We start from the raw sequence: 55958 nt of genomic DNA, 5'->3' as shown, positions 1-55958 counted from the left end.
GGGGGGGGGGGGGGGCGCGGCGCCCCCCCCGGGGCTCGGCCCGGCTCGCGGCGCTGCGCGCCGCCTCGCCCGGGGTGCGAGCGCGACTCTCGTTGCGCCTGGTGGGGCGAGCGCGACATTCGTTGCGCGCGGTGGAGCGAGCGCGACTTTCGTTGCGCCTGGTGCAGCGAGAGCGACTTTCGTCCCGCCCGACGAGCGAGTGGTGCGGTGGCCCAGCCTCGTTGGGCGAGAGCGCCGTTCGCTTCACGCTAGGCGTCGAGGACCTGGCCTCGCGTTGCACGACCCGGGGGTTCGGTCGACCAAGGGGGGAGTTGCGCGCACTGGTCGCACGGCTCGACGTGGGGGTTGGCGATCGGCGCTGGATCAGCATGATGGTGGGGTGGCAGGGGAGTCCTCCTACGTGGAGCGCGCACCGGCCCCCGCGCTGGCCGCGTTCGCGTCGTCCGTCTGGATCCAGCGGGTGGGCGACCGGCCGCTGGCGCAGCGGTACGTACCGCACGGTGGCGCCGAGGTGCGGTGCGTGCTCGGTGGGGCGCCCCGGCTGCTCGGGCCGCTGACCACGTCCACGTACCGGGAGATCCCGGCGGGAGGCACGGTCGTCGGGATGCGGCTGCGCCCGGGTGTGCTCGGCGGTCTGGTCGGGATGCCGGCCGACGAGCTGGTCGACCAGGACATCGCGGGCACCGACCTCTGGCGCGACCTGGCCCGTCTGACGGACCTCCTCGGGAACGCCGCGACACCGCGGGTCGCGCTCGACCGGCTCCAGTCGTTCGTCGCGCGAGCCGCCCGCGAACCGGACCCGTTGGTCGACGAGGCCGTCCGCAACCTGATGCCGTGGCACGGCGGCGGGACGGCCGCCCTGCCCGCGTTGCTGTCGATCTCCGAACGCCAGTTGCGGCGCCGCTGCCGGGCCGCGGTCGGCGTCGGGCCGAAGGAGTTGCAGCGCATCCTGCGGTTCCAGGGCTTCGTCGCCCGCGTCCAGGCCTCGGTCCAACAGGGCGCCTCGGAGGCCGATCTGGCGGGGTGGGCCGTCGAGGTCGGCTACCACGACCAGGCGCACCTCAGCCGCGAGTGCCGCCGGCTCGCGGGCGCGACACCCGGCGAACTCCTCGCGCAGTACGGCGCGGCGTGCACCTGCGGGCACGACCACGCCGCGTCCTACGTCCCGATGCTGCGGGCCCGGGATGGCCGTTTCGTACAAGAGCGGCGGCGCGTGCCGGCCTAGCGTCGCGATCATGCAGCTCCTCGCACCGACGGCCGGGCCTCGATGATCCTCGTCACCGGTGGCCTGGGTTCGATCGGATCGCACACCGCACGGGCCCTGCTCGACCTGGGCGAGTCCGTGGTGCTCACCGCCCACCGGTCCACCGGCCTGCCCGAGTACCTCGCCGACGAGCCCGCCGGCCGGGTCGTCGTCGAACCGGTGGACACCCGGGACGAGGCGGCCTTCCTCGACATCGGGCAGCGGCACGAGATCACCGGCATCGTGCACCTCGCGGCGGCTCCGCACGACCTCCCCGATGCCGTCGAGTACCTGCGCGCCGACACCCTCGGTCTGCTCACCGCGCTGAAGGCGGCGACGGCGTGGGGAGTGCGGCGGTTCTCCGTGGCCAGCAGCATCGCCGTGTACGCGGGGGTCGACGGGGTCCCGTGGCGCGAGGACGCCGCGCTGCCGGCGGTGGCGCCCCACCAGATCCCGGTGTTCAAGAAGACCGCGGAGCTGTTCGCCGCGCTGACCGGCGACAGCGCCGGGTTCGACGTGGTGAACCTGCGGATCGGCACCGTCTGGGGGCCGCTCGGCCTGCCGGACAACCCGTTCTTCGCGCTTCCCCGCCTGCTCAGCGCGGCGGTCCGGGGCGAGGACCCCGATCTCAGCCCGCCCCGGCCGCCGGCGTACGCCGACGACGCCACCGACCTCTGCTACGTGAAGGACTGCGGCCGGGCGATCGCGCTGCTCATGCTCGCGGACCGGCTGCACCACCGCACGTACAACGTCTCGAGTGGACGGTTGGTGCCCTACCGCGAGGTCGTCACCGCGATCAACGCCGCGGTCCCGGGCGCGGACATCACCCTCCCCGAGGGCCGCAACCCCGACCGGCCCGTGGACAACTACCTCGACACCACCCGGCTGCGGGAGGACACCGGCTTCCGGCCGGAGTACGACGTCGAGCGCGCCGTACCGGACTACGTCGCCTGGCTCAGCGGACACGACCGCTAGCCGGCTGGAGGAGGACTCAGCATGGCCGTGCTCACCGAGGAGGCCCGCGCCCTGTTCGCCGGGCCGAACATCGCCCACATCGCCACGCTGCTGCCCGACGGCGGGCCGCACTCGGTGCCGGTGATGATCGACGTCGAGGGCGGGTACCTCGCGTTCTTCACCGCGCCCACCTCCCGCAAGGGCCGCAACCTCGTCGCGGACGACCGCGTCGCGATCTCCGTGACCGACCGGGACGACCTGGTCCGCAGCGCGCTCGTCCGTGGCCGCGTCGTGGAGCGGGTCGGCGGCGACGCGGGCTGGGAGATCGTCGACCGGATCTTCGCCAAGTACACCGGCGGTCCGTACCCGCGCGACGAGGACCGCGAGGCGTTCCTCGTGGAGCCGGCGCACGTCAGCGTCCCGACGTTCGGCTGAGGAGCGGGCATGGCCAGGGTCGTGATGCAGGCGGTCGTGTCGGTCGACGGCTACATCGCCTACCCCGACGATTCGGTCGGGCCGCTGTTCGACTGGTACGGCAACGGCGACACCGAGCTGTCCGCCCGGCCGAGCGGCTGGACGTTCCGCGTCTCGCGGACGTCCGCCGCGTACGTCCAGCCCTTCTGGGACGCCATCACGGTCACGGTGATCGGCCGGCACCTGTTCGACACCACGAACGGCTGGGACGGCAAGCCGGCCGCCGGGGACGAGCTGGTCGTCGTCACCCACCGGCCGCTGCCGGAGAAGTGGCTCGCCGACCACCCGGACGCGCCGTTCCACACCGCCGACTCGGTCGAGGCGGGCATCGCGCTGGCTGAGGAGCTGGCGGGCGACGGCCTCGTCTGCGTGACCGCGGGCGACGTCGGCGGGCAGGCGTTCTCGGCGGGGCTGGTCGACGAGGTCGCGATGGACGTCGCCCCGGTGGTCCTCGGTGAAGGGGTGCGCTTCTTCGGCAGCCACGCCGGCACGGTGCTGCTCGACGACCCGGACCGGGTGGTCCAGGGCGAGCGTGTGCTGCACCTGCACTACACGGTCAAGCGCTGAGGGCGGATGCAGCCGGCGGTCCGGCGCGGGTCGGCTGGTGTGCTCGATCGCGCTACGGTGCGGGCCATGACGGACGTCGGCCCGAGCCCGACCCAGCGTGTGCTCGAGCCGGCCGACGTCGCGGAGCTCGTCTGCGCATCGTTCGGGTCCCGGCGCTGCATGATCGACGCCGGTCCGATGTCCGGCGGTGGGTTCGCGGCTGTGTGGTGGGTGCGCCTCGACGACGGGCGGACGGTGGTGCTCAAGGTGTCGCCGCCGGCAGCGGTCGGGCTGCTGGGGTACGAGCGCGGGCTGCTCGCGGCGGAGGCGCGCTACTACCGTCTCGTCGCCGAGCGGGCGGCGCGGGTACCGGTGCCGCGGGTCCTGCACGTCGGCCGCGACCCGGACGTGCTGGACGGCGAGTGGATGTTCATGACGTTCCTGCCGGGGCGGTCGCTCGCCGCGTCGGCGGCGGCCGGAGAGGCCGTGGACGACTCGCCGGTGCGCCGGGATCTCGGGGCTGCGCTCGCCGCGCTGCACACGGTCCCCGCCGACGAGTACGGCTACGACGGTGGCCGGATCGCCGGGCCGAGTTGGCGGGGAGTGTTCGCCGCGATCGTGGACGAGCTGCTCGTCGACGCGGACGTCTGGGGGATCGAGCTGCCCGCTGCGCCGGCGCGGATCCGGGGGCTGGTCGACCGGCACGGCGACGTGCTGGACCTCGTCACCAGGCCGGCCTTGGTCCACTTCGACGGCTGGGACGGCAACGTGCTGGCCGCGCCGGATGCGGACGGTGGCCTGCGGCTCACCGGCCTCGTGGACGGTGAGCGGTACCTCCGTGGTGATCCGCTGATGGACTTCGTGTCGCCGGCGCTCTACAGCCGCATCGAGGACGAGCCGCGCCACCCGTTCCTCGAGGGGTATGCGCGGGGCGCCGGTGGGCCGGTCGCGCTGGACGCGCCCGCCCGTCGTCGCCTTGCGCTGTACCGGTTGCACCTCTACCTGCTGATGGCCGTGGAGATGCCCAGTCGCGGCATGACGGGGGAGGCGTGGCGGGAGCGGCGCGATCGGATCGGCGAGCTCCTGGATCAGCAGCTGAGCGAGGTGAGTCGCCGAGCGAGCGCTTCCTGATCACGGTCGTCCACCGGGCGCGCAGCGCCGCGTGGTCCCAGAACGCTGTTCTCGGCGGCGGCAGGCTCACCGCGGTGGGCCGGCCAGGCGGATGAGCTGGACGTCCTGGCGGCGGGTGGGGACGACCTCGACGGTGCGCCAGGTGGCCCGGGTGACGTCGAGGAACTCCGGGACCATCTCGCGGCCGGGGTCGGCGATCCAGACCGCGCCGTCGTCGGTGACCAGCCGCGGGAGCAGGGCGATCAGCTGGTCGGAGTTGCGGCGCTCGTACAGCACGTCCGAGGCCAGCACCAGGTGCCACGGGCCGCGGGCGACCAGTGGCTCGGGCGCGTCCCACGAGCAGAGCGCGGTCTCCACCTCCGCGTGGTTGGCCCCGGCGTTCGCCGCGGTGAAGGTGAGCGCGTCCGGGGCGCGGTCGGTGGCCAGCACGGTGCCCCCGGCGAGTGCCGCGGCGATGGCCGGCAGCCCGAGGCCGCAGCCGAGCTCCACCACCGATGTCCCGCTCCAGTCGTGCGTCGACAGCTGGTGGGCCAGCTCGACGCCGCTGGGCCACAGCTTCGCCCAGTACGGCGGGTACGCCTCGTCGACGGCCACGTCCTCGAGGTCGAGGAGGACCGCGGCGTCGCGGGGGCGGATGAACCGCAGGGAACCGGTGTGGAGGTCGATGGACTTGACCACCAGGTCGCGATGGGCGTCGGCGGCACGCACCCCACCTACTCTGCCCGGTGCCGCCCCGCTTGCGCTGGCGGGATTCGTCGGGTGCGCTCCCGGGCGTCTCGTGAACGCCGTCAGCGGCTGTCGACGCAGACCTGGCGGAGGTCGCCGATGCCGCCGATGCTCGTCTCGACGACGTCGCCCTCCCGGAGGAAGCGGGGAGGCGTCCGCGTCCCGCCGACTCCGGCCGGCGTGCCCGTGTAGACGACGTCGCCCGGCAGCAGCGGCAGGACCGCGGACAGGTGCTCGATGATGTGCGGCACCGAGAAGATCAGTTGCTTGGTGGAGCTGCGCTGCACCACCTCGCCGTTCACCCGGCACTCGACCGGGAGGTCGTCGGGGTCGGCGACCTCGTCGGGCGTGACCAGCCAGGGTCCCTGTGGGGCGAACCCGGGGAACGACTTGCCCAGCGAGAACTGCGGAGCCGGGCCGGTGAGCTGCAGGGCCCGCTCCGAGTAGTCCTGCCCCGCGGTCAGACCGGCCACGTGGGTCCACGCTTCGGCGGCGGTCACCCGCTCGGCGCGGCGGCCCAGCACGACCACCAGTTCGGCCTCCCAGTCCACGGTCGCCGCCGGCAGCACCAGCTCGCCGACCGGCCCGGCGAAGCTCCCGACGAACTTTGTGAACGTCGGCGGTGAGGTCGGGTGGTCGAGTCCGGACTCGTCGGCGTGGTCGCGGTAGTTGAGCCCGATCGCGAAGACCTGCCGGGGATCGGGCGAGGGCGCCCCGAGCTCCGCGAGGGCCAGCGGGGTTCCCGCCGCGGCGAAGTCGATCGAGGCGTTGCGTTCCCAGTCGACGAACGCATCCCACACGTCGTAGACGCTGCGCGGACTGGGGCCGAAACGACCCCCGCTGACCTCCGCGACGTCGACGAGGGACGCGGCGTCGGGCGAGACCAGGACCGCACGGCCGTGACGTGTCGCGAGGCGCATGGCACCCACCTTTCCGATCGGTGTCGGTGGACGGAGCTGGTCAGGCCGTCAGCGTGGCCGCCCACCGGGTGAGGATCTTCGTGTACCGGGGCGGGTCGAACTGGTGCATCATGTGCAGCGCGTCGGGCACCGACTCGTAGTCGACCCTCGCCCCCGTCGACTCCATCAGCTGCCGGGCCCGGGCGGCCTGCTCGTCGGAGAGCGCGCCGACCAGGTCGCCGGTCTCGGGGTCGATGCCACGCATGTGGTGGGTGATGAGCACCGGCGTCTTGACCTGGGTCAGCATGCGCTCGTGCGGGCAGTGCAGTGCGACGGTGCCCTCGTAGAAGGCCCGGGCCCATTCCGGGTCGTACTCCTTCATGTTCTGCGGGATCTCGTCGCTGACGAAGAACCGCGCCGTCGGTGACGACGAGGCGCCGGCCGCGCGGCAGTAGCCCGGCCAGTCGCCCACGCTCCACTGGTCGCCGAGGTAGGTGCGGAAGAGCTCGAACAGCGGTCCGGCCGCCTGGCGGATCGAGTGGCCGCACGTGGTCACGAGCTCGGAGGCGAAGAACGGGGCGTCCTCGCACAGCGCAGCGCGGATCTGGCCCGGCATGGCGTAGGCCGACAGCCAGGCGGCGAGGAGACCTCCGGAGGAGTTGCCCGCGACGATGGCGGGGCGCTGCACCACGAGGGCGAGGAAGCGGACCAGGTCGTTGCCGAAGTTGTCGAGGCTGTAGCGCTTCGGGGTCCAGCTGCTGCGCCCCTGTCCCCGCAGGTCGACGGCGTAGACGTGGAAGTCCTCGGCGAGCAGGGCCATCGTCTGCTCGTACCCCCACCACGAGCCGGTCTGCTCGGGGATCAGCAGCAGGGCCGGTTTGTCCGGTGCGCCGGCCTCGGCGTAGTTCATGGTGATCTCACCGAGGTCGACCTGCTGCTCGGGATGGTCGTGGGGGGGGGGGGGGGGGGGGGGGGGGGGGGGCGCGGCCCCAGCCGGAGCCTCCCGGGAGGGGTGGGTCCGGGGGTTTTGTGTTTGGTTATCTCCCGGTGGTCGACCTGGTGCGGGGTTTGGTCGTGCGCGACGTGGACGTCGCGCGAGGCGGGGTCAGCGGCCATTGCCGTCTCCTTCTCGGTCTGCGGGCTCACGCGGAGTGCGCCCCGGTCATCAGCGCGGCGAGGTCGTCGGGGGCGAGGAACGACGGCGGAGGGGGCGGCCCCCACTGGTAGAGCGACCGGGCGCCCTCCCACACCCCGGGCGTCCAGAGGGCGTCGTCGACGATGCAGTCGATGTCGGAGTAGTACTCGGAGAAGTTGCCGGCCGGGTCCTTGAGGTACCAGAAGAAGTTGGACCCGATGGCGTGCCTTCCCAGGCCCCACACGTGCCGCTCCGGGTCGGCCTCCAGCATCGCCGTGGCGCCGCGCCCCACCTCGTCGACGTCGTCGACCTGCCAGGAGGTGTGGTGCAGGAAGGCGACCGGCGCGCGCTGGACCAGCACGTTGTGGTGGTCGGTGGAGCACCGCAGGAACGCGGCGACCCCGGGCACGGTGTCGCTGGTCTTCAGCCCGATGCCCTCGGTGAAGAAGCGGTGCGAGGTCTCCTGGTCGGTGGAGCCCAGCACGACGTGGCCCAGCTTCCGCGGTCGGACCGGCCCGTCCCGCAGCACGGCGTCCGCCCGCAGGCCGGGCCGCGTCACGTCACCCGGACGGTTGTAGGCCGGGGCGGGGCTCGGCTGCGAGGCGATGCGGGGCGCGATCTCCACGTGGACCCGCACCCCGGTGCCGGGGTCGCTCGCCCGTACGGACGTGGCCGACCGCGCTGCTTCGACACCCAGTCGCCAGAGGCTGTCGGCCACGCGGTCGACGTCGTCCGGGTCGTCCACCCCGATGCCGAGGTCGAGCAGCCGTCGGCGCGGCGAGTGCCGCAGGGTCAGCTGCTCGCCGCCGTCGACGGTGCTGAACCGGCCGGTGCCCGGGTCGGCACCGGGCAGCGGGGTCAGGCCGAAGTCGGTGTAGTAGGCGGCCGTCGCCGCGACGTCGGGCACGCCGAGGGTGATCCCGGTCAGCCGGTGCATGGGCACGGGTGCGCTCCCTTCATGAGGTCATCCGTGGGCGAGCCGTTGCGGCTGCGGGATGCCGCAGAGCCGGCTCAGGTCGACGGTGGCGAGGTCGCGCCCACGCCAGGCGATGTGCTGGTCCGGCCGGACGAGGAGGTGGTCCGGAGCCCGGTCGGTCCCGATGGGGAGATCGATCAGGGTCAGCGGCACGCCCAGCTCGGCGGCCCGCCCGGCGAAGGCGTCGACCGCCGCCGCGTCGGAGTCCGGTGGCCGCAGCAGGGTCATCCCGCGGCCGAGGTCGTCGTACAGGGCATGCCCGGGACCGACCCACGCGTGCGGGAGGCGTGCCCCCGGCCGGGTCGTCGGGGCATAGCTCTGCACGCTGCTCCCCCCGCCGGGCGGTGGCGGGTCGCCCTCGCCGGCGACCACCGGTGAGCCCGCGTAGGAGTAGCCCAGGACCAGCCCCAGCGAGTGGAACTCCTCCGCCTTGGTCTCCTGGATCCGGTCGGCGGTGGTCGCCCGGTCCGGTCCGGAGGCCCGCAGGTTGCGCACGGCCGAGGCGAGGGTGCGCTCGGCGACCCCGCGACGCTCGACCTCGTAGGAGGCCAGCAATCCGGGACCGGCCCATCCCCGCAGCACCGCGGCGAGCTTCCAGCCGATGTTGACCGCGTCCCCGACGCAGGTGTTGAACCCGTGCCCGCCCAGGGGCGGGTTGACGTGGGCGCTCTCGCCGACCAGGAAGACCCGCTCGGTGGCCCAGCGGTCGGCCAGCATCATCCGCGGCGTCCACGGGTCGGTCGAGAGCACGTCGACACCGAGCTCCGCGACGGGCCGACCGGCGAGCTCCGCGATCAGCCCCACGGCACGTTCCGTGTCGGCCGACCCACCGACGCCCCCGAGGCTGACCCACCACGTCCCGGCGCGGTCCAGCGGACCCACGACGCCGGGCACGTCCGTGCCGACCACCCAGTAGTGCAGGGCCGTACCCGCCGCCGGCCGCAGGCCGGGGGCCCGGATGACCGCGTTGAGGTTGGCCGCCGGGGCGGAGCCGCCGCGGAGCGTGGCCCCGATGCCGTTCCGCACCGCGCTCCGGCCGCCGTCGCACCCGAGCAGGTACTCCGCGTCCAGCCGGTATATCGATCCGTCGGCCCGGACGACCTCGCAGGTCACGCCGTCCGGCTGTGCCGTGAAGCCCCGCAGGCGCTCGCCGAGGCGGAGCTCGGCGAGACCGCTGCGCTCCAGGTGCTCGCGCAGGACCTCCTCGACCACCGGCTGCGCCACCTGCTGGCCCGCCTCGGCGGCGAGCCCGTGCTCCGCGGCGCTGAGCCCGAAGACGTCCCGGAACTCGGTGATCGCCTCGCCGGCGAGCGTCTCGCAGAACACGACGCGCCGGCTCCAGTGCGGCGACAGCGGTGCCGCGGCGCGCACGGTGTCCGCGACACCCCAGCGGCGGAACAGCTCCATCGTCCGCGCGCTGGTGGTCTTCGCGCGGGGTCTGAGGTGGGAGACGTGCCGGCGGGGCTCGACCACCACGGTCCGGATGCCGTGGTGGGCGAGCTCGCTCGCGGCGGCGAGCCCGGCGGGACCGGCGCCGGCGATCACCACCGGCGTCCGATCGTCGTGGTCTGCGCGGGTCACGGCGCTAGCATTCGGCGGGTGAGCAGCGTCGCGCACCGGCGGTTCCGATGAGCGGCACGGTCGTGCCGACCCGTCGCTCCGGACGGCCGCTGCACGGCGAGCCGATCCTGCAGCGGGCCTTCCGGGTCCTGGGCGCCTTCGCCGCCGCAGGCGAGGGCCTGCCCCTGCACGCGCTCGCGGCCCGGGCGGGCCTGCCCAAGAGCACCACCTCGCGGATCGCCGCTCAGCTGATCGGCGTGGGCGCACTCGAACGCCTCGACAACGGCGACTTCGTCGTCGGCCTGCACCTGCTCGAGATCGCCTCGCTGGCCCCCCGCGGTCACGGGCTGCGCGCCGCCGCGCTCCCGTTCATGCAGGACCTGCACCAGGTCACCGGCCAACACATCCTCCTCGCCGTCCGCGACGGCCAGGAGGCCGTGCTCGTCGAGCGCCTCTCGGCGCGCGACGCCGCCGCGGTCAAGTACCGCGTCGGCGGACGCCTCCCCCTCGCCCGGACCGGCATCGGCGTCGCCCTGCTGGCCCACGCTCCCGAGCAGGTGCGCGACGAGGCACTCGCCACCGCACCCGACGCGGGCAACCTCCGCCGGCTCATGGCCACCGTCCGCAGGGAGGGCGTCTGCGCGATGACCGGGCCCAACCCGCTGCGCATCGGACCCAACCCAGCACCCACCGGTCCCACCACGATGTCCTCGGTCGCCGCGCCGATCCTGAGCCGCCGCGGCGACCCACTGGGTGCGCTGTCACTGGTCGCACCCGACGAGGGCGGGTCGCAGGTCGGCGTCCGCGTGGCCCTGCGCACGGCGAGCCTCGCGATCTCGCGGATCGTCGGCTCCTGACCCCGGTGCAGGAGGCGATCGCGTTCGGCCGTCCCGACGGCAACCGCCGTCGGCGCGTGGACACCCTGCAGATCACTCTGCGCAGTCGCCGGCCGTGTGCCCGCTCCCGGGTGTCACCAGCCCTGTCTCGTACGCCACCACCACCGCCTGCGCCCGGCTGTCCAGGTCCAGTTCGGTCATCGCGCGGTTGAGGTGGGTCTTGACGGTCGCCTCGCTGATGACGAGCCGGTCGGCGATCTCCGGGTTGGACAGACCGCGGCCGACCTGCGCGGGGACCTCGACCTCGCGGGACGTCAGCGCGCCCAGGTCCGGTGGTGTGGAGACCGGGGCGGAGCGGACCTGGCGGGTGAACGCCTCGACGAGTCGCCGGGTCACGCTGGGCGCGAGCAGCGCGTCACCGCCCATGACCGTGGCCAACGCCGCCAGCAGCCGCTCCGGGCCCGCATCCTTGAGCAGGAACCCGGACGCCCGGCCCGCAGCGCCCCGCACACGTACTCGTCGAGGTCGAAGGTGGTCAGGACCAGCACCTGGGTCGCGCGGCCAGCCGCACCGCCTGCTACCCGACGATGGTGCGGCCGGTCAGATCGGGCGGGGATGCGGGGGAGCCAGGGCCGCCTGGAAGATGCCGAAGTTGCCGGTCATCCACAGCGCGGTCAACTTGACCGCGGCGATCCGCCAGCCGTGCGCGGTCCGCTCGAAGCGGTTGGTGTAGTACCCGTGCACGGTCTGGTCGCTGTCGCCGGTGCTGTTCGGGAGGTGGTGGCTGGCCCGGACGTAGGCGACGCAGGTGGCGCGGTCGTCGTCGACGAACGTGATCACGAGGTTCGTGATCATGTGCTGGGTCGCCCGGAAGGACTCCATCCGCGGGGCCGTGGCCGTCACCCAGTCATCGGCGTGCACCCGGACGACGGGCTGGCCGAAGCCGTCGCTGAAGTCGACCTCGACCTCCTCGGTGAAGCAGCTGCGGAAGAGCTCCCAGTCGCGGGAGTCGGTGCCCGTGGCGTACCGCAGCTGGACGTCGCTGATCTCGGCACGATCGTGCAAGCGGCGCACGAGGGCTTCGGCGGTGGGCATTTCATGTGACAACGTCATATGAACGACGGTGGCCCATCCATGTGACATTGTCAAGTAAACTGCCCGGCGTGGTGACCCGGGCCGAGACGGCGGCTGCGACGCGGCGGACCCTCATCCGCGCCGCGTCCCAGCTGCTCGACGAGGGCGGGCCCGACGCCGTCACCCTCCGCGCGGTGGGGGCGCTCGCCGGGGTCTCCCGCGGCGCGCCCTACGGACACTTCGAGAGCAAGGAGCACCTGCTGACCCAGCTCGCGGTCGAGGCGTGGAACGCGCTGGCGGACGACGTGGAGCAGCTGCGCGCCGACCTCGACGCCGACCCGGGCGCACGGCTCGAGCGAGCGGTCCTGGGCCTGATCGCGGTCGCCCGCCGGCAGCCGCACCTGTACGCGCTGATGTTCAGCATCCCGGCGGACGCGCCGGCGGCCGTCGATGCCGCCGGCCGCCTCGAGAACGAGTTCCTCACCCTCGTCGCGGACGTGGTCGGCGAACCCGACGCACACCGCTACGGCGCCCTGGTGCTGTCGAGCGCCCACGGCATCGCCGGACTGGAACTCAGCGGCCACCTGGCCAAGGACACCTGGGGGGTCGGCGTGGAGCAGCTCGTGCAGATGCTGGTCGACGCGATCCGACTCGGCGCCGACGGGCGCGACCGCATCGTCCGGCAGCCGGACTGAGCCGTTCCCGCCCTGATCGAACCGCTCGCGCGTGGTCGGACCGCGCTGCGGGCGCGCCGGCGGGGCGAGGTGTGGGACCGTCCGGCCTAGGCGATCCGCTGCTCGGCACGCTCCCGGACGGCGTCGCGGCGGGGCGGGGCGCCGAACAGCCGCCGGTACTCCCGGCTGAACTGCGAGGGGCTGTCGTAGCCGACGGCGTGCGCGGCGCCGGTGACGTCGGTGCCGCCCGCGACGAGCAGTCGGCGGGCCTCCTGCGGCCGGATCCGCTTCCGGTACTGGATCGGGCTCATCGCCGTGACCGTGGCGAACACCTTGTGGAAGGTGGAGACGCTCAGCGTGGCGCGGCGGGCCGGGTCCTCCACCCGGACCGGCTCGGCGTAGTTCTCCCGGAGCCAGTGGATCACCCGGCGGACGTCCGACGCGCTGCCGTCCTTCAGCGCGCACTGGTCCAGGTGACGGCCGGCCCCGACGGCGCCCCGGCGGGCACGGTGCTGGACTCGACCTCGGTGACCACCGGGGTGGTCGACGCCGTCGGGACCGAACCCACCGGCTGAGCGAGTTCAGCGGCTGAGCGGTGAGCGACGGCGGCCGGGGCGCGGGCGGGATGGTCGGTGGCCGTGCGTCGCCGCGTACCGGGCGGACGGGCACGCGGGTGCTCCCCACCGCGACGCTGCGTAGGCTCCAGGCGGTGCAGAGCAGCCACGACCCCGACGGCGTGTTCCGGGCCGACCAGCCGGGTCACGCCGTTTCCGGCGTAGGCTCCCGAGTTCGCCCGGGGAGCGGCGGTGGCCGCTCGCAGGGCCCGCCCGACGACGGGACGACGAACGACCCCGGTGCGGGTTCGGGCGCTCGACTGCGACCTGGTGCACGGTTCGCTGGAAGCGTCCGTTCGAAGCGACATCGAGGGTCGTCGCCCGTCATGTCACCGCCGGCCGTACCGCCCGCTCCGCCGGTCGAGCCCGACGCCCAGGTGTTCGCTCGGGCGTCGGTGCGGCTGCGTCGCAGCGTCCCCTTCGACGCGGCCGGGTGGTTCGCCGTCGACCCGGCGACGATGCTGCCCGCCAACCCGGTGCTCATCGAGAACGTCGAGCAGGGCAGGTGCAGGGACTACTGGCACCGCGAGAACACGGTGGAGGACGTGCTCCTCTTCCGGGATCTCGCCCGCTCGGACCAGCCGGCCGCCAGCTTGCTCGCCGCGACCGACGGCAACCTGCGGCGCAGCGCGCGCTACCGGGAGTTCCTGCGCCCGCTCGCCTACGGCGACGAGTTGCGCGTCGCGATGCGCGCCGGGGGTCGCACGTGGGGTGTCGCGGTGCTGATGCGCCGAGTCGGGCGCCCGCCGTTCACCGCCCGGGAGGTGGACCGGGTCGCCGCGGCGGGTTCCCAGATCGCCGCCTCGCTGGCGACGATCACGGCCGTCACGCAACCGGACGTGGCACCCACCGGCCCGGACCATCCCGGGATCGCCGTGTTCGGGCCGGACGACGCGTTGGTGTCGACGGACCTGCAGGCCCAACGCTGGTTCACCGAGCTCGCGGGCGAGGGGTGGTGGGACAAGTACCAGTTCCGGACCGTGAGCACCGCCCTCACCGCGCGGGCCGCTGCGGTGACCGCGGGCCGCGACGACGGCCCGGCGACAGTTCGGCTCCGGGTGCCGAGCGGTCGCTGGCTGACCGTCACGGCGTCCCGGCAAGCGGCGGTCGGGGGCGCCGCCGCCTCGACGGCGCTGGTCGTCATGCCGGCGTCGTCGAGCCACGTCGCGCCGATACTCCTCGACGCCTACGGCCTCACCGCGCGCGAGCAGGAGGTCACCCGCGCCGTGGCCGGTGGCCTGTCCACCAACGAGATCGCCGCGGAGCTCCACCTCTCGCCGCACACGGTGCGCGACCACCTCAAGGCGGTCTTCCGCAAGGTCGGCGTGGCCAGCCGCGGCGAGCTCGTGGCCACGCTGTTCGACGACATCGTTCGACCAGGGATCGAGTGGCAGGCCGCGCACACGCACTGGTGACCCGGGCTGCAACCCTCCGACCAGGTCGACCGACGCGCCGGCCGTCGACGGCTCCGATGCGGGCCGGGGCCACCGGAACCCCGGACCCCCCACGATCGGGGGATCGGGATCGGCGCTGTCCCTGAGTCACGGGATGGAGAGGAGCCGTCCGCGCCCCGATGGTGGTCGATGGCGGCCGTCGGGCCGGCGATGCCCGGCGCCGTCGTCGGCGGTCTCGACCCCGACCGGCTGGACATGATCCGGACCGAGTTCGACGACCTGATGCGAACGTGACCGAGGAGATATGACGTGCCCGATACCGCTCCCGCCGGCGATGCCGCGGATCAGCCCACCGGCGAGCTTCCCCCGGCGATGCAGATGATCCAGCTCGTCGGCGGGTTCCAGCTCTCCCAGGCCCTGTACGTCGTCGCGAAGCTCGACATCGCCACGCAGCTCGACGACGGCCCGAAGACCGTCGCCGACCTGGCGGCCGCCTGCGGAGCGCAGCCGGAGCCGCTGGGCAGGCTGATCCGGACCCTCGCCCCGATCGGCGTCTTCCGGCACCTGCCCGACGGCACCGTCGAGACCACACCGCTCGGCGCCACCCTGTCCGCGAACGGCGCCGACTCCGCACGAGCCGCGACCCTGTTCTGGATGGAAACCCACTACCTCCCGTTCAGCGAACTGCTGCACAACGTCCGCACGGGCGAGACCGCGGCCACCCACTACTTCGGGCAACCGTTCTTCGACTGGATCGTCAAGGACCCCGAGCGGGTCGCGCTGCTGTCGACCGCGATGGCCAACGTGACCGGCGGCCTGCGCGCCGGGATGTTCGAGGGCTACCGGCTCCCCGGCGGTGCGGTCGTCGCCGACATCGGTGGAGCGAGCGGTTCGGTGCTCGTCCGGCTCCTGGAGAACGAGCCGGACCGGCGGGGCATCGTGTTCGACGTGCCCGAGGTGGTGCCCGACACCCGGCGCCATCTCGAACAGCAGGGGCTCACCGGCCGCATAGACGTGGTGGCCGGTGACTTCTTCGAGTCGGTGCCGCCCGCCGACGTCTACGTCCTGTCCTACATCCTGCACGACTGGGACGACGACAGGTGCCTGCGCATCCTGGGCAGCATCAAGGCCGCCGCCGAGCCGGGAGCCCGGCTGGTGGTGGTCGAGGGCATCGTGCCGACAGGCGACGAGCCGCACCTCACCAAGTCCATCGACCTCGTCATGCTCGCCATGCAGGGCGGCAAGGAGCGCAGCGCGGACGAGTTCGAGCAGCTCCTCTCCTCGGCAGGCTTCGCGTTGGACCGCATCGTGCCGACCCCGAGCCCGTTCTCCTTCATCGAGGCGACCCTGCGGGCGTGAACGGAAGCGAGGGTGACAGCGCGGAGGGATGGTGACCAGGATGGCGACTCAGCGCACTCTCATCCGAGCCGGGCACGTCCTGTCGATGGACCCGGACATCGGCGAGCTTCCACAGGGCGACGTCCTCATCGAAGACGGCCGCATCACAGCGGTGGCGGCCTCTCTCGGAGACGTCGACGCCGAGATCGTCGACGCGAGCGGCCACATCGTCGCACCGGGATTGATCGACACCCACCGCCACACCTGGCAGACGCAGATGCGAGGGCTGTGCTCCGACTGGCCGCTGGCCGGCTACTTCTACGGGATGCGGCTGGCGGTATCCCCCGCTTACACAGCGGCAGATGTTCGGTTGGGCAACCTGCTCGGTGCCGTGGACGCGCTCGCGTCGGGGGTGACGACCATCCTCGACTTCTCGCACTGCAACAACACCCCCGATCACAGCGACGCCGCCGTGACGGGACTGCGGGACGCGGGCATCCGCGCGATCTTCGGCTACGGCTTCTTCGACAGCAGCCCGATGGCGCCCCAGCACTTCAGCGACCACGGGGGGCGGCTGAAGGACTTCGCACGCATCGCCGACACCTACTTCGCGTCGAACTCAGGATTGCTCACCCTCGGGGTGGCCTTGACAGAACCCGGACTCGTACCGCTGTCGGTGACCGCCGCCGAGGTCGGCGTCGGTCGCGAGCGCTCAGCACTGCAGGTGACCCACACCGGAACCGTGTGGGGCGCGCCGAGCGGGATCCAGCAGCTGGACCTCGCGGGCCTGCTCGGCGCCGACCAGGTGCACGTGCACTGCAACACCCTCGCCGAGGAGGAGTGGCAGGCGCTGGCGCGCGCCGGGGCCAAGGTCTCCATCTCGGTGGAGACCGAGCTGAACATGGGGATGGGCCTGCCGGTCTTCGCCGCCTGCGAGCGGCACGGGATCGCGCCGACGTTGTCCTGCGACATCATCTCCCTCGGCAGCGGCGATCTGTTCAGCCAGTTGCGCCAGGGGTTGGGCTTCAAGCGGTGGGCCGATACCGAAGCGCTCAACCTGGCTGGACGCAATCCCGAGCGAGTGTCGACGACGGCGCTCGAAGCGCTCAGGTGGAGCACCGTCAACGCCGCCGAGGCGGTGGGCCTCGGCGAGCGGGTCGGCAGCCTCACCCCCGGCAAGCAAGCCGATCTGATCGTCGTCGGTGGCCCGAGCACGGCCCAGCACCCGCACATCGACGCGGCCGGGACCCTGATCTTCCAGACCTCCACCGCGGATGTGCGCACCGTGCTGGTCGCAGGCCGAGCGGTCAAGAGGGACGGCGTCATGACCGGTGTGGACCTACCCCGGTTGCTCGAGCAGGCGGACGCCTCGGCCGCCGATGTGCTCGAGCGCGTCCGCGCCGCCGTTCCGACGCTTCCACCGACTCCGGCCGGCGGCTTCGACGCCGTCCTCGGGATGCTCACGACCAACCTGAACTCGTGAGCGGCCTTGGCCTCCCGGAGCAGACCGGCCGAGCGATCACAGGCCTACCCCTTGCCGGTTTCCAGTACGTAGCGGCCCTTCACCCCGCCGGCCTCCAGACGGCGGTGGGCCTCGACGACGCCCTCGAGGGGGAGCCGCCCGGCCACGAGCGGGCGGATCTCTCCGGCCTCGACCCGGCGGGTCAGGTCGGCGAGCAGCTCGGGGGAGGGGTCGTTGCTGAACATCCGGTACCGGCGCGGGTTGCGCAGCTTGTTCCCGACCGCGGAGGTGGCCGACCGCACCGGACGTGCCGGGTCCACGGCCAGGCCGACGTACCGGCCGCCACGGGTCAGCCGCCGCCGGTACGCCGGGATGTCCGTCCCGACCAGGTCGAGCACCACGTCGAACCGGGGCAGCGCGCCGGGAGGCGTGTCGCGGTAGTCGAGAGCCTCGGCCGCGCCGAGCCCACGGACCCAGTCGAGCGCTCCCGCGCCCGCGAGCGCCGTGACGTGCGCCCCCAGTGCCGCTCCGAGCTGCACTGCCACGCTGCCCACCCCGCCCGCGCCGCCGCGGACCAGCAGCCGCGCGCCCGGCGCGAGGCGCGCCTCGTGCACCAGGGCACGGATGGCGGTGGTCCCCACGGACGGCAGCGCCGCCGCGGTGACCAGATCCAGGCCGTCCGGGATCGGGGCCACCCGCTGCTGCGGGACGGCGACGTACTCGGCTGAGCTGCCGAAGGTCCCGTGCGGCACGATCCCCCACACGGCGTCGCCGACCAGGGTCCGCGTGACGCCGGCCCCGACGGCGGCCACCCGACCCGCGAAGTCCACCCCGACCCCGCGGGGGAAGGTCCCACGCAGGAGCCGACGAAGCTCGCCCGCCCGGATCGCCTGCTCACCCCCGCCGACCCCGGCCCCGTGCACGGCGACGAGCACCTCACCTGCGGCGGGCACCGGCGTCGGCACCTCGGCGACGTGCATGACTTCTGGTGGTCCGTAGTGGTCGTAGCGGATTGCGCGCACGTGCGTTCCTCCTGCGGGGAAGCCGGGCTCGATGTCCGGCGTTCGGATCTAGCAAACAGCCGGCCGGCCCGGGTGTGCCCGGAGGAGGACGATGTGAGAGCGATCGGCACGACCGCCTCTCGGATCCGAGCGGACACCGCACGCAACCGGCGCCGGATCCTCGCCTCGGCAGGTCGGCTGATCGGCGAGCGGGGCATCGACGTCGGCACAGCGATCGTCGCGCGGGAAGCGGGCGTCGGCGTGGCGACCGTCTACCGGCACTTCCCGACCCGCCAGGACCTGCTCGACGCGCTGTACGCGGGCGCCTTCGCCGGTCACCAGAACCTGTTCGCCGAGGCCCTCGCGCACGACGAGCCCTGGCGCGGCCTGGAGTTCCTGCTGCGCCGGATCGCGATCCTTCGGGTGCGTAGCGGGCGATGCGGCGCGGAGTTCTCCGCGCGGCATCCCGAGCGGCTGGCCGGGTACCGCGAGATCGAGGAGCGTTGCCTCGCGGAGCTGCTGACCCGGGCCGGGGCACCGACCGCGGTGGGCGATCTGATCTCCCTGCTCGACGGCTTGGCAGGGCACAGCGACGAGACGACCGCGCAACGGCTCGTCGGGCACGTCCTGCGCGGACTCATGATCGCTGCTTCCGAACGATCGGTGCCGTCTCCAGCGCGCACCGCTGGGGACCGAGGACCATGACCTGATCTTCGATCTGCCACCGGGCTCTCGTCAGGCGGGCGGCCAGTTCTGCAGCGCGGCGTCGGCGACCCGGTGCAACTCGTCGCGGCCGGCGCCGCTCGCGGCCTGCACGGCGATCCCGCCCGACACGGTCATGAGGAACCGGGCGAGCAGCCCGGGGTCGGACGTCGGCGGCAGGTCGCCCTCGTCCCGGGCTCGCTGGAACCGATCCTCCAGGCGGGCGCAGGCGTCGTTGCGGACGTCGGCCAGGAGATCCTGCACGGCCCGGTCCGCGGGGGCCGCGGCCAGAGCCCCCTGCACGCTGAGGCACCCGGACGGCTGCTCGGGGCTGGTGGTGGTGTCGACCGCGCCGTGCAGGAAGGCCGCCGCCACCTGCTTGGCGGTCGGCTCCTCGGGCGCTCGCTCCGCGTAGGCGGCCGGTCCGGCGAAGTAGCGCTCCAGCGCCCTGCGGAACAGGTCCTCCTTGTTGCCGAAGGCCGCGTACATGCTCGTGCGGGTGATGCCCATCGCCGCGGTCAGGTCGGTGAGGCTGGCCCCCTCGTACCCCTGCTCCCAGAACACCCGCATCGCGCGCTCGAGCGCCTCGTCCACGTCGAACTCCCGCGGCCGGCCGATCGTCGCCCTCCGGGTGCCTGCCATGACGTCGAGCATAGTCCGCCCGCGGTCGGGCGACCGCTGTGCTACGTTTGTTCTGTACCGATCAGTGCTTAACTGTGAACAGGTCAGAGCCCCGATGGGGCAGTTCGACGGCAGGACGGCGGTGGTGACCGGCGGCAGCACAGGGATCGGACTGGCGGCTGCGGAGCGACTCGCCGTCGAGGGCGCACGGCCCCGATCAGGGGCGGCAGGAGGCCACCATGTCCGAGATCGATCTGCGCCGGTTCTACCGGCGCTACCTCGCGGAGCTCAACGCCCACGAGTTCGACCGCATGGACGAGTTCATCAACGACCGGATCACCCTCAACAGCGAGCCGGGGACCCGGGACGACGTCCTCGCGGTTCTGGAGGAGGCCGTCGATGCGGTGCCGGATCTCCACTGGGAGCTGCAGGAACTCGCCCTCGACGGTGACCGCCTGGCCGCCCGTCTGATCAACACGGGTACCCCCGCGGAGGAGTGGCTCGGCGTGGCTCCCACCGGTGCCTCGTTCGAGATCGTCGAGTACGCCGTCTACCGGGTTCGCGACGGGCGGTTCCTGCACATGTCCGCGCTGCACGACGCCGAGTCGATGCGGCGACAGCTGGCCGGCTGACCTCGGGGACCGGCTCCCGCTCGCGGCGGTTCCCCCTGGCCCTCGAGGTCGGGCACGTCGGCCTCGGGGCCATGGGGATGGGCCGCCTCGACCAGGCGCGGCGCAGGAGCAGGCCCCGGCGGCCTGGGCCGCGGTTCGGTGAGGCGGGCCAGCCGGCGGTTCAGGTAGCGCTGCTCGGGCAGGCTCGCGGTGAGCTGCGCGGCCCGCCGGTAGTCCTCGGCCGCCGGCCCCGGAGAGCCGGCGGACTCGTGCAGGTGCGCGCGGACGGCGTAGAAGCGGTGGTGGCGCCGCATCGACGGATCGGCCGCGAGCGGGTCGAGCAGCGCCAGGCCGGTGTCGGGCCCGTGCACCATCGCGGCGGCCACCGCGTGGTTGAGCGTGACGGCCGGACCGCGCGCGACCCGGTGCAGCATGGCGTAGAGGACGGTGATCTGGCGCCAGTCGGTGTCCTGGTAGGTCGCCGCGTCGGCGTGCACGGCGGCGATGGCGGCCTGCAGCTGGTAGCGGCCCACGTGGCCGTGCGGCAGCGTCGACTCCAACAGTGCGACGCCCTCGTCGATCAGTTCGCGCCGCCACCGGCCGCGGTCCTGCTCGGCCAGCGGCACCAGGTCGCCGTGCGCGTCGGTGCGCGCCGGGGAGCGGGCGTGGGTGAGCAGCATCAGCGCCAGCGCGCCGGCCGCCTCGTCGTGGTCGGGTAGCGCGCGGCGCACCTCGCGGGTGAGTCGGATCGCCTCCTCGGCCAGCGCCACGTCGACCAGTTCCGGGCCCGAGGCGCGGGTGTAGCCCTCGGTGAACACGAGGTGGCACACGTCGAGCACCGCGGCGACCCGTCCCGGCAGCTCCTCCTGCGAGGGCAGGGCGAACCGGGCGCCGGCCCGGCGCAGCTGGGTGCGGGCCCGGGTGAGGCGCTGGGTCATGGTGCGCGGCGGCACCAGGTAGGCCGCGGCGATCTGCGGCACCGTCAACCCGGCCACGGCGCGCAGCGACAGCGCCACCTGCGACGGGCGGCTCAGCGCGGGATGGCAGCACAGGACCAGCAGCCGGAGCGTGTCGTCCCCGGCCGGGACGTCGTCGGCGCCCGGCCCGTCCACCGCCCGCCGGGCGTCGGACTCCTCGCGGCGGGTCCGGGCCCGGTCGGCGCGGAAGCGGTCGACCAGCCGCCGGGACGCCACTCGGACCAGCCACGCCCGCGGGTCGGCGGGGACTCCGTCGACCGGCCACTGCCGCGCCGCGGCCTCCGCGGCCTCCAGCGCGGCGTCCTCGCAGTCGCCGAGGTCGCCGTGGCGGCGCAGGAGCGCGGCCACGACGTGCGGCGCCTCCCGGCGCCACACGTCGGCCAGCGCGTTCACTGGTCCGGGCCGCCGGAGGACATCAGCGGACGCAGCTCCACGGTCTCCCCGGGCCCGGCGAACCTCGCCACGACCTGCTCGGCCCGCTCCCGGCTCTCGACGTCGATCAGGAAGAACCCGGCCAGGTGCTCCTTCGCCTCGGAGTAGGGCCCGTCGACGGCGAGCGGGGCGCCGTCGCGCCAGCGGTAGAGGGTCGAGGCGGCCGGATCGCCGAGCGCCTCGCCGCCGACCAGCTCGCCGTTGGCCCGCAGCTCGCCGAAGACCTCCTCGAAGTCGCGCACCAGCCGGGCCCGGACGTCGTCGGGCAGGGCCTGGAACTCGGGCAGGAAGTCGCCGGTCGGGTGCCCCCACGGCTCGGGGTTGGAGTGGATCAGGATCACGTACTTCATCGGGACCACCTCGGGCTCTCGCGACGGCCGATCCGTCGCCTCGCACGGAACGTCGTCGCCGCCGGCCCCATGTCGACGTCGGAGGCGTCGCGCACGCTACCCCTGGGCGGTCGGCCCGATGGTGATCTCGCCGATCCCGACGTCGGCGGGCTGCTCGAACGCGATCGCTCAGGCGACCTGCTCCAGTCCTCCCCGGGCCGGCGAGACCATCCCGCGCAGCACGCGCATCGCGTTGTGGGAGCGCGATTTGACCGTGCCGACCGGGATGCCGAGCACCTCGGCCGTCTCGACCACCGTCCGCCCGTGCACGTGCAGGTGCTCCAGCACGGCCCGGTGCTCCGCCGACAGCCGGCCGAGCACGGCGAACACCACCATGCTGTCCACGACCCGATCGGCGTGGTCGTGCTCGATCCCCCCGGCCTGGACCGTCTCGGCGACCTCGGCCGGGCGCGACCGCTGCGCCCGCGCCCGGTCGGCGATGATGTTGCGCACCACTGTCAGCAGCCACCCGCGCACCGAACCCTTGCCGTTCGCCAGGCTCGACGGGTGCCGCCACGCCCGGAGCAACGCCTCCTGCACCACGTCCTCGGCAGTGGCCGCGTCGCGGGTCAGCCACTTCGCGTAGGCCAGCGCGGCCCCGCCGTGCTCCTCCCAGATCCCCCGAGCACTGTCAAGCACCGGGTTTGACGGAGGCTCGGTTCTCACGCTCCGGCGGGTTGCCGGGGGCGGTCCTGGCGTGGTGCTGGTCCTCGTGCTCGACCGGTGGGATCAGCCCGAGCTCGCCGTGGCGCCGGCGGTGGTTGTACCGGTCGACGTACTCCGCGTACGGATCGGCTGGTGGATGCTGGCCGCAGATGAGAAGCGCGGTGTGGCGGTCGACCGGCACGAAGTCGGCGCGCGGCGCCGGGCGGGACCAGCGTGCTGCCGCGGCGGCGATGAGTTCTCGCTGTGGGGCGGGTCTTCTCCTACGAACGGTCGAGCGGCACCGGGTTGACATGAAGTCGGCTTGAACCCCGAGGCTCGACGCGAACCCGACGGACCACCCCTGACCCAGGAGTTCCCATGACTGCCACCAGCACCGACGAGCGAGCATCGACTCAGCTGCGGCTGTCGGACCCGACGGTGCGGACCTTCGCGCAGCTGCTGGTGAACGTGCTGGGCGTGTCGGTCACGAACTTCACCGTCTGGTTCGCGATCACGTTCTTCGTCTACCTGGAGACCGGCTCGGTGTTCGCCACCGGCGTCATCGCCGGGCTCTTCCTGGTCTTCACCACCCTCACCGGGATCTGGTTCGGCAGCATCGTCGACCACCACCGCAAGAAGACCGTGATGCAGGGCTCCGCCGCCGTGTCGCTCGGGCTGTACGCCGCGAGCCTGGCGCTCTACGTGGTCACGCCGGCCGAGGAGTGGACCAACCCGGCGAGCGTGCGCCTGTGGGTGCTGATCACGCTGCTGATGCTGGGCGTGATCGTCGGCAACCTGCGCTCGATCGCCCTGCCCACGGTCGTCACCGCACTGTTCGACGAGTCCCGCCGCGACCGCGCCAACGGCATGGTGGGCACCACGAGCGGCGTGTCGATGCTGGTCACGTCCGTGATCAGCGGTCTGCTGGTCGGCGCGGGCGGGATGCTGCCGGTGCTGGTGCTCGCCGTCGTCGTCCTCGGGGCCTCGCTGGTCCACATGCACACCCTGCGGGTGCCCGAGCTGCACAGCGTCGCTGCGGGCGAGGACGACAAGGGCATCGACCTGAGGGGCACGATCCGCGTGGTGCGCGGCATCCCCGGCATGCTCCCGCTGATCTTCTTCAGCACGTTGAACAACCTGCTCATGGGCGCCTTCATGGCACTGATGGACCCCTACGGCCTGTCGATGGTGTCCGTCCAGGCGTGGGGGCTGATCTGGGGCGCGCTGAGCGCGCTGATGATCATCGGTGGGCTGGTGATCACCCGTACCGGCCTGTCGTCCAACCCGGTGCGGCTGGTGCTGCTGGTCAACATGGCGCTCTGGGTGGTCACGTTCCTCTTCCCGATCCAGCACTCGGTGATCCTGCTGATCGGTGGCATGGCCGTGTTCATGTTCCTGATGCCCTACGTGGAGGCGTCCGAGCAGACCGTGTTGCAGAAGGTGGTGCCGGTCGAGCGCCAGGGGCGCGTGTTCGGGTTCGCGCAGAGCGTCGAGCAGTCGGCGTCGCCGCTGACCGCGTTCCTGATCAGCCCGCTCGCGCAGTTCGTCTTCATGCCCTTCATGGCCGAAGGCGGCACCGGAGCCCAGCTGATCGGCAGCTGGTTCGGCACCGGCCCGATGCGCGGCGTCGCCCTGCTGTTCATCATCACGGCGCTGTTCGGGCTGGTGCTGACCGGCTACGCGCTGGCCAGCAAGCACTACCGCAACCTGAGCCGCCACTACCGCGACGGCGAGCCGCTGGAGCCGACCGCCGAGCCGGAGCCCGCCGTCGCCCTCGCCCTCGCGGCCCGGCGGGCGACACCGGACCTCGCGGCCGAGTGCGCGTAGGGATCAGCTCACTGCCCCATGCTCCCGGACGGTGTCGCTGCGGGGTGGGGCGCCGAACGGCCGCCGGTACTCCCGGCTGAACTGCGAGGACCGGCGCCCCAACCGGGTGTTGATCCTGGGGGCACTGCCGCCGTGGGGTAATCCCGTGTCCGAGAGCGAGATGCGCACATGCCCCGGCTCGGCGGGTCAGCAAGCTGTCGGTCGCTCCGCTCGGCTCTGCACGACGCCCCTCCACTGGACGAGCCGCCCGCGGCGGTGTTCGAGGCGACCGAGGGCATCGTTCGCTCTCACTGCTCCCCGGTCCGGATTTGCGGCTAGGGTCCACCGCGGAGTTCGGACTGGGTGCCGAGGCACTCGTGAGGACGGTGGTCGCAGGTGGCGACAGCGGAGCCGGCGGCACCGGAAGCGGGCGGGACCCGACTGGTGCACCGCCACCTGGTCGCCCCGTTCGTGCTGCTGATCCTGTGCTTCGCCGCGTGGGGCGCCGCGGCCAACCTCACCGACGTCCTGGTCGGGGTGTTCCGCAGCATCTTCGACATGTCGAACTTCCAGTCCTCGCTGGTCCAGTTCGCCTACTACGGGGCCTACTTCGCGCTGGCCATCCCGGCCGCGATGATCAATAAGAGGTTCGGCTACAAGGCCGGCGTGCTGGTCGGCCTGGGCCTGGCGGCCATCGGCGGGGTGCTGTTCTGGCCGGCCAGCGAGCTGCTGGTCTACGAGGCCTTCCTGCTGGCGCTGTTCGTGCTGGCCGGCGGGCTGTCCATCCTGGAGACCTCGGCCAACCCGTTCGTCATCGCGATGGGCGAGGAGCGGTCGGCGACCCAGCGGCTCAACCTGGCCCAGGCTTTCAACCCGGTCGGGGCGAACATCGGCGTCCTGCTCGGGGCGCTGCTCATCCTGCCCGCGCTCACCCCCGAGCCGGCCAAGACGATCATGAGTCCGGAGGAGCTGCGGGCCAGCCAGGAGCAGGACCTGTCCCTGGTGCTCGGCCCCTACCTCGGCATCGCCGCGGTGCTGGTGGCGATCTGGCTGCTGATCGCGTTTCGCCGGATGGACCTGCCGTCGGTCCCGGGCGCCGAGGCGGTGCCCAGCGGCAGCACCGTCGGCAGGCTGTGGGCCAACCGGCACTACCGCTACGGCGTGCTCGCCCAGTTCTTCAACGTGGCCGCGCAGACCTGCACCTGGACGTTCACCATCCTCTACGCCCAGGACGTGGTCGGCGTGTCGGCCGAGGGCGCCGGGTGGTACCTGCAGGCCAGCCTGATCCTGTTCCTGGTCTCCCGGTTCGTGATGACCTGGCTGCTGGGGCTGTTCCGGCCCACCCTGCTGCTGCTGATCATGGCGCTGTTCGGGGTGGCGTGCTGCGCGGTGGCGATCTTCTCGCTGAACATCGTCGGGCTGCTCGCGGTGGTGGCGATCTCGGCGTCGCTGTCGCTGATGTTCCCCACGATCTACGGCGTCGCCCTGCACGGCCTGGGCGAGGACGCCAAGTACGGGGCCGCCGGGCTGGTCATGGCCATCCTCGGCGGGGCGCTGCTGCCGATGGTGCACGCCGCGGTCATGGACCGGGTCGGCGCCGCGGCGGGCTTCGTGGTGCCGGGGGTCTGCCTGGCCCTGGTGGCCGCCTACGCGCTGTTCGACCTGCGCACCACCCGTGACAGCGGCGCCCCCGAACCGGCGGGCACGCCCTAGCGACTCCGGAGGAGAGGTCCGTGACGATTCTTCACCGGAGCCCGCGGCGGCTGCCCCGCCGGCTGGTCGCGCTGGCCGGTGCCGCGCTGCTCGGCCTGACCCTCACCGCCTGCGGGGACGACGCCGAGGAGGTCACCGTCGGCCTGATCACCAAGCAGGAGGAGAACGCGTTCTGGGTGACGATGCGGGAGGTCGCGGAGGACACCGCCGAGGAGGAGAACGTCGAGCTGCTGACCGCCACCGGGACCAGCGACACCGACGTGCAGAGCCAGGTGGCCGCGCTCGAGTCGATGACCGGGGCCGGCGCGGTCGGCATCCTGATCGCCCCGACCGACTCCACCGAGCTGGTGCCGGCCATCGAGCGGGCCCGGGAGGCCGGGGTGATCGTGATCGCGGTGGACACCCCGGTCGAACCCGAGTCTGCGGTCGACGCGCTGTTCGCCACCGACAACTTCCGGGCCGGTGAGCTGATCGGTCGCTACGCGAGCGCCGAGGCCGCCGAGCGCGGCTTCGAGCCGCGGGTGGCGCTGCTCGACCTGGCCCCCGGGATCCGCTCCGGTGAACTGCGCCGTGAGGGTTTCCTGCAGGGCTTCGGGATCGCCCCCGGAGGCCCGCCGCCGGCATCGGTCGACACCGAGGGCGACCGGGACCTGGCCCGGGCCGGCATGGAGCGGCTGCTCGCGGCCGATCCGGGCATCAACGTCGTCTACACCGTCAACGAGCCGGCGGCCTTCGGCGCGATCGAGGCGCTGGAGGCGGCCGGCCGGGACCTGGACGACGTGATCGTGGTGTCCGTCGACGGCGGCTGCGAGGCGATCAAGAACGGGGTGCGGCCGGGCACCATCGACGCGACGGCCCAGCAGTACCCGCAGAACATGGCCCGCGAGGGCGTCGAGGCCGTGGCCCGGGCCGCCCGGGGCGGCGAGGCCCCCGCCGAGTACCTCGACACCGGGGTCCAGCTGATCACCGGTGATCCGGCGCCGGGGGTCGAGTCCCGGGACGTCGCCTACGGCGTGCGCAACTGCTGGGGGGACTGAGGACCGCGGTCGACCGACCGCGGTCGGGATCCGAGTGCGGGGCTCAGGCGCCGCTCTTGGTGAGCAGCGCGATGGAGGCGGCGCTGCGGGTCGCCGGGTACGCGGCGATGGTGCGGGACAGCTCGCTGCGCCGGGCGCGGCGGGCGGCGACGGCCCGGCGGAAGGCGGCCAGGCGACCGGTCCGTGCGGGGCCGGTGGTGGTCTCGGGACGGGTGGTGGTCTCGGGAGCGGGCGCGGTGGCGGTCGTGGCGGTCTCCCGGGTCATCAGGTTCATGTTCACGGTGTCCAGTGTCGTCGCCGGGCATCCATGCGTCCAATGAGACTTTGATATGCAATTCATGCGTTAGCGTCATCGATGTGGACACGAACGCGCTGCGCTGGTTCCAGCAGGTCGCCGACGGGGTCACCGTGACAGAGGTGAGCGAGCTGGAGGGGACCACCCAGTCCGGGGTGTCCCGGGCGCTGGCCCGGCTGGAGGCGGAGGTCGGCACGCCGCTGCTGCGCCGGACCGGCCGCACCCTGCGGATGACCCACGCCGGGGTCGCGTTCAAGCGCCACGTCGACGCGGTGATGCACGAGCTGGACGACGGCCTGGCCGCCGTCCAGCAGCTGGTCGAGCCGGAGACGGGCACCGTGACGCTGGCCTTCCAGCCGTCCCTGGGCACCTGGCTGGTGCCCGACCTGGTCGGCGGCTTCCGCGCCGCGCACCCCGGCGTCCGGTTCGTCCTGCAGCCCAAGCGCGATGAGCTGGTGACCTCGCTGCACCCCCGCGGCGAGATCGACCTGGAGCTGTCCACCCTGCGGGTCGGTTCCCGGGCCGTGCGCTGGCGGCGGCTGGCCCGCGAGCCGCTGCACCTGGCCGTGCCCGCAGGCCACCGGCTCGCCGACCGCGGCCGGGTGGCCCTGGCCGAGTCCGCCGACCAGCCGTTCATCGCCATCCGGCCCAGCTCGGTGCTGCGCCAGCAGTGCGACGAGCTGTGCAGGCGGGCCGGCTTCACCGCCGAGATCGCCTTCGAGTGCGACGACCTGCCCACCATCCGCGGGTTCGTCGCGGCCGGACTCGGTGTCGCGATCGTGCCTGCGGCCCGCGACTCCGTCGCCGACCCGGCGACCGGGTCGGTCCACCTGGGGATCACCGACGACGGCGCCGCCCGCGACATCGGCATGTCCTGGGCGACCGAGCGCCGGCTGCTGCCGGCCGCGGAGCTGTTCCGGGCGCATGTGGCCGACCGGACCGCCGCCGGGCGCCTGCTCGCCGGACCCGAGCGATGAGTCCCCGGCCCCGCGGGCGGTCCCACCGGCTGGCGCCGGCGGGGGCCGGGGCTGCGGGCCAGGGAGCCCTTTCCACGTGGCGTCGACCACCTGGATGAGGTCGAGGACGGCCTCGACCGGACCGGTGACGAGGTGGGGGCGCAGTGGGGCGTCCGCGCAGTGTCAGGTGCGTCCTCGCGGCCCGCCGGCACGCTGACGACCCACTACGCGCTGCGAGGACCGCGGGCAGGACTGCGTGCAGGCTCGACACCGGCTAGCGGGTGATCAACACGGGCGTGGGATGGACCGGGTGGAGCCCCTCCGCGCTACCGGGTCCTGTCACCGCCGTCGACACCGCCGGGTCTGGCCCGCCGTGCGCGTCGATCCTGGACCGAGGGGACGCCGGCCGAGCCGGGTGCGGTTCACGTCCCTGACCGGCGAGTGGCTTCAGCGGGCGCGGGGCTCGACGGAGCGCGGGCGAACCAGCGCGCGACCGCGTCAGCCAGGGTTGGAAGGGCTCTGTGCTGATCTACGGCGCTCGGCGGGCCGGTCGGATTGTCGTGGAGTGAACCGTACGTTGTCGAGAGTGCACTTGTCGCCCTTTTGAAATGCGCCTAGGCTCCTCATTCCCGGAGGCGGTCGTCAATAGCGTGCAGAGACAGGAGGGTGGGATGCCCGTGCCCAGTCACACCTTCACGAGCATATTCGTGCCGACAGTCGCGGCCGTGCCAGGAGCACTTTCACGGTGAAGGGACGAGGCTCGGTGAAGGAACTGTTCGTCTACCCGGTGAAGGGGCTCAGCGCGCAGCCGCTGGTCCGTGTCGAACTCCGGCCGGGCACGGGAATCGCGCACGACCGGACGTTCGCGCTCGCCCGTCCGGACGGTGGGTATCGGCCCGGTACGCGGCAAGGACTGCCGAAGCAGGAGTTCTTCGCCCTGGTCTCGGACCACCGCCTCGCCGGGATCGACACGCACCTCGACACGCAGACCGATGTCCTCACCGCGCGAGTCGCGGGGCACGACGTGCTGGATGCCGACCTGAGCACCGAGGAAGGTCGCGACGACGCGGTGCGGTTCTTCGCCCGCGTCCTCGACCTGCCCGCGGGCGTCGCGCCGTTGCTCGCGCGGGAAGCGGGCCGGCGCTTCACCGACGCGGCCGCGGCCGGGGACGGCCCGATGAACTGGCTCTCGTTGGTCAACCTCGCCTCGGTCCGCGACCTGGAGTCACGCACCGGCACCGCGGTCGACCCGGCGCGGTTCCGGGCCAACGTCGTCGTGGACGGCCTGCGGGCGTGGTCCGAGTCGGACGCGATCGGCCGGGAGTTCGATCTGGGTGGCGTGCGCGTGCGGGCCGTGCGCCAGACCAGGCGCTGCGCCGCGACCGAGGTCGATCCCGGGCGCGGCCGCCGCGACCTGCCGCTGGTGTCCATGATCGACAGGACGTACGGGCACCGGCTCATGGGGATCTACCTGGAGGTCCTCACCGCCGGCGTCCTGGAGAAGGGCGGCGAGGTCGTTGTCTGACCTGCGCCTGCGGGTCAGCGGGACGACCGACCTCACCCCGACCGTCCGCCGTTTCGTCCTGCGGGACCCCGGGGGGTCCGCGCTGCCGGCGTACGACCCTGGTGCGCACATCGTGGTGACCACCCCGGCCGGCCACCGGCGCAGCTACAGCCTCGTCGATCCGGACGGGGCGCAGCCGCGGGAGTACGTCGTGTGCGTGCGCCGCGACAGCGGCGGCCGGGGCGGTTCGGTGAGCCTGCACGACGACGTGGCGGTGGACGCCGACCTCGTGGTCTCCCCGCCGGTCAACAGGTTCCCGCTCCGCCCGTCGCCCCGGTACCTGTTCATCGCCGGGGGCATCGGCATCACCCCGCTGCGGGCGATGGTGCGCCGGTTGCGCGGCCAGGGACGGACCGGTGTGCGGCTGCTGTACCTGACGCGGTCCGCCGAGGAGACCCCGTTCCTGGAGGAGTTCGACGGCCCGGAGGACACCGTGCACCACAGCGACGACCGCGGCCTGCTCGACCTGTGGCCGTACCTCGCCGTTCCGGACGACGACGTGCGCATCTACTGCTGTGGGCCCGCTCCGCTGGTGCGGGCCGTGCAGGCGCTGACGGCCCACTGGCGGATCAGTCGGATCCACGTGGAGGAGTTCGCCGCCCCGCACAGCGGGATGTCCGCGCCGTTCACCGCGGTGTGGGCTCCCGACGGGCGCCGCGTGGACGTTCCCGCGCACCTGTCGCTGCTCGCCGCCCTGCGCCGCGACGGCGTTCCCGTCGCGTCGTCCTGCGAGGCAGGCGTGTGCGGCACGTGCCGCCTGGCCGTCCTCGGCGGCGAGGTCGAGCACCGTGACTCCGTGTCGACCGGGGGAGAGCGCCTTTCGAGCGTGGTGGCCTGCGTGTCGCGCGCCAGGTCCGCCGAGATCGTCGTCGGGCCCTACGACGGGGGATCTCCGTGACCACCCACGAACTGCACCCGGAGCGCGGATCCACGACGGACGTGTTCGACCGCAGCGCGCCGCCCGTGCTGACCGTGGACCCGGGCGACACCGTCGTCGCGGGCTCACTCGATGCGGCCGGGTACCTCCAGCGGCAACGCACGCCGGGGGAACAGCGGCCGAGGATGTTCGACGGGCGGCGCGGCCACTGCCTCACCGGGCCCATCGCGGTACGCGGTGCGGAACCGGGGGACGTGCTCGCGGTCCACATCGTCTCGGCCGACCCGGGTGAGTGGGGCTGGACCGTCGCCGGGGCCGCGGACAACGCGCTGAACCGCGCGCTCGGGATCACCGGAGCGCCGTCCTGGCTGCTGTGGGAGATCGACGACGCCGCCGGGACCGCCACCAGCGACCGCGGCCACACCGTGCGGACCTCGCCGTTCCTCGGCGTGATCGGGATGCCACCGGACGAGCGGGGCCGGCACTCCACGATCACGCCGCGAGCCGCCGGTGGGGGGAACATCGACTGTCGTGACCTGACCGCGGGCGCGACGCTGTTCCTGCCGGTCACCGTGCCCGGGGCGCTGGTGCACCTCGGCGACGGCCATGCCGCGCAAGGCGATGGCGAGGTGGCCGGCACCGCCATCGAATGCCCCATGACGACGCGGGTGACGCTCGACGTCGTCACCGGTGCTCCGGTCCGCGGTGTGCACGCCGTGACCACCCGCGGGCGCATCACGTTCGGGTTCGCCGCCGACCTCAACGCCGCGATGGTGGAAGCCCTCACCGCGATGGTCACCTGGATGCAGCACCTCCACGACCTCGACCGGGGCACAGCCACGGCACTCGCCAGTTCGGTCGTGGACCTGCGCGTCACGCAGGTCGCGAACGAGACGTGGGGCGTCCACGCCGTCCTGCCGCACGGGGCTGTCGCCTGAGCGGTGGAGGAGCCCGCGAACGCGTCCCACACCGCGATCAGGGCCGGGAACGGTCGGAATCGTCGATTATCAGGCTTGAAATGATTCAGTATCAGGGTTGCACTGGTGCGAATCGGCTGCTGATCCTACCGTCGGCGCAAGGCCGAGGAGGACGCGGTGGAATCGCGAACGGATTCGGCGGGTGCGGGATCGCCGTCGAATACGGATAGCGGCGGTGCTGCAGTCGTACGACTCCTCCACCCGATTGACGTGCCCACGCCCGGACCACCGATGCTTCCGGAAGGGATTCCCTGTGGAGATCCACTTGTGCTCGGCTCCGACGGGCGGCTGCCCGTGATCGACTGGCTGGAACTCGCCGAATCGCTCATCGCCTCGCCGTGGTTCTACGCGGTGCTCATCGCGGTGTCCTTCCTCGACTCCTTCCTCCCGCTGATCCCGAGCGAAGCCGTCGTGATCGTCGCAGGCGTCTACGCCGCCGCCGGGCAGACCGACATCGTGCTCGTCATCGCCGCCACGACACTCGGAGCCTTCCTCGGCGATCTCCTCCCGTACGCCGTCGGACGGCTGCTGGGTGCACGGGTGCTCAAGCGGATGCCACCCGGTTCCAAGCGCCGAGCGGCGCACGACTGGTTCGCCCGCGAGCTCGACGCCCGCGGGGGATTCATCCTGGTGACCACGCGGTTCATCCCGGTCGGGCGCTACCTGGCCACCTTGTCCACCGGGCTGGTCGGCTACCCGCTGCGCAAGTACGTGCTGTTCGTCGCGTTCGCCACCGCCAGCTGGAGCGCTTACACCGCACTCACGGGCTACCTCGGCGGCGTCTTCTTCCAGGACAACACGCTGCTCGGGATCGCCGTCGGTGTCGGGCTCGCGTTCGTGGTGACCGGTGTCATCGAAGCCGTGCGCCACATCCGCCGTCGCCGGAGCGCCCTCGCGCCGGAGCCGGTTGTCGACTGACCCGGTCACTCCTGCGCGCTGGCGTCGGCGGCGGCGGCCATGATGCGGCGGGTGCGCTCGCGCAGCAACTGGTGCGTGCGGTCGTGGTGGTTGCGCGGATGCCACGCCATGGCGATCGTCACGGGTGGCAGTCGCAGGGGGATCGGGAAGGTGCGCAGGCCGAGTGCGTCCAGCATCGGCCGTCCCAGCCCCGCCGGGGCGACGCAGACGACGTCGGTCTCGCGGGCCAGGAACAGCGCGCTCGCGAAGCTGGGTACGACGGCGACCACGCGCCGGTGCAGGGCCCGGTCGGCGAGCTGGTCGTCGATCGGGCCGTGGACCCTCCCGCGCCGCGACACGACGACGTGGTCGGCCGCGGCGAACCGCTGCGGCGTGACGGCGTTCGCCCCCGCGAGTGGGTGGTCCGGCCGCACCGCGCCGATCAGCGTCTCCGTGACGAGCGTCTCCGAGCGGATCTCCGGATCGCCCGGGCGGATCATCCCGATCTCCAGGTCCACCAGTCCTTCGCGCAGGGCCGGGGTGTCCTCGAGGTTCTCCGGCCGCAGCCGCAGCGAGATCCCCGGCGCCTGGACCCGCAGGTCGTCGATGAGCGCCGGGATGAACGTCGTGGACAGCATGTCGGTGACCTGCAGGTCGAACATGCGCACCGCGCTCCGCGGATCGGCGGTGTTCGACGGCGCGAACAGCGCACGCGCCCGGGTGGCGACCGCGTGCACCTCACCGCGCAGTTCCAGGGCCCGGGGAGTGGGCACGAGATCGCGTCCGGCACGCACGAGGAGCGGGTCGTCGAAGGCGCGCCGCAGCCGGCCCAGGGCGCGGCTCATCGCGGGTGCCGAGGTGTGCAGGCGCGCCGCGGCCTTCGTGACGCTGTTCTCGGCGAGCAGCGCGTCCAGCGCCTCGATCAGGTTCAGGTCGACGTGGTCCACCTGCCGATTATCATTGGTGAAAGCGCTCTGTACCAAGGTTGCACTGGTGTCAATCGGCTGCGGTTCCTACCGTCGGCACCCGACGGAGGAGGACGCGATGGGATCGAGAACCTCCCGGTACACGACCAGGGGTGGCCTGTGATGCGAGCTGTGGTGATCGGCGGTGGGATCGTGGGCCTGACCAGTGGGCTCGCGCTGCGCCGCGCCGGGGTCGATGTCGTGGTCCACGAGCACGCGCCGGAGATCCGCGCCGCCGGCGCGGGGCTGGGGCTCTGGGCCAACGCGCTGGCGGTGTTCGACGAGCTCGGCATCGGCGACCAGGTGCGCGCCATCGGCAAGCCCAGCGAGATGTACTTCCACGACCCGGCCGGGCGGCTGCTCGAGACCCCGGGATTCGATGCCGACGACCACCGGTACCTGCTGGTGCACCGGGCGAAGCTGACCGATCTGCTCGCCGACGCCGTGGGACGCGAGCGCATCCGCCTGGCCACCGGGTTCCAGGCGTACGACGAGCACGACGACCACGTCACGGTCCGGTTGACCGACGGCACCAGCGAGGACGCCGACGTGCTCGTCGGGGCGGACGGCGCGTACTCGGCGGTGCGCGCGCAACTGGTGCCCGGCTCCGCGGCGCAGGAGCACCCCGGCCACCACGCCTGGCGCGCAGTCATCCCGGCCACCGGCACCGCGGTGCGCGAGAACCGGCTGATCCTGGGCCACGACCGCTGCCGGGGCGGGTACGTGCGCACCTACGACGGGAACGTCTACTGGCTGCTGAACCAGTTCGACTCGCCCCCGCTGACCGGCACCCGGAAGCAGCAGGCCCTGGAACGGGTCGTCCACCTCCAGGAGGGAGGACGGGACACGCTCCTGGCCGACCTGATCGCCGCGACCCCCGAGGAGCAGATCCTGCACAACCAGATCATGGTCGTGCCACCGCTGCCGCACTGGGTCTCCGCGCGGGTGGTACTGGCCGGGGACGCGGCCCACGCGATGTCACCGCACATCACCGCCGGCGCGACGCTGGGCATCGAGGACGCCGCTCTGCTCAGCGGCCTGCTCACCACCACCGACGACGTGCCCGCCGCGCTGGCCGCCTACGAGGCCACCCAGATCCCGCGGTACGCCCACGTCGCGCGGCTGTCGGCGGCGGTCGAGCACGCGCGCACGCCGCAGGAGTTCGCCCGGCACTACGTCGCGTTCAGCCACTGGATGATCACCCAGCAGCCGCAGCGCCCCGGGAAGCACCCGGTTCGGGCATGACGTTCGTCGTGGAGGTGGACGTGCCGGTGCCGATGCGCGACGGTGTCGCGCTCGCCACCAACGTCTGGCGACCCGAGGGGCCGGGACCGTTCCCCGTGCTGCTGGTCCGCACCCCGTACGGCAAGGACGACGCCGGCACGTACGGCAACCCGAAGCTGCCGGACGTGTTCGCCCTCGTCGGGGCCGGGTACGCCGTGGTCGCGCAGGACGTCCGCGGGACCTCCCGCTCGCCCGGGACGTTCGTCCCGCACGCCCACGAGGGCAGTGACGGTGTCGACACCCTCGGGTGGCTGGCCGGGCAGTCGTGGTGCGACGGCGCGGTCGGCATGTGGGGCGGGTCCTACATGGGTTTCACGCAGTGGCAGGCGGCCGTGCACGGCCCCCCGGCGCTGCGTGCGATCGCACCGGTGATGAGCTCCGCCGACCCGTACGGGGCACCGTGGTACTCCGCGGGCGGCGCGTTGTCGCAGGACGCCGTCCTGACCTGGGGCACGCTCTCGGCCCTGCGCAACCTGCGCCGCGACCTCGCCGACGGCCGCGGTGACCCGTCCGACGTCCGGGCGCTCCTGACCGGCCTGTCCGATCCCCGGCTGCTGCACGACCCGCTGCCGGTAGCCGAACGCGGCGTGATGACCCGCTACCTGCCCTGGGTGAGCGAGGTGCTCGGCCATCCGGAGCGGGATGCGTTCTGGACGCAGGTCGCCGCGATCGACCGGTGCGGCAGCATCACCGTCCCGGCGTTGCACGTGGGCGGCTGGTACGACGTGTTCATCGGCGAGACCGTGCGGTCCTACACGATGATGCGCCGCCACGGGGGCAGCGCCGCGGCGCGCGACGGTCAGCGCCTGCTCATCGGCCCCTGGGGCCACGCCGACGGCGCCGACCTCGGCACCTTCCCCGACCGGTCGTTCGGGCTCGACGCCAGCATCAAGGCCGCCGACGTCACCGCCGCGCACCTCCGGTTCTTCGACCGCTGGGTCCGCGGCAGGACGGCGACTCCCGACGAGACGCACCGGATCCGGATCTTCGTCATGGGCATCGACCGGTGGCGCGACGAGGTGGACTGGCCGTTACCCGGCACCCGGTACACCGACTTCTTCCTCGCCGGGGGCGGCCGCGCCAACACCGCTGCCGGCGACGGTGTCCTGACGCGCGATGCCGCACCGGTGGAGGCGGTCGACACCTTCCTCTACGACCCGCGCCGCCCGGTTCCGAGCGTGGGCGGCGCTGTGCTCGCCGCCGTGCCCGGCGCGTACCCCGGACCGGCCGACCAGGCGGCGATCGAGAGGCGCGAGGACGTGCTGTGCTTCACCACCGCCGTGCTCGACCGGCCCCTCGAGGTCACCGGCCACGTCACCCTGGTACTGCACGTCTCCTCCTCGGCGCCGGACACCGACTTCACCGGCAAGCTCGTCGACGTGCACCCCGACGGAAGGGCGATCCTGCTGTGCGAGGGCGTGCAGCGCGCCCGCTACCGCAGGTCGCTCACCGACCCGGAGCCCTTGGAGCCGGGGACGCTCTACGAGCTGACCGTCGACCTGTGCGTCACGTCGAACGTCTTCCTGCCCGGGCACCGCATCCGGCTCGAGGTCTCCAGCAGCAACTTCCCCCGCTACGACCGCAACACCAACACCGGCGGGACGATCGCCGACGACGGCGAGGACGACCTGGCTGTCGCGGTCAACCGGGTCCACCACGGACCGGCCCGTCCCAGCCGCTTGGTCCTGCCGGTGATCGAGCCGCCGGCCGCGGGACACCCCATGGCAGCCACGGAAGCGGAGGCACGGGTGTGAGCGAGCTTGCGAGCGAACCGGTCGACACAGCAGCTCTGCGCGTGAGCGCACTGGAGGACCTGGTGGACCGGGTGGCTGTCGCCGACGTCGTCGCCGGTCTCGCCCACGCTCAGGACGACCGGGACTGGGCCGCCCTGCGGCGGCTGTTCGCCGATGAGGTCCTCCTGGACCTGTCGACCCACCACTTCGGCAGGCCGCCGACGACCATGGCGGCCGCCGACCTGGTCGAGCTGGCCCGTGGGGTGCTGACGGGCTTCGACTGCACCCACCACGCCGCCTCGAACCTCCTCGTGCGGCTCTCCGGCGACGAGGCCGAGTGCCGCACGCACATGGTGGCCTACCACCACGTCCCCGCGGAACCCGGCGTCGTCGACCACTGCACGATGCGCGGCTACTGGCGGCTCGGGCTCCGCAAGGTCGGCGGACGCTGGCTGATCACCCACTGGACCGTGATGCGCACCGGGCCGTGGGAAGGGTCTCCGGACGCCTACGCGCTCGCTGCCGCCCGCAGCGCAGCCCGGCCCTGACGGCTGCCGGGAAGGAGAGGCACCGATGTTCTACGAGATCCGCACCGAGCACGCCCGTCCCGGCCGCGGCACCGAACTGGCCCGCTACATGGACGAGACCGTCATCCCCTTGCACCAGGAGATGGGGATGCGCGTGGTGGGAGCGTTCACGGTGATCGGCGACGAGGACGCCTTCGTCTGGGTTCGACGCTTCGAGGACGCCACCGACCGCGACCGCATCCTGGACGCCGTCCATCGACATCCCCGGTGCGCGGCGGTGATCGACACCGTTTCCGCGCTGGTGGGCAGGGCGGAAACGGTGGTCCGGTTGGAGCCGACCCCCGGGTCCGGACTCCACTGATCGCGAGGATCGCCGGCGCGGCCCGGAAGTACCGGACCGGCGATGACAGCGCTGACCCGTGCTCTGACCGGCGTGATGCCTTCGACGGGACGTGTCCACCTGCTGCTGTCGGCGCCGGTCCGGCCGGGGTAGCCGGCCTGATCGCGGCTTGACCGTGGACTGGGCCGCACCGAACCCGCGAAGTGCCGAGGGCTTCCGGCTGCGCGTGCCGGCGGCCGACGAGGACACCGCCCCTGCGGTACGGCGATCTTCCGCGAGTACCTGGCCGGTGCCGGGGATCGGATGATCGCCGGGTGGGCTCGACCCGTGACGGGCGCTGTGCCCGTCCTCGACGCGGCCGGAGCAGAACCCGCACGGTCGGCCCGGAGCTCGGCTGGCTGCGACGCGTGAATGTGCGTGGCGGCCCTGTTCCGGGGTAGGCCGGTCGGACCCGACGGAAGGACACGAGGTGGAACGCGGAAGCGACAAGCACAGCCCCCGTCGGGAGGACGAGCTGAAGTCCGAGCCGGCGGGCCTGATCGGTGAGGCGGGTGGGCACAGGCAATGATCGACGCGCTCGGGACGTCGGTGCGGTGATCGAGCGCGCAGCCGGAGAGCTCGCGCGGCTGTACCGGGAACTCGATCTCGATGTCCGCTATCTACCTGCGGATGAAGGGGTGTAGCCACACTGCCTTCGCGTGTGGCTAGCGAGTGTGTCGGAGGGGGAGTTGCGCACTGACCACACGCCTCGCGTTGGGTAGCCGCTTGTGATGCTTTGCCGACAGTGTCCCTGAGGCCGTACGCCCCCGAGAAGCGCTCCAAGATCACCCTGACCGCCAGATGATCGCCGCCGGCCCGGCGGTGGATCGCCCAGCTGATCGGTATCACCGTTCTCGGCGGCGACACCGGTCGGGGCGACTACGCTGATCGGATTGTGCTGGGGAAGGAGCGCGACGCCGGTACCCAGCAAGGATCGACGTGGTGGACCGCCGCTCCGGTCAAGGCCGAGAACGGGTCGAGGAGCCGACAGTTGCCGGTGTGCGCTTGTCGTGGGCGGGCAGCTCGCCGGTGCTGTCCCCGAGGCCGGGCAGGTCGACGGCGATGACGGTGCGTCGTGGTCGGTGCTCAAGGGGGTTTCGGTTCCAGGACGAGCATCGTCGTCGCCTCTCGTGGTCGGGTGGCCGTGATCAGGCGACGGGATCGCGCAGGATCGTGCGCAGTCCGGCCTGCGGTGTGTGCGGGCCGAAGGCGTCGAGGTGGATCTCGTGGTGGGGCCCGCTGCGGCGCAGGCCGTGCGCGTCGGCGAACGCGCCGAGCCGGGCGAGGGTCTTGTCCTCGTCGGCGAACGGGCCGTGGTGCACGATCTGGACGACCGTTCCCTCGGTCATCCTGAACAGGCTCATCTGCTGGTCGCGTTCGAGATCCTCGGGCAGGACGGTGTCGTCGGGGACGCGGACGAGCATCCGGTACCGCAGGGCGTCGAGCGGGGCGGTCCAGTAGAAGCGGGCGATGCCGATGTCGCCGTGTTCGGGGCCGTACCAGTAGAGGATCTCGATGGGCCCGGGGTGGCCGAGCCGGGCGGCCGCGGCGCTGAGCGCGGACTTCCCGGCGTAGAAGCGCTCGGTTCCCGGGCGGCCGTGCCCGGTCAGGGACAGGAAGGTCGCGGCACCGATGGTCGTGATCTCGGGCTCGTCGGGGGCGTGCGGGGTGGGGACGGTCATGGCGGGGCCTCCGTGCTGGTTCGTGGCTGGTGTGTCCGGTCGGGTCAGGCGGCGAGGCTGCCCACGTCGGCGACCGCGCCGGTCGCGGCGGGGCCGATCTCCTCGACCGCGGCGTCGAGGGCGACCTCGTCGTCGAGCTGTCCCACGTGCGGCCTTCGAATGTAAGTGAAGCAGTGACATTCGAATGTAGCACAAGCTGTTACATTTGAGTCCATGAGTGCCAACTCCCGGATGACCACGGCCGTGCACGTGCTCACGTGGATGGCGTTCGACCGGCGGGGCACGGACAAGGAGATCGCGACGTCGCAGCGCATCGCGACGAGCGTGAACACCAACCCGGTCGTGATCCGCCGGTGCCTCGGGGAGCTGCGCGACGCCGGGCTGGTGGAGTCGATCCGGGGGCGCAGCGGGGGATGGGTGCTCACCCGCGATGCCGGCGAGATCACCCTGCTCGACGTGTACCGGGCAACGGGTGCCGAGCCGATCTTCGGGATGCACGCGGCGTCGCCGGATGCCGAGTGCTACGTCGGCCACGGCATCGCATCGACGCTGACCGAGGTGTACGACGAGGCGACCCGGGCGATGTGCCGTGTGCTGGAGTCCACGACGATCCGCGACGTGCTGCGGGGCAGCCTCGCCGACTTCCCGGAGCTGCGCGAGGCGCAGGGACTGGAGCCGGCGCCGGCGTGACCCGGGCGCGGACCCGGTGTCGCTGGGGCCGCGGCGTCGGTCAGGGCGAGGTGGTCGCCGTCGGGAAGTCGATCGAGCGGCTGGTTCGGCCCAACGGGCGTCCGACTCGGCGAACGTGTTCACCGCGGCCTGGATCTCCGAGCCGCATGTCCGATCTCGTGCGCACGAGGGATGCGCTCGACGCGCAGATGATCGAGACCAGGGCACATCGAAGAGCCTGCGAGAGGCGGTGGTCGGCAATCGGCGCGCTCGCCCGTTCGGGGTCAGCGACAACCGACCGCGCTCGTCGGACGGCCTGTCAACGGCCCTCCACGGCCTGCCCGAGCCCGGCGCCGATGCGGTCCATCGTGGACTCGAAGGCCTCGGGGAGGTCGACGGCGAGGCGATCTGCGAGGACGAAGGCCCACCACAGGCATTCGGCGAGCTTGTGGCGGAGCTCGGCGTCGGTGTCGCCGTCGATGTCCCAGGTGCTTTCGGCGGCGAGGACGAGGCGGCCGACGTAGGCGGCGTCGTTGGTGAAGCCGATCGCCAGTTCGGGGGTGGTCCACGTGCGGCCCAGCAGGCGCCCCTCGAGGGTCTCGTACAGCTCGCGCACGTGGCGGGCTCGGGCTCGGGCGTCGACCAGTCCCGTGTTCTCGGCCATCGGTTCCTCCGTCATCGGTTCTTCTCGGGCCGACGTTAGGCCGCTATCCGGACAGAATCGGACCGGGTTGCTGCACGCGTGGGGTCGATCACGTCGCGGTGGGCCCCGCTATCCGGACGCCGGCTGTCCTGGACGGCCCCGGCGTCGGTGTCCGAGGAAGGGGAGTGCCGATGGGCGGGCTGATGATCTACGGGGCGATGGGGTGCACCGGCCGGCTCGCCCGTGGAGCGGGCGGTCGAGTCGGGGCTCGACCTGGTCGTCGCGGGCCGGAATCCGGCGACGGCCGAGTAACCGACCTTCGCCATGGCGGAGTGTCGATGGTCGACGTCATCAACCAGGCGCAGGCGGAGCGGACCGCAGCGCAAGCGGAGATCGACAACGCCCAGACCAGCGGCGCAGCGCTGGACGCGGCCGAGGTCTACGCAATTGATCGACTCACTCGGCGACGTCGGCGCAGTGCTCGGCGAGGGCAAAGCCCGCGTTCCAGCGGCTCTACCAGGCGCTCAACGTCGAGGTTCGCTACGAACCTGAGGAGAAGGCGGCCTACGTGGAGGCGACGCCCCGTGTGGATAGTGCGTGTGTCCGACGGGGACTTGCACACTAGCCACACGCCTGTCCTTCGTCTGACCGCAGCCACGGCGAGCCGGCATCCGGCGGCCGAGCCCGGATGCGGATCATCGCGGCGCGAGATGGTCCAGGCGCGCGATCGGTGCCTTGTGCAGCTCGGTGATGACGTTGTCCGGCTTGTCGTGGGCGTGGCTGTAGTAGTCGGCTCCCGACTCGTAGACCACGTAGACGTGGTCGCCGTAGACGGCGAGCCCTTCGGACATGCTCGGGGCGCGGAAGCAGCTCAGCCGGGCGGTGTCGAGGCGCGATGATCCTTCGCCGCGGCGGACGACGTAGATGTTGCTGCGGTTGTTGCGGCCGTGCGAGGTGCTGTAGATGAACAGGTCCTCGGTCACGACCAATCCCTGCGTCTTGCGGGGGACCTCCCAGAATCCCGGCCGCTGCTCCAGGTCGCCGTTGTCGGCGACGGTGTAGGAGCTCATGTGGCTGCGGGTGTCGTCGAGGAACTGGCCGGCCCACAGCGTGTTCGTCGGGCCGTGGCTGGTGAGGAACGAGGAGCCGTGGACGGTCTGGTCCGCGCCCTTGGGCTGGAGCGGGCCCTCCTCGGTGCTCTTGATCGCCTCCCTCAACTCGGCGAGGTTGTACTTGCGGACCGTGCGGTCCTGCGGACCGGACACGTAGGCCCACCCCTGGCGCTCGAACACGGCGATGCCCCCGACGTGGGAGTACTCGATCTTCGCGTGTCCGACGTTCTCGCCGGTCCGCGCGTCGATGCCGTTGATCACCGAGGAGGTCTTCCCGAGTTCGTCGTAGCCGGCGACGAGAATGAGGTCGTCCTCGCCGTCCCAGTTCGACCAGGTGGCGGTGCCCTGGGGGATGTGGGTGGCCAGCCCGGGAACGCGCCAGCTGTTGTCGAACAGGTTGTCGTAGGTGTCCGACGCGCGGGGCCCCGGGTAGGAGTCGGCCTGGCCGGTCACCGTGTCGTCGCACTTGATGGGTTGCGCGGCAGCCGCGGCGGTGCCCGGGAGGCCGAGCAGGGCCGTCGTCAGGGCAAGCGCCGCTGCGGCGACGAGCTTGCGGCGCGAGGTGGCGGGGTGCGGTGTACGCATGAGGTGGTCCCTTCCGCTGGGTGGGTCGGGTCTGTGGTCCTGCTCCGGAGGGCTCGCCCGGCCCGGGTCCTGCTCATGCCGTGCTGAACCGGATCGGCAGGCTCTTGTAGCTCGCGACGAAGTTGGACTCGACCGGCCGTGGCTCGCCGGCGAGTTCGAACCCGGTGATCCTCGGCAGCAGTTCCTCCCAGAGGATCCGCATCTCCAGCTTGGCGATGTGCAGCCCGATGCACAGGTGCACGCCGTGGCCGAAACCGATGTGGTGGTTGGGCGAGCGCTCGACGTCGAAGCGGTCGGGGTCGGTGAAGTGCTCCTCGTCCCGGTTGGCGGAGGGGTAGCTGAGCATGAGCCGGTCGCCGCGGCTGATCGGCACGCCGCGCAGTGTGGTGTCGGCCGAGGCGGTGCGCATGAAGTGCTTCACCGGCGAGGTCCATCGCACCGACTCCTCGACCAGGTCCGGGATCAGCGCCGGGCGGGCGCGTACCTTCGTCCACTGCTCGGGGTCCCCGGCCATCGCCAGCACGGCCCCGGTGATCGTGGACGAGGTGGTGTCGTGGCCTGCGGTCGCGACCGACAGGTACATGCTGTTGATGTACCGGTCGTCCAGGAACTCCCCGTCGACCTGCGCGTTCGCGATGGCGGACATGAGGTCGTCGCGCGGCTCGGCCCGCCGTTGCGCGGTGAAGGTCCGGAAGTAGTCGAAGAACTCCTCGATCGTGCGCTGGAACTGCCGGGCGGCCTGGTCCGGGCTGGCCTCGATGTCGGTGCGCTGTTCGTCGGGGTCGTCGACGCCGAAGAACTCCTGGGTGAGCTTCATCCAGATCGGCATGTCCTGCACCGGCACGCCGAAGAGGCTCATGATGACGTGCAGCGGGAAGCGCAGCGCGAAGTCCTGGGCGACGTCGCATTCGCCGCCGGAATCGACCAGGTCCTGCACGTACCGGCGCGCTATCCGGCGGACCTGTTCGGAGAACCGTGCGACGTTCCGCGGTCGGAACCACTGCCCGGTCGCGGCCCTGATGCGGGTGTGTTCGGGCGGGTCCATGAACGGGGGTCCGTCGAGGTGACGGATCGTCCCGCCGGTGATCGACCGGATGAAGTCGTCGCCGGCCCGGGTGGTGAGGATCGGGTTGTTCGCGGTGGCGTTGAACAGCACCGCGTCCTTCTCGACCGCCTTGACGTCGTCGAGCTTGGTGACCAGCCACAGCGGGTCGTAGCCGTCGAGGCTCGCTCGCCCGAGCGGCAGGTTGGCGCGCAGCCAGCGGTACGCCGGGTGGGTCCGGCCCTGCTCGTCGCCATAGGACTGCGGCAGGATCGCGTTCTGCGCGATGTCGCCCGGGATGTCGAGACGTCGTCCGGTGGCCGGGGCGGTCGTCATCACTGGTCTCCTTTCCTGGTTCCTGGATCTCTCGTCCCGAGGCTACGGAAGACGCGTTCCGCGAATCCATCGGCAGGGTTACCTACTGCCCGCAGCATCCCTTAGGTATTAACCGCAGATCCGCGCTGGGTCCTGACTCCGGCCCGGTCACGGTTTATCGTGACGATGCATCGAAAGGGAACGGAGGGAGCGGGATGTTGCGGATGGGATTGGCTGCCGGCGCGGCGGCCGCCGCGATGGTGCTCGCCGGCTTGGTTCCGGCCGAGTCCGCGCCCGCGTCTGCCGCCGCATCCGGCGGCGGCGCGGGATGCCGGGTCAGCTACGAGGCCGTGGAGACGGTCAAGGTCCACGCCACCGGTGACGGCATCCCGCCGGAGAACCGGTCGGAGCTGAACGACGGCCGGGTGATCGGGCTGCTGCTGAAGGGGCAGCGGGCCTGCACGAACCGGCTGGACGGATCGGTGCTGGGCGCGACCTACCACGTCGGCGGTGCCTGCTCGCCCACTACCAACGATCAGTGGAGCGTCGTCCGGTTCCGCGGCGCGCAGGGGTGGGTGCCGACCTCGTGCGGTGAGGTCAGCGGCTGACCGATCGCGCGACGGGGCGACGGCGTCGGAACAAGCTTGCCTCGTCCACCTGCAGTCGTAGTGTGGGGTGCGTCATGTGGGCGCCCTCGGAGGAGCGATGACCCCGGCACGCGGTGCCGCAGGTCGTCATCCTGCTGAGCCCACGACGCTCGTCGGACGCACGTCCGAGCTCGACGAGGTCACCCGGTTGCTGGAGTCCGCGCGGCTGGTGAGCCTCGTCGGGGTCGGCGGGGTCGGCAAGACCCGGCTGGCCAAGCGGCTCGCCGCCCAGCACGCAACGCCCGCCTTCGACCACGTCCAGTTGGTCGACCTCGCCGAGGTCGACCAACCGGGGTTGGTCGAGGCCACCGTCGCCGAGGCGGTCGGCATCCGCGACGAGGACGGCACGCTGACCGTTGAGGACCTGTCCCGACGACTGGCCGACGAGCGCGCGCTCATCGTCCTGGACGGCTGCGAGCACGCGATCGAGGGGTGCGCGGCGCTCGCGGAGAACCTGCTGGCCACGGCTCCCGCAGTGACGGTGATGACCACCAGCCGCCGGCCGCTCGACGTGCCGGGTGAGCACGTCCTGCCGGTGCCGCCGCTGGCCGTGCCGCCCCCGGGCGAGCACCCGGACCCGGCCGAGCTCGCCCGCTACCCCGCGGTGGAACTGCTGCTCGACCGCGCCCGCGCCGCGGCCCCGGGGTTCGAGCTCAGCGCGGCGAACGCCGCGGCGGTCGCCGCCGTGTGCACCTCCCTCGACGGCCTGCCGCTCGCGCTCGAACTCGCCGCCGTCCGGCTCCGCGTGCTGTCGCCGGCCCAACTGCTCGACCGGTTGGACGGACCGCACGAGATCCTCTCCAGCACCCACCGCAACGTGCACCCCCGCCAGCGCAGCCTGACCGCCCTCATGGACTGGAGCTTCCGGCTGTGCAGCGACGCCGAGCGCGTCCTGTGGGCCCGAGCTTCGATCTTCAGGGGCGGTTTCGACCTGAGCGCGGCCGAGCAGGTCTGCGCTGGCGAGGGAATCGACGCCGGCTGCGTCGTCGACCTCGTGGCCGGGCTCGTCGACAAATCCGTGCTGCTCCCCGAGGACCACGGCACCCATGTCCGTTACCGCCTGCTGGAGACCATCCGCCGCTACGGCCTGGCCCGGCTGACGGAGTCGGGGGAGGAGGAGCGGCTGCGGCGGCGTCACCGGGAGTTCCTGCAGCGGCTCGTCGACGAAGCGGCGGCCCACTGGTTCGGCCCGCAGGATCTCGTCTGGCTGGACCGGCTGCGGCTGGAGCACGCCAGCCTCCGCGCGGCCCTGGACAGCTGCACCCGCTCGGCCGCGGATGCCGCCGAGGGCCTGCGGCTGGCCACGACGTTCTGGCTGATGTGGCGAGCCGCAGGCTGGGTGAACGAGGGCCGGCAGTGGCTGGACCGGCTGCTCGCGGTGGCCGAGCCGAGCCAGTTCACAGCCACCGCGCTGTGGGTCGACGGCTGGCTGGCGCTGGTCCAGGGCGACCACGAGCACGCCGTCGAGCTCCTGCACCGCAGCGCGGACACCGCCCAGCACGATGACCGCGTGACACCGGCGTTCATCGACCTGTTCCTCGGCCAGGCCGCAACTCGGATCGGCCGGCTCGACGAAGCCGAACACCGGCTCCGGCGGGCGCTGCGGGTCCACCGTGAGACCAGCGACCCGGCCGGGCTCGCCCTGACCGCCTTCCGGCTGGCGGTCCGCCACGCTGTCGCGGGCGACACCGCAGCGGCAGTCGCCAGCGCGGACGAGAGCCTCCGGTTCTGCCAGGACCGCCGGGCCCGCTGGTGGTCCGGCTACGCCCGGTGGATCAGAGCGGTGGCGCTCTGGAGCCGCGGTGACGGCGCAGCCGCGCTCGCGGATGCAGTCGAGAGCCTCAAGGCCACCCGCCAGCACAGCGACGAGCTCGGCGCGGCCATGGCCCTGGAGGTCGTCGCCTGGGCCACGGTCGGCGACAACCCCGACCGGGCTGCCCGGATCCTCGGTGCCCTGCACCGCCGCTGGCCAGACACGGGAACGGCCCTCGGCGGATACGGCTCGCTCGTCGACCGCCATCAGCGGTGCTGCAGCGAGGCGCGGCGCCGCCTGGGCGCCGCCGGGTACGCCGCAGCTCACGCGGACGGCGCCGATCAGCAGCTCGAGGACGTCGTCGAACTAGTCCTGAACGGCCCGCGCCGAGAGGAGGCGAGCACCCCGCTCACGACTCGCGAGCACGAGGTCGCCGAGCTGGTGGCTCAGGGCAAGACCAACAAGGAGATCAGCAGGGCGCTGGTGATCGCGCTGCGCACCGCAGAAGCTCACGTCGAGCACATCCGGGCCAAGCTCGGGGTCTCGTCACGGTCCCAGATCGCGGTGTGGGTCGTCGAGCAACGCGGCACGGCAGCGCCGCCGGGATGAGCGCCCAACACGTGCGAACCGTGAAGTCACCGCGTCCCTGCGTTTGGCATGCGCTGCGAAGGAGAGTGCGAACTGCCAAACTGGATCTTGTGTCCGAGGGGGGAGTTGCGCACTAACCACACGCCTACCGCTTCAGTGAGGTGGCGCAGGTCAAGGTGCTGGAGCTGCCGCCGCGGCGGGCCCGCCCGAGCGGTCGCTCAGCATCGCCGACCATCTCTGGCTGACGCCTCAGGAGGCGTGTTGCTGAGGCCGGTACTGCCAGGCCTCCCAGCCGGGGTCGTCACACATCGTCCGAACTCGTCGCCAACGCGTCCATCGACCGATCGTCGGCTGATCCCCTCCTCGTATGGTGTCTTGTCGGGTGGGCCCGTGCCCCTGATGCTGGTCGGGTGGTCGGTGAGTCAGATCCGCTGGCGATGGGCCGAGCGGCGCTCGCGCAGGCTGCCTGGCCGCTGGCCCGCGTCCTCTTCGAGGAGGCGGCGGCGACAGGTGAGGCCGCTGAAGCGTGGGAGGGGCTGAGTTGGGCGGCGTGGTGGCAGGGCGATCAGGACACGACGTTGTCCGCGCGCGAACGCGCCTACCGTGCTTACCGAGGGACCGGCGATGTGTGCGGCGCGGCGCGGATGGCGATGTGGCTGGGTTCTGACCACCTCAAATTCCGTGGGGACGACGCGCTCGCGTTGGCCTGGGTGGCGTGTGCCCGGGCGCTGGTGAGCGGCCACGAGCCATGCACCGAGACGGGCTTCGTCCGGGTGTTCGAAGCGGATATGGCGTTGCTGGCCAAGGGCGATCCGGCATCCGCTGAGCGCCTGGCGCGCGAGGCGCTCGACCTGGCGCGGGGCATTGCGGACGTGGGAGTCGAGGTCGTCGCGTTAGCGGTCCTGGGCAGTGCCCTGGTCGCCTCGGGCTCGGTCGAGGAGGGGCTGCGCCGGTTGGACGAGGCGGCGGCGTTGGCGGTCGGCGAGGAGTTCGCTGAGACGATCGCCCCGGGTTGGGCGTTGTGCCACACGGTCTCGTCCTGCGTCGAGGTCGGCGACTTCGGGCGGGCTGCGCAGTGGTGTCGCGCCCTGCACAGCTGGTCGGCGATCTGGCATGCGCGCCTTTTCTTCGGGGTCTGCCGCACCGCGTACGGTCAGGTGCTCGCCGCCGGCGGCGATTGGCCGAACGCCGAGCAGGAGCTGCGGAGCGCGATGGCCGATCTGCGCGCCACACGGCCCGGGCTGGTTGCGCCGACCGCGGTGCGGCTGGGCCTGCTGCGGGCGCGGCAGGGCAAGCTCGCCGAGGCCCGCAGGTTGTTCGAGGCGGCGCTGCCGCTGCCTGCGGCTATCGCCGCGCTCGGCGAGCTGGACCTGGCCGGCGGCGATGCGGCGTCGGCGGCGGACGCGGCCGACCGCGCGTTGCGGGGGCTGGGAGACGCGAGCGTGTTGGATCGGCTACCGGCGCTGGAGCTGCTCGCGCGGGCGCTCGCGGCCGGCGGGGACAGTGCTGGCGCGGCGGCGGCTGCCGACCAGGTGGAGTGTCAGGCGGCGCGGCTCGCGACGCCTTACATGCGCGGTCGCGGACGTCTGGTGCGCGCGGAGGTGCTGTTAGCGGGCGGCGAGGACGACGGCGCCCGGCGGGCCGCCGAGGATGCCGCCGACCTGTTCGGCGCCTGCTCAGCGCCCTACGAGGCAGCTCAGGCGCGGATGCTGCTGTCGGAGGCGCTGGCGGCACTCGGGCGCCGCGAACGCGCCGAAGCGGAAGCACGCGGCGCACGGGACGCCTTCGCGATGCTCGGTATGCGCAGGTCGGGACGGCCGGCCGCATCCGAGGAGCTCAGCCCCCGGGAGGTCGACATCCTGCGTCTTGTGGCGGGCGGTCTGGGCGACGCCCAGATCGCCGAGCGACTGTTCCTGAGCGTGCACACCGTGCACCGGCACGTGGCGAACATCCGCACCAAGCTCGATGTGTCCTCCCGGGCGGCGGCGGTGGGACACGCCACCCACCACGGCATGCTCTGAGGTGCCCGATGGCCGTTTCCGGCCATCCCACGTGATGGCCGATCGGGGCGAAGCGGCACCCCAGGGGCCGGCGCGAGCCTTACCCCATGACAAGCACCCTCACCGCCAGTGCCGACGAGCTGCGTTTCCGTCTGCGCGGCGGCTTGCACGAGCCGGGTGACTCCTACTACGAGGACAGCCGCACACTGTTCAACACCATGATCAACCGGCGACCGCGGTACGTGGCGGAGTGCCTGGCGGTGGACGACGTGGTGGCGACGCTCGCGTTCGTCCGCGGCCATGACCTGCCAGTAGCCGTCCGCGCCGGTGGGCACTCGGTGGCCGGGCTGTCGCTGTGTGACGACGGCATCGTCCTCGACGTGCGCGGCATGGCCGATATCGACGTCGACCCCGACCGGCGCATCGCCCGCGTGGGAGGCGGCGCCCGCTGGGCGGACCTCGACCGCGCGACGCAGGCCCACGGGCTGGCGACCACCGGTGGACGTGTCTCCACGACCGGCGTGGCCGGGCTGACGCTCGGCGGTGGCTCCGGGTGGCTGGAGCGCAAGCACGGCTTGGCCTGCGACAACCTGATCGGGGCCGAGCTGGTCTGCTGGGACGGCCGGATCGTTCGCGCATCCGGTGACGAGAATCCCGAGCTGCTGTGGGCGCTGCGTGGCGGCGGCGGGAGCTTCGGCGTGGTCACAGCGCTCGAGCTGGCGCTGTACCCACTCGGACCTGAGGTGTTCGCCGGCGTCGCCCTGTTCGCCGCCGATCGCGCCCACGAGGTGCTGCGCACCTTCCGCGACGTCATGCACCACGCCCCGGACGAGCTCTCGCTGGCCTGCGCGTTCATCACCGCGCCCGAGGAGGACGACGTCCCGACCGAGCTACGGGGACGCCCGGCCATCGCGATCCTCGGCATGTGGGCGGGGAGCGTCGCAGACGGCGAACGGGCGCTGGCGCCCATCCGGGCGCTGGGTCCGGCCGCTGACTTCTTCGGCCCCACCGGCTACGCCGACTTCCAGTGCTCGGTGGACGACCCGCCCGGCTACCGCAACTACTGGACGGCCGAGAACGTCGTCGACCTGCCCGACGAGGCAATCGACGCTCTGGCACGGCGCGCGGCCGAGCTGCCGCCCGGCCCCTCGCAGCTGTTCATCGTGGCCTGGGGCGGTGCGGTCGATCGGATCGGCCCGGATCACTCGCCACTGGCCGGGCGCGACGCGGGGCTCATCGTCCACCCCCTGCTGCTGTGGGAGGACCCGGCCGACGACGAGCGCAACCGGGCCCTCGCCGACGCGTTCCGGTCCGATCTGCGTCCCTGGTCGACCGGCGCGACCTACCCGAACTTCCTCGGCGACGAAGGCCGCCAGCGGATGCGCGCGGCCTACGGCACCAGCACCCAGCGGCTGGCCGCCGTGAAGGCCGAATGGGACCCGCACGGCGTCTTCCGCACCCACCAGAACATCCAGTAGCCGCCCGCAGCCTCACTCACCGGGTGCGGCGTATGACCGGGCTCACCCGGCGTCACGACGGCGACGCGACAGCGGGCACGCCGAGCCTCGTACGGACCGGCCGTGAGCCGCCGCAACGAAGGGATGGATCATGGATCAAGACAAGTTGATGGAGTTCCTCGGCCGCTTCACCGCTGACCTGGGCGCGACCGGCTCGGCCGGCCTCGCGGTGATCGGCAACCGGCTCGGGCTGTACCGGGCACTCGCGCAGGGCCCGGCGACGCCGGGTGTGCTCGCCGAGCGCACCGGCTGCCACGAGCGCTACCTCACCGAGTGGCTGAACAACCAGGCCGCCGGTGGCTACGTCAGTTACGACCGCGCGACCGGCGAGTTCTTCCTGTCCGACGAGCAGGCGTACTGCCTCGCCGACCCGAGCGGGCCGAACATCTCGGCGGCCTTCCTCATCGCCCTCGGCTACCTGCGCGCCGAGCCGCGCATCACCGAGGCGTTCCGCACCGGCGCCGGCCTCGCATGGCACGAGCACCACGAGGACGTCTTCGTCGGGTGCGATGCCTTCTACCGGCCGGGCTACGTCGCCGAACTGGTACCGAGCTGGATTCCGGCCCTGGACGGCGTGGCGGAGAAGCTCGCGGCTGGCGCCCGGGTGGCCGACCTCGGCTGCGGCCTGGGTTCCTCGTCGGTGCTGATCGCGCAGGCGTACCCGAACACCAGGGTCATCGGGTCCGACTACCACGCCGAGTCCATCGAGCGGGCGCGCAAGAAGGCCGCCGACGCCGGGGTTGCCAACCAGGTCGAGTTCGAGGTGGCCACCGCACAGACCTTCAGCGGAGCTGGCTACGACCTCGTCACCATGTTCGACGCCCTGCACGACATGGGCGACCCGGTGACCGCCGCCCGCCGGGTGCACGACGCACTGGCGCCAGACGGCACCTGGCTGCTGGTCGAGCCGAATGCCTCGGACACCGTCGAGGAGAACTTCAACCCGGTCGGCCGGCTCTACTACGCAGGCTCCACCTTCCTGTGCGTACCCAACGGGCTGTCCCAGCCGGGCGGCTACGCACTAGGTGCCCAGGCCGGCGAGGCAGCGATCCGTGAGGTCGCCTCGACGGCAGGATTCACCAGGTTCCGGCGGGTCGCGGAGAGCCCGTTCAACGTGGTTTACGAGATCCGGCGATAGCCGGACGGCGGCGTGTGCCGAGATCCGATCCGTTCACAGTCGGGGAGTCCCTCATGGAGAAGCTCGCCATCGTCGTCCGGGACGACGGCTACGACAAGATGCTCACGCCGCTCACCTTCGCCTTCCTCTGCGGGAGAAAAGGGGTGCAGGTCGACATCCTGTTCGTGCTCTGGGCGGTACGCACCCTCACCGAGGCGGGCGCCGCCGCACTGGAGATCGACGGCCGGCACCCCGCGGACGCGGCCGACCTCCGCCGCACGCTGGCCGAGGACGGCGAACCGACCGACATCCTCGACTGGCTCACCTACCTCGCCGGCACCGGCAAGGTGAACCTCTACGGCTGCCGCCTCGCGGCCGCCACCTTCGGCGTCGACGAGTCCGACCTCATCCCGGAGGCGGCCGGAATCGTCGATGCCGCCTGGTTCCTCGAGGAGAAGGCGATCGCCGCGGATCACTGCCAGTACTTCTGATCGCGGACACCATCCACCACACCCGCCACGAGAGAGGCCCATCATCATGCCCATGTTCACCGGCTCCCAGGGCCGGATCTTCCACGACAGCTGGCAGCCCGACGGCGCCATCTGCGGCGTGGTCGTCCTGCTGCACGGCTACGGCGAGCACCTCGGGCTCTACGACGCGCTCGCCCGCAGGCTCGTCGCCGACGGCCTGGCCGTGCACGCGATGGACGCCGTCGGCCACGGGCGCAGCGACGGCGAGCGTGCCGTGATCGCCTCGTGGAGCGAGTTCGCCGACGACGCCCGCAGGCTAGTGCACCTCGTCCGAGCGCAGCACCGCCGAGTGCCCCTGGTCGTGATGGGGCACTCCGGCGGCGCGCTCGCAGCGATGCTGCTCGCGTTGCGATCACCGCAGATCCTCGACGGGCTCGTGCTCTCCGGCGCGCCGCTGCTCGCCCAAGGATGGATCGACGCGGAGCTCGCGACCGGCGCCGCCGAAACCGAGGTAGGCGATCCGACCGACTGGATGAGCACCCACCCGCAGTACGTACACGCCCTCCTGCACGACCCGCTGACCTGGAAGGGCGGGTTCCGGCGGGAGTCGCTGCTCGCGGTCAGGGCCGTGTGGCCGGAGGTCGCCGCCGGGCTCGCCGAGGCCCGCCCTGCCCTACCGGTGCTCATCGTCCACGGCGAGGCCGACCCGATCGTGCCCGTGACCGACGCGCACGCCGTGGCGCAGACCCTGCCCCAGGCAGCTCTCAGGGTTTTCCCCGGGGACCTGCACGACGTACTGAACGAGCACGATCGCGACGCCGTCCACGACGTCGTGGCCGCGTTCCTCGGCACAGTGGTCGCGGGCCGGCGGACACCACTCGCGTCCTGACTGCCATGTGATCACCGACAGCCGCCGAGCGGTGCGACGAGGAGGCGCACGGCGTGGGGATCGTCATGGCCTCGCGCAAGGATGCGTTGGTAGATGTCGGCGACCCACGGGTTGCTCAGCCGGGAATCGCCGGCCCACTCCACTGGCGCGCTGCGTATCTGGCGGGCCACCGCCCAGGGTCGGGGCCGGTAGCCAGTGGCGTGAAGGAGGCTTGCCGCTCGTGTAGGCGACGGGGCGGGTGGGTGACACCGCCCCCCTCGACGCCGACACCCGCACCGGCGAACGCGTAGTCGAGGTGCAGCCCGACGGCGGCGGCCTCAGCACGCCGCTCCCATGCGGATCGAACTCGGAAGGAGATGTCTTCCGCGCTGCGGCCTCGCCTGCGACCGCGCCCTGGCGGCACCCCACCGACCTGGGCACCGGGCACCGGGCACCTCGATCCTGATCACCCCGCCCTGCAAGAACGGGCGCAGCCCAAGACCAGCAAGATCAACCCGAGTGACGGGCATCGGGCTAGACGGGAGTCTGCCTGCTGAGGAGAGGATCCCTGGTCATTTGCCAGAGCGGCAGGGCCGCCACCATTTTGACCTAGACGGACAGGCTGAGACGGCACTGCCAGTGTCGGGATCGAGGCGGCCTCGGCGCTGCGGAGCGGTCACGTTGGGGCCGGCGCCCTGGTAGCCGGTGTCGGCGACCGCGCACACGTCCGCAGCGTGCAGGGCGTTGAGTAGCGGTCAGGGTTTGGGAGCATGAGGAAGCGGCCCGGGCGACAGAACAACTCGTGCGCGACCGAACCTCCTGGGAGGGCTCAATTCGGACTCCCGGAGGCATCTCCCCTGTGGGACTTGAGCCCCCACGGCTGTGGCCAGCGCGTTCGTATGTTCCGCGAGCCGCGGCTGCCAGAGGTTGCTGGTCAGCGCATTGATCTTGTGTCCGAGGGGCGATTTGCGCACTAGCCACACGCCTGGTGCCCAGCTGATGCGCATCCCAGGATTCGAGGTGCGCTCCCGGGCCGGCGCGACGAGGCGGCGCCCGGGTCGTTCGCGACCGCCACCCGCGTCCTGGTCGCCTACGACGCCCTGACAACCGGCTGACCGTGGCCGGTCCTGGTGGTCCCGGGCACGACGGCGTCAGCGAGACTGGGAGCAGTACCGCACTTCCGACTTGGAGCTTCCCCATGCCGCACGGGACCGTCCGCTGGTTCGACGCCGAACGGGGGTTCGGCTTCCTCGCGCCTGAGGACGGCTCACCAGACGTGTTCGTGCACGCCTCCGAGATCGTCGGGGACGGCGGCCCGAAGGTGCTCCGCGAGGGCCAGGCCGTCGACTTCGAGGCCGGGGAGAACGACCGCGGTGCCCAGGCGCTGCGCGTCCGCGTCACCGCCGACTCGGCCGCCGGCAGCGCCATGGGCCTGCTCGGTACGGTCAACTGGTACGAGCCGGCCAAGGGGTACGGGTTCGCCTCGCCGGACGGCGGCGGCCCCGACATCTTCGTGCACAGCTCGGCCATCGTGACCGGCGGCGTCGTCACCGAAGGGCAGCGGGTGGCGTTCGTCGTCGTCGATGGCGAGCGCGGCCCGCAGGCCGCGCACGTGGTCCCGCTCGGTCCCGGAGCCGGCCTGTCCGCCCGGGCCGGCGGTGCCGACGGGGCGGACGGGGCGGACGGGGCGGACGGGGCGGACGGGGCGGACGGAACCGTCTCCTGGTACGACGAGGACAAGGGTTTTGGCTTCATCGTCCCCGACTCCGGCGCCGGGGACGTCTTCGTCCATACCCCGTCCCTGGCCGAGGGCCTCACCTGGCTCACCGAGGGCGACCGCGTGGCATACGAGGTGGTCAGCGGCGACAAGGGTCCGCAGGCCCGCGACGTGCAGCTGGTCCGAGGGGCGGAGCCCGCACCGCCGTCGCGACCGCCGGCACCGGTCGGGCCGGCACTCGCCGAGAGGAGGGAGCCGGCGCCACGGGGCGTGCCCGCACGCGCCGGCGAGGGCGTCGTTGCACGTTACGACGGCGACCGCGGGTTCGGGTTCATCACCCCGGACGCCGGAGGTGGCGACCTGTTCGTCCACGTGTCCGTGGTCGCCGGGTCGGAACCGCTGCAGCGGGGCGACCGGGTCCGGTACACCGTGCGTCAGAGCGACCGGGGCCCGCAGGCCGACCGCGTGGAGCGTCTCTGAAGCGCTCCTACTCCCACTTCACGGTGCACGGAGGCTTGCTCGCGACGTCGAGCGCGACCCGGTTCACGCTCGGCACCTCGCGCAGCCCGGAGTTCCGGGCCACGGTGCCGGTGGTGGTGATCGATCCTGCGCCGGTCATGCCCGGGCCGTGCGCGAGCTGCTTCCGCACGCGGGCCCGGCGGCGGTGGCGCAGTTCGAGGTCGCGGGCCGGTGGCCGGGCAGCTGGCGCAGCGCCTCCCGGACGACGCTGATGCGGATCGTGCGTCGGGAACGCCCGCACCCCGGCGCGCAGCTACGGCTGATCGACCGCGACGGACACCGGCTCACTGCCTTCGCTACCAACACCGCCCCCGGCGGCCCGAGTCGTGGTGGCGGCCGGTCTGGATCAGCCGGGCGTACTTCGTGTCGATGACGGCCTGCACGCTCGGCCTCGCCGCCGCGCCCCGCCGGCCGCTGATGGGGCCGGGTCGCCGCAGTCGCCCCTCGACGTGCCGCCGGGCGAGTCGAACATCTGAGCCTGCCCGAACGAGTCGGCAGGAGCAGAACCGTCACCGGCTGGCCGACGGCTGGTAGGGCAGTACGGTGCGCGCGATCTCGGAAAGAACCCGCGCTGCACGGGCTATGCTGTGTTCGGGCGCTGGACCAAGCACGAGTTGCTCGCCGACCCCGACGACGTCGCGGTCGGGCACGTCACCCGGTTCCGCCGAGCGGCGCCGGAGGACGTGGTGCGGTTCCGCAAGCCGCGCATCCGGCGGTCGTGTCCGTTGAGGACTTACCCGCGCCCAGGTCACGTGCCGCAGCTGAGCCGCGGGCGGCATGGCCGGTATCGCCGAGTTTGAGCGGTCGGGATCGACGGAGTCGAAGCGGCTCTACGTCCTGCGCGGCCGGCGCACACCCCCGCAGTGGCGAGAGCGTCGAGGATGCCGTGCTCGCGGGCGGCGGCGATGTCATGGCGCGAGCCGGGCAGCGCGGACGAGACCCAGACTAGTGGCCCGTCACGCAGCCTTGGCCGGGTAATGGGTCCAGGTCCGGATCGGTGACCCGACCGCGAAGTTGACTTTGGGCTCGGCGTGGATGTTGTGCCAGGGGACGTAGCCGGCGATCGCCGCGTTCTGCTCGGCGTGGCTGCGGTGATCGGTGCCGTTGAGGGCGAAGTAGCGCAGCGCGGCGAACTCGCTCTCGATCCAGTTCAGCCAGGACCGGTAGGTCGGCAGGAACACCAACTCGACGGTGTTGTCTGCGCACCAGGTCTTGACCTTGGCGTGGTGGTGCGGGGAGAAGTTGTCGCAGACCAGGTAGAGCTTCTCGCCCGGCCGGCGGGCGCGCAGC

The 55958-nt window shown here is 72.3% G+C and carries 55 protein-coding genes and 1 pseudogene; 34 read left to right on the top strand and 22 right to left on the bottom strand.

Annotation, left to right across the window (positions count from 1 at the left end; genetic code table 11):
• Positions 1 to 379 precede the first annotated feature (379 nt).
• The 5 genes from KDL28_RS37545 (at position 380) to KDL28_RS37525 (ending at position 4348) form a co-directional block, all read left to right on the top strand.
• Entirely contained in the window at positions 380 to 1225 is an 846-nt protein-coding gene (locus tag KDL28_RS37545; protein WP_252446254.1) for a helix-turn-helix domain-containing protein, read from the top strand.
• 42 nt (positions 1226 to 1267) lie between these two features.
• On the top strand, positions 1268 to 2218 hold the full coding sequence (locus KDL28_RS37540) for an NAD-dependent epimerase/dehydratase family protein (protein ID WP_252446253.1): 951 nt from the start codon (positions 1268 to 1270) through the stop codon (positions 2216 to 2218).
• A 21-nt stretch (positions 2219 to 2239) separates the two neighbouring features.
• Positions 2240 to 2632 (top strand): pyridoxamine 5'-phosphate oxidase family protein, encoded by a 393-nt coding sequence (locus KDL28_RS37535; protein ID WP_252446252.1) that lies wholly within the window; start codon positions 2240 to 2242, stop codon positions 2630 to 2632.
• A 9-nt stretch (positions 2633 to 2641) separates the two neighbouring features.
• On the top strand, positions 2642 to 3238 hold the full coding sequence (locus KDL28_RS37530; protein ID WP_252446251.1) for a dihydrofolate reductase family protein: 597 nt from the start codon (positions 2642 to 2644) through the stop codon (positions 3236 to 3238).
• A gap of 66 nt (positions 3239 to 3304) precedes the next feature.
• Positions 3305 to 4348: a phosphotransferase family protein gene (locus KDL28_RS37525; RefSeq protein WP_252446250.1), complete on the top strand. Its 1044-nt coding sequence runs from the start codon at positions 3305 to 3307 to the stop codon at positions 4346 to 4348.
• A gap of 66 nt (positions 4349 to 4414) precedes the next feature.
• Here KDL28_RS37525 and KDL28_RS37520 read toward each other — a convergent pair whose 3' ends face one another.
• The 5 genes from KDL28_RS37520 to KDL28_RS37500 all read right to left on the bottom strand — a co-directional run bounded on the left by KDL28_RS37520 (position 4415) and on the right by KDL28_RS37500 (position 9665).
• On the bottom strand, positions 4415 to 5056 hold the full coding sequence (locus tag KDL28_RS37520) for a class I SAM-dependent methyltransferase (protein WP_252446249.1): 642 nt from the start codon (positions 5054 to 5056) through the stop codon (positions 4415 to 4417).
• 80 nt (positions 5057 to 5136) lie between these two features.
• A complete protein-coding gene (locus KDL28_RS37515) occupies positions 5137 to 5994 on the bottom strand; it encodes a fumarylacetoacetate hydrolase family protein (protein ID WP_252446248.1) in 858 nt (285 codons plus the stop codon).
• A gap of 40 nt (positions 5995 to 6034) precedes the next feature.
• Positions 6035 to 6883 (bottom strand): alpha/beta fold hydrolase, encoded by an 849-nt coding sequence (locus KDL28_RS37510; RefSeq protein ID WP_252446247.1) that lies wholly within the window; start codon positions 6881 to 6883, stop codon positions 6035 to 6037.
• Between the two features lie 232 nt (positions 6884 to 7115).
• Positions 7116 to 8045 carry a VOC family protein gene (locus KDL28_RS37505; protein ID WP_252446258.1) on the bottom strand — a complete coding sequence of 310 codons (930 nt, stop codon included), beginning with the start codon at positions 8043 to 8045 and terminating at the stop codon, positions 7116 to 7118.
• Between the two features lie 27 nt (positions 8046 to 8072).
• Positions 8073 to 9665, bottom strand: coding sequence for an FAD-dependent monooxygenase (locus KDL28_RS37500; protein WP_252446246.1), 1593 nt, complete (start codon positions 9663 to 9665; stop codon positions 8073 to 8075).
• Between the two features lie 47 nt (positions 9666 to 9712).
• Here KDL28_RS37500 and KDL28_RS37495 point away from each other — a divergent pair, with 47 nt between their 5' ends.
• Entirely contained in the window at positions 9713 to 10501 is a 789-nt protein-coding gene (locus KDL28_RS37495) for an IclR family transcriptional regulator (RefSeq protein ID WP_252446245.1), read from the top strand.
• A 72-nt stretch (positions 10502 to 10573) separates the two neighbouring features.
• Here the strand turns inward: KDL28_RS37495 and KDL28_RS37490 are convergent, their stop codons facing one another.
• Together KDL28_RS37490 and KDL28_RS37485 are read right to left on the bottom strand one after the other, a co-directional pair.
• Positions 10574 to 10990, bottom strand: a complete 417-nt coding sequence (locus tag KDL28_RS37490) for a response regulator transcription factor (protein WP_308216119.1) — start codon at positions 10988 to 10990, stop codon at positions 10574 to 10576.
• Positions 10991 to 11080: 90 nt separating this feature from the next.
• Positions 11081 to 11554 carry a nuclear transport factor 2 family protein gene (locus tag KDL28_RS37485; protein WP_252446257.1) on the bottom strand — a complete coding sequence of 158 codons (474 nt, stop codon included), beginning with the start codon at positions 11552 to 11554 and terminating at the stop codon, positions 11081 to 11083.
• Positions 11555 to 11643: 89 nt separating this feature from the next.
• On the opposite strand from KDL28_RS37485, the gene KDL28_RS37480 reads away from it, so the two are divergent.
• The gene (locus KDL28_RS37480; RefSeq protein ID WP_252446244.1) at positions 11644 to 12249 is read left to right on the top strand and encodes a TetR/AcrR family transcriptional regulator; all 606 of its coding nucleotides are present in this window, start codon (positions 11644 to 11646) and stop codon (positions 12247 to 12249) included.
• An 86-nt stretch (positions 12250 to 12335) separates the two neighbouring features.
• Here the strand turns inward: KDL28_RS37480 and KDL28_RS37475 are convergent, their stop codons facing one another.
• A complete protein-coding gene (locus tag KDL28_RS37475) occupies positions 12336 to 12653 on the bottom strand; it encodes a helix-turn-helix transcriptional regulator (RefSeq protein WP_252446243.1) in 318 nt (105 codons plus the stop codon).
• A gap of 515 nt (positions 12654 to 13168) precedes the next feature.
• Here KDL28_RS37475 and KDL28_RS37470 point away from each other — a divergent pair.
• From KDL28_RS37470 to KDL28_RS37460, 3 genes are all read left to right on the top strand, one after another.
• The gene (locus tag KDL28_RS37470; protein ID WP_252446242.1) at positions 13169 to 14257 is read left to right on the top strand and encodes a LuxR C-terminal-related transcriptional regulator; all 1089 of its coding nucleotides are present in this window, start codon (positions 13169 to 13171) and stop codon (positions 14255 to 14257) included.
• 288 nt (positions 14258 to 14545) lie between these two features.
• Positions 14546 to 15595 (top strand): methyltransferase, encoded by a 1050-nt coding sequence (locus KDL28_RS37465; RefSeq protein WP_252446241.1) that lies wholly within the window; start codon positions 14546 to 14548, stop codon positions 15593 to 15595.
• Between the two features lie 40 nt (positions 15596 to 15635).
• Complete coding sequence (locus KDL28_RS37460; protein ID WP_252446240.1) at positions 15636 to 17057, top strand: amidohydrolase family protein; 1422 nt, start codon at positions 15636 to 15638, stop codon at positions 17055 to 17057.
• A gap of 44 nt (positions 17058 to 17101) precedes the next feature.
• Here the strand turns inward: KDL28_RS37460 and KDL28_RS37455 are convergent, their stop codons facing one another.
• Positions 17102 to 18058 (bottom strand): NAD(P)-dependent alcohol dehydrogenase, encoded by a 957-nt coding sequence (locus tag KDL28_RS37455; protein WP_252446239.1) that lies wholly within the window; start codon positions 18056 to 18058, stop codon positions 17102 to 17104.
• On the opposite strand from KDL28_RS37455, the gene KDL28_RS37450 reads away from it, so the two are divergent.
• Positions 18059 to 18742, top strand: coding sequence for a TetR/AcrR family transcriptional regulator (locus KDL28_RS37450; RefSeq protein WP_252446238.1), 684 nt, complete (start codon positions 18059 to 18061; stop codon positions 18740 to 18742).
• A gap of 30 nt (positions 18743 to 18772) precedes the next feature.
• Here the strand turns inward: KDL28_RS37450 and KDL28_RS37445 are convergent, their stop codons facing one another.
• The gene (locus tag KDL28_RS37445) at positions 18773 to 19381 is read right to left on the bottom strand and encodes a TetR/AcrR family transcriptional regulator (protein ID WP_252446237.1); all 609 of its coding nucleotides are present in this window, start codon (positions 19379 to 19381) and stop codon (positions 18773 to 18775) included.
• Between the two features lie 218 nt (positions 19382 to 19599).
• On the opposite strand from KDL28_RS37445, the gene KDL28_RS37440 reads away from it, so the two are divergent.
• Positions 19600 to 19992: an ester cyclase gene (locus tag KDL28_RS37440; RefSeq protein ID WP_252446236.1), complete on the top strand. Its 393-nt coding sequence runs from the start codon at positions 19600 to 19602 to the stop codon at positions 19990 to 19992.
• Here KDL28_RS37440 and KDL28_RS37435 read toward each other — a convergent pair.
• The 3 genes from KDL28_RS37435 to KDL28_RS37425 all read right to left on the bottom strand — a co-directional run bounded on the left by KDL28_RS37435 (position 19911) and on the right by KDL28_RS37425 (position 22408).
• The gene (locus KDL28_RS37435; RefSeq protein WP_308216118.1) at positions 19911 to 21341 is read right to left on the bottom strand and encodes an RNA polymerase sigma factor; all 1431 of its coding nucleotides are present in this window, start codon (positions 21339 to 21341) and stop codon (positions 19911 to 19913) included. The two genes, KDL28_RS37440 and KDL28_RS37435, sit on opposite strands and share 82 nt — an antisense overlap.
• Entirely contained in the window at positions 21338 to 21730 is a 393-nt protein-coding gene (locus KDL28_RS37430) for a YciI family protein (protein WP_252446235.1), read from the bottom strand. Before KDL28_RS37430 ends, KDL28_RS37435 begins: the two co-directional genes overlap by 4 nt.
• A 168-nt stretch (positions 21731 to 21898) precedes the next feature.
• Positions 21899 to 22408 carry a sigma-70 family RNA polymerase sigma factor gene (locus KDL28_RS37425; RefSeq protein WP_252446234.1) on the bottom strand — a complete coding sequence of 170 codons (510 nt, stop codon included), beginning with the start codon at positions 22406 to 22408 and terminating at the stop codon, positions 21899 to 21901.
• A gap of 58 nt (positions 22409 to 22466) precedes the next feature.
• On the opposite strand from KDL28_RS37425, the gene KDL28_RS37420 reads away from it, so the two are divergent.
• From KDL28_RS37420 to KDL28_RS37405, 4 genes are all read left to right on the top strand, one after another.
• Positions 22467 to 22724 carry a hypothetical protein gene (locus KDL28_RS37420; RefSeq protein ID WP_252446233.1) on the top strand — a complete coding sequence of 86 codons (258 nt, stop codon included), beginning with the start codon at positions 22467 to 22469 and terminating at the stop codon, positions 22722 to 22724.
• Between the two features lie 68 nt (positions 22725 to 22792).
• Positions 22793 to 24241: an MFS transporter gene (locus KDL28_RS37415; protein ID WP_252446232.1), complete on the top strand. Its 1449-nt coding sequence runs from the start codon at positions 22793 to 22795 to the stop codon at positions 24239 to 24241.
• A 375-nt stretch (positions 24242 to 24616) separates the two neighbouring features.
• A complete protein-coding gene (gene fucP, locus KDL28_RS37410; RefSeq protein WP_252446231.1) occupies positions 24617 to 25933 on the top strand; it encodes an L-fucose:H+ symporter permease in 1317 nt (438 codons plus the stop codon).
• A gap of 20 nt (positions 25934 to 25953) precedes the next feature.
• Positions 25954 to 26970, top strand: coding sequence for a substrate-binding domain-containing protein (locus KDL28_RS37405; RefSeq protein WP_252446230.1), 1017 nt, complete (start codon positions 25954 to 25956; stop codon positions 26968 to 26970).
• Between the two features lie 43 nt (positions 26971 to 27013).
• On the opposite strand, the gene KDL28_RS37400 is transcribed toward KDL28_RS37405, so the two are convergent.
• Positions 27014 to 27250: a hypothetical protein gene (locus KDL28_RS37400; RefSeq protein WP_252446229.1), complete on the bottom strand. Its 237-nt coding sequence runs from the start codon at positions 27248 to 27250 to the stop codon at positions 27014 to 27016.
• A 77-nt stretch (positions 27251 to 27327) separates the two neighbouring features.
• Here KDL28_RS37400 and KDL28_RS37395 point away from each other — a divergent pair, with 77 nt between their 5' ends.
• The 5 genes from KDL28_RS37395 (at position 27328) to KDL28_RS37375 (ending at position 32557) form a co-directional block, all read left to right on the top strand.
• Positions 27328 to 28242: a LysR family transcriptional regulator gene (locus tag KDL28_RS37395; protein ID WP_252446228.1), complete on the top strand. Its 915-nt coding sequence runs from the start codon at positions 27328 to 27330 to the stop codon at positions 28240 to 28242.
• 742 nt (positions 28243 to 28984) lie between these two features.
• Positions 28985 to 29746 (top strand): MOSC domain-containing protein, encoded by a 762-nt coding sequence (locus KDL28_RS37390; protein WP_252446227.1) that lies wholly within the window; start codon positions 28985 to 28987, stop codon positions 29744 to 29746.
• Complete coding sequence (locus KDL28_RS37385) at positions 29739 to 30683, top strand: PDR/VanB family oxidoreductase (RefSeq protein WP_252446226.1); 945 nt, start codon at positions 29739 to 29741, stop codon at positions 30681 to 30683. Before KDL28_RS37390 ends, KDL28_RS37385 begins: the two co-directional genes overlap by 8 nt.
• A complete protein-coding gene (locus KDL28_RS37380; RefSeq protein WP_252446225.1) occupies positions 30680 to 31600 on the top strand; it encodes an acetamidase/formamidase family protein in 921 nt (306 codons plus the stop codon). Before KDL28_RS37385 ends, KDL28_RS37380 begins: the two co-directional genes overlap by 4 nt.
• Before the next feature lie 249 nt (positions 31601 to 31849).
• Positions 31850 to 32557 (top strand): DedA family protein, encoded by a 708-nt coding sequence (locus tag KDL28_RS37375; RefSeq protein WP_252446224.1) that lies wholly within the window; start codon positions 31850 to 31852, stop codon positions 32555 to 32557.
• A 5-nt stretch (positions 32558 to 32562) separates the two neighbouring features.
• Here KDL28_RS37375 and KDL28_RS37370 read toward each other — a convergent pair whose 3' ends face one another.
• Positions 32563 to 33519 (bottom strand): LysR family transcriptional regulator, encoded by a 957-nt coding sequence (locus KDL28_RS37370; RefSeq protein ID WP_256503499.1) that lies wholly within the window; start codon positions 33517 to 33519, stop codon positions 32563 to 32565.
• 105 nt (positions 33520 to 33624) lie between these two features.
• Between KDL28_RS37370 and KDL28_RS37365 the strand changes: the two genes are divergently transcribed.
• From KDL28_RS37365 to KDL28_RS37350, 4 genes are read left to right on the top strand one after another with little or no spacing between them, the layout of a single operon-like run.
• Positions 33625 to 34746, top strand: coding sequence for an FAD-dependent monooxygenase (locus KDL28_RS37365; protein ID WP_252446223.1), 1122 nt, complete (start codon positions 33625 to 33627; stop codon positions 34744 to 34746).
• On the top strand, positions 34743 to 36539 hold the full coding sequence (locus KDL28_RS37360; RefSeq protein ID WP_252446222.1) for a CocE/NonD family hydrolase: 1797 nt from the start codon (positions 34743 to 34745) through the stop codon (positions 36537 to 36539). The genes KDL28_RS37365 and KDL28_RS37360 overlap by 4 nt, the downstream gene beginning before the upstream one ends.
• Positions 36540 to 36580: 41 nt before the next feature.
• Positions 36581 to 37066 carry a nuclear transport factor 2 family protein gene (locus KDL28_RS37355; RefSeq protein WP_252446221.1) on the top strand — a complete coding sequence of 162 codons (486 nt, stop codon included), beginning with the start codon at positions 36581 to 36583 and terminating at the stop codon, positions 37064 to 37066.
• A gap of 25 nt (positions 37067 to 37091) precedes the next feature.
• Positions 37092 to 37406 (top strand): NIPSNAP family protein, encoded by a 315-nt coding sequence (locus KDL28_RS37350; protein WP_252446220.1) that lies wholly within the window; start codon positions 37092 to 37094, stop codon positions 37404 to 37406.
• Positions 37407 to 38572: 1166 nt separating this feature from the next.
• Here the strand turns inward: KDL28_RS37350 and KDL28_RS37345 are convergent.
• Complete coding sequence (locus tag KDL28_RS37345; RefSeq protein ID WP_252446219.1) at positions 38573 to 39106, bottom strand: GyrI-like domain-containing protein; 534 nt, start codon at positions 39104 to 39106, stop codon at positions 38573 to 38575.
• 213 nt (positions 39107 to 39319) lie between these two features.
• Between KDL28_RS37345 and KDL28_RS37340 the strand changes: the two genes are divergently transcribed.
• Positions 39320 to 39796, top strand: coding sequence for an Rrf2 family transcriptional regulator (locus tag KDL28_RS37340; protein WP_252446218.1), 477 nt, complete (start codon positions 39320 to 39322; stop codon positions 39794 to 39796).
• Between the two features lie 298 nt (positions 39797 to 40094).
• Here KDL28_RS37340 and KDL28_RS37335 read toward each other — a convergent pair whose 3' ends face one another.
• The 3 genes from KDL28_RS37335 to KDL28_RS37325 all read right to left on the bottom strand — a co-directional run bounded on the left by KDL28_RS37335 (position 40095) and on the right by KDL28_RS37325 (position 43493).
• Positions 40095 to 40454 (bottom strand): nucleoside triphosphate pyrophosphohydrolase family protein, encoded by a 360-nt coding sequence (locus KDL28_RS37335; RefSeq protein WP_252446217.1) that lies wholly within the window; start codon positions 40452 to 40454, stop codon positions 40095 to 40097.
• 659 nt (positions 40455 to 41113) lie between these two features.
• Positions 41114 to 42115, bottom strand: coding sequence for a hypothetical protein (locus tag KDL28_RS37330; RefSeq protein ID WP_252446216.1), 1002 nt, complete (start codon positions 42113 to 42115; stop codon positions 41114 to 41116).
• Positions 42116 to 42188: 73 nt separating this feature from the next.
• Positions 42189 to 43493 carry a cytochrome P450 gene (locus KDL28_RS37325; RefSeq protein WP_252446215.1) on the bottom strand — a complete coding sequence of 435 codons (1305 nt, stop codon included), beginning with the start codon at positions 43491 to 43493 and terminating at the stop codon, positions 42189 to 42191.
• A 203-nt stretch (positions 43494 to 43696) separates the two neighbouring features.
• Here KDL28_RS37325 and KDL28_RS37320 point away from each other — a divergent pair, with 203 nt between their 5' ends.
• From KDL28_RS37320 to KDL28_RS42335, 8 genes are all read left to right on the top strand, one after another.
• Positions 43697 to 44080 carry a hypothetical protein gene (locus tag KDL28_RS37320; protein ID WP_252446214.1) on the top strand — a complete coding sequence of 128 codons (384 nt, stop codon included), beginning with the start codon at positions 43697 to 43699 and terminating at the stop codon, positions 44078 to 44080.
• Between the two features lie 97 nt (positions 44081 to 44177).
• On the top strand, positions 44178 to 46481 hold the full coding sequence (locus tag KDL28_RS37315) for an ATP-binding protein (protein WP_252446213.1): 2304 nt from the start codon (positions 44178 to 44180) through the stop codon (positions 46479 to 46481).
• Positions 46482 to 46870: 389 nt separating this feature from the next.
• A complete protein-coding gene (locus KDL28_RS37310) occupies positions 46871 to 48481 on the top strand; it encodes a LuxR C-terminal-related transcriptional regulator (protein ID WP_252446212.1) in 1611 nt (536 codons plus the stop codon).
• An 86-nt stretch (positions 48482 to 48567) separates the two neighbouring features.
• Positions 48568 to 49938, top strand: coding sequence for an FAD-binding oxidoreductase (locus tag KDL28_RS37305; protein WP_252446211.1), 1371 nt, complete (start codon positions 48568 to 48570; stop codon positions 49936 to 49938).
• A 130-nt stretch (positions 49939 to 50068) separates the two neighbouring features.
• Positions 50069 to 51115, top strand: a complete 1047-nt coding sequence (locus tag KDL28_RS37300) for a class I SAM-dependent methyltransferase (RefSeq protein ID WP_252446210.1) — start codon at positions 50069 to 50071, stop codon at positions 51113 to 51115.
• Positions 51116 to 51168: 53 nt separating this feature from the next.
• On the top strand, positions 51169 to 51585 hold the full coding sequence (locus KDL28_RS37295) for a hypothetical protein (protein ID WP_252446209.1): 417 nt from the start codon (positions 51169 to 51171) through the stop codon (positions 51583 to 51585).
• Positions 51586 to 51637: 52 nt separating this feature from the next.
• On the top strand, positions 51638 to 52453 hold the full coding sequence (locus KDL28_RS37290; protein ID WP_252446208.1) for an alpha/beta fold hydrolase: 816 nt from the start codon (positions 51638 to 51640) through the stop codon (positions 52451 to 52453).
• A 1177-nt stretch (positions 52454 to 53630) separates the two neighbouring features.
• Complete coding sequence (locus KDL28_RS42335) at positions 53631 to 54629, top strand: cold-shock protein (protein ID WP_372497171.1); 999 nt, start codon at positions 53631 to 53633, stop codon at positions 54627 to 54629.
• A 7-nt stretch (positions 54630 to 54636) separates the two neighbouring features.
• Here the strand turns inward: KDL28_RS42335 and KDL28_RS37270 are convergent, their stop codons facing one another.
• The 3 genes and pseudogenes from KDL28_RS37270 to KDL28_RS37260 all read right to left on the bottom strand — a co-directional run.
• Positions 54637 to 54768, bottom strand: coding sequence for a hypothetical protein (locus KDL28_RS37270; RefSeq protein WP_252446207.1), 132 nt, complete (start codon positions 54766 to 54768; stop codon positions 54637 to 54639).
• Between the two features lie 755 nt (positions 54769 to 55523).
• Positions 55524 to 55623 (bottom strand): annotated as a pseudogene (locus KDL28_RS37265) (IS5/IS1182 family transposase); the annotation flags it as partial.
• 1 nt (position 55624) lies between these two features.
• The coding region (locus KDL28_RS37260) for a transposase (protein ID WP_252446206.1) at positions 55625 to 55958 on the bottom strand (334 nt) is incomplete at its 5' end.

Origin of the sequence: Pseudonocardia humida (genome assembly GCF_023898865.1) — a bacterium.
Classification (GTDB): domain Bacteria; phylum Actinomycetota; class Actinomycetes; order Mycobacteriales; family Pseudonocardiaceae; genus Pseudonocardia; species Pseudonocardia humida.
This window is presented reverse-complemented; position numbering and strand designations above follow the sequence as displayed.

Coding starts and splice junctions, on each gene's coding strand:
- KDL28_RS37320 (WP_252446214.1), top strand. CDS start 43,697: ATGGGATTGGCTGCCGGCGCGGCGGCCGCCGCGATGGTGCTCGCCGGC.
- KDL28_RS37340 (WP_252446218.1), top strand. CDS start 39,320: ATGAGTGCCAACTCCCGGATGACCACGGCCGTGCACGTGCTCACGTGG.
- KDL28_RS37345 (WP_252446219.1), bottom strand. CDS start 39,106: ATGACCGTCCCCACCCCGCACGCCCCCGACGAGCCCGAGATCACGACC.
- KDL28_RS37515 (WP_252446248.1), bottom strand. CDS start 5,994: ATGCGCCTCGCGACACGTCACGGCCGTGCGGTCCTGGTCTCGCCCGAC.
- KDL28_RS37445 (WP_252446237.1), bottom strand. CDS start 19,381: ATGGCAGGCACCCGGAGGGCGACGATCGGCCGGCCGCGGGAGTTCGAC.
- KDL28_RS37540 (WP_252446253.1), top strand. CDS start 1,268: ATGATCCTCGTCACCGGTGGCCTGGGTTCGATCGGATCGCACACCGCA.
- KDL28_RS37365 (WP_252446223.1), top strand. CDS start 33,625: ATGCGAGCTGTGGTGATCGGCGGTGGGATCGTGGGCCTGACCAGTGGG.
- KDL28_RS37335 (WP_252446217.1), bottom strand. CDS start 40,454: ATGACGGAGGAACCGATGGCCGAGAACACGGGACTGGTCGACGCCCGA.
- KDL28_RS37460 (WP_252446240.1), top strand. CDS start 15,636: ATGGCGACTCAGCGCACTCTCATCCGAGCCGGGCACGTCCTGTCGATG.
- KDL28_RS37530 (WP_252446251.1), top strand. CDS start 2,642: ATGGCCAGGGTCGTGATGCAGGCGGTCGTGTCGGTCGACGGCTACATC.
- KDL28_RS37290 (WP_252446208.1), top strand. CDS start 51,638: ATGTTCACCGGCTCCCAGGGCCGGATCTTCCACGACAGCTGGCAGCCC.
- KDL28_RS37270 (WP_252446207.1), bottom strand. CDS start 54,768: ATGACCGGCGCAGGATCGATCACCACCACCGGCACCGTGGCCCGGAAC.
- KDL28_RS37440 (WP_252446236.1), top strand. CDS start 19,600: ATGTCCGAGATCGATCTGCGCCGGTTCTACCGGCGCTACCTCGCGGAG.
- KDL28_RS37300 (WP_252446210.1), top strand. CDS start 50,069: ATGGATCAAGACAAGTTGATGGAGTTCCTCGGCCGCTTCACCGCTGAC.
- KDL28_RS37350 (WP_252446220.1), top strand. CDS start 37,092: ATGTTCTACGAGATCCGCACCGAGCACGCCCGTCCCGGCCGCGGCACC.
- KDL28_RS37360 (WP_252446222.1), top strand. CDS start 34,743: ATGACGTTCGTCGTGGAGGTGGACGTGCCGGTGCCGATGCGCGACGGT.
- KDL28_RS37330 (WP_252446216.1), bottom strand. CDS start 42,115: ATGCGTACACCGCACCCCGCCACCTCGCGCCGCAAGCTCGTCGCCGCA.
- KDL28_RS37525 (WP_252446250.1), top strand. CDS start 3,305: ATGACGGACGTCGGCCCGAGCCCGACCCAGCGTGTGCTCGAGCCGGCC.
- KDL28_RS37430 (WP_252446235.1), bottom strand. CDS start 21,730: ATGAAGTACGTGATCCTGATCCACTCCAACCCCGAGCCGTGGGGGCAC.
- KDL28_RS37415 (WP_252446232.1), top strand. CDS start 22,793: ATGACTGCCACCAGCACCGACGAGCGAGCATCGACTCAGCTGCGGCTG.
- KDL28_RS37325 (WP_252446215.1), bottom strand. CDS start 43,493: ATGACGACCGCCCCGGCCACCGGACGACGTCTCGACATCCCGGGCGAC.
- KDL28_RS42335 (WP_372497171.1), top strand. CDS start 53,631: ATGCCGCACGGGACCGTCCGCTGGTTCGACGCCGAACGGGGGTTCGGC.
- KDL28_RS37305 (WP_252446211.1), top strand. CDS start 48,568: ATGACAAGCACCCTCACCGCCAGTGCCGACGAGCTGCGTTTCCGTCTG.
- KDL28_RS37315 (WP_252446213.1), top strand. CDS start 44,178: ATGACCCCGGCACGCGGTGCCGCAGGTCGTCATCCTGCTGAGCCCACG.
- KDL28_RS37505 (WP_252446258.1), bottom strand. CDS start 8,045: ATGCACCGGCTGACCGGGATCACCCTCGGCGTGCCCGACGTCGCGGCG.
- KDL28_RS37495 (WP_252446245.1), top strand. CDS start 9,713: ATGAGCGGCACGGTCGTGCCGACCCGTCGCTCCGGACGGCCGCTGCAC.
- KDL28_RS37535 (WP_252446252.1), top strand. CDS start 2,240: ATGGCCGTGCTCACCGAGGAGGCCCGCGCCCTGTTCGCCGGGCCGAAC.
- KDL28_RS37295 (WP_252446209.1), top strand. CDS start 51,169: ATGGAGAAGCTCGCCATCGTCGTCCGGGACGACGGCTACGACAAGATG.
- KDL28_RS37470 (WP_252446242.1), top strand. CDS start 13,169: ATGTCACCGCCGGCCGTACCGCCCGCTCCGCCGGTCGAGCCCGACGCC.
- KDL28_RS37510 (WP_252446247.1), bottom strand. CDS start 6,883: ATGAACTACGCCGAGGCCGGCGCACCGGACAAACCGGCCCTGCTGCTG.